The 57,671-nt window shown below is 36.8% G+C and carries 42 protein-coding genes, 1 tRNA gene, 2 pseudogenes and 1 CRISPR repeat array (2 of these 46 cut by a window edge); of the genes and pseudogenes, 21 read left to right on the forward strand and 24 right to left on the reverse strand.

What is annotated here, in order from left to right; genetic code table 11:
* The 5 genes from H6G25_RS06320 to H6G25_RS06340 form a co-directional block, all read left to right on the forward strand.
* On the forward strand, positions 1-757 hold the final stretch of the coding sequence (locus H6G25_RS06320) for a pentapeptide repeat-containing protein (RefSeq protein ID WP_190391745.1). 803 nt of this gene lie to the left of the window's left edge; the window shows 757 of its 1,560 coding nt (coding positions 804-1,560); the start codon falls outside the window, past its left edge; it ends in the stop codon at positions 755-757.
* A gap of 61 nt (positions 758-818) precedes the next feature.
* Positions 819-1,907, forward strand: coding sequence for an ATP/GTP-binding protein (locus H6G25_RS06325; protein WP_190391746.1), 1,089 nt, complete (start codon positions 819-821; stop codon positions 1,905-1,907).
* 2 nt (positions 1,908-1,909) lie between these two features.
* On the forward strand, positions 1,910-2,599 hold the full coding sequence (locus H6G25_RS06330) for a DUF3226 domain-containing protein (protein WP_190391747.1): 690 nt from the start codon (positions 1,910-1,912) through the stop codon (positions 2,597-2,599).
* A gap of 139 nt (positions 2,600-2,738) precedes the next feature.
* The gene (locus H6G25_RS06335) at positions 2,739-3,323 is read left to right on the forward strand and encodes a Uma2 family endonuclease (protein WP_028091413.1); all 585 of its coding nucleotides are present in this window, start codon (positions 2,739-2,741) and stop codon (positions 3,321-3,323) included.
* Between the two features lie 72 nt (positions 3,324-3,395).
* The gene (locus H6G25_RS06340) at positions 3,396-3,656 is read left to right on the forward strand and encodes a hypothetical protein (protein ID WP_028091412.1); all 261 of its coding nucleotides are present in this window, start codon (positions 3,396-3,398) and stop codon (positions 3,654-3,656) included.
* Between the two features lie 70 nt (positions 3,657-3,726).
* Here H6G25_RS06340 and H6G25_RS06345 read toward each other — a convergent pair whose 3' ends face one another.
* The gene (locus tag H6G25_RS06345; RefSeq protein WP_190391748.1) at positions 3,727-4,635 is read right to left on the reverse strand and encodes a pyridoxal-phosphate dependent enzyme; all 909 of its coding nucleotides are present in this window, start codon (positions 4,633-4,635) and stop codon (positions 3,727-3,729) included.
* A 48-nt stretch (positions 4,636-4,683) separates the two neighbouring features.
* On the opposite strand from H6G25_RS06345, the gene H6G25_RS06350 reads away from it, so the two are divergent.
* From H6G25_RS06350 to H6G25_RS06375, 6 genes are all read left to right on the forward strand, one after another.
* Positions 4,684-5,250 (forward strand): pyridoxamine 5'-phosphate oxidase family protein, encoded by a 567-nt coding sequence (locus tag H6G25_RS06350; protein WP_190391749.1) that lies wholly within the window; start codon positions 4,684-4,686, stop codon positions 5,248-5,250.
* A 190-nt stretch (positions 5,251-5,440) separates the two neighbouring features.
* The gene (locus H6G25_RS06355) at positions 5,441-5,665 is read left to right on the forward strand and encodes an RNA-binding protein hfq (RefSeq protein WP_190391750.1); all 225 of its coding nucleotides are present in this window, start codon (positions 5,441-5,443) and stop codon (positions 5,663-5,665) included.
* Positions 5,666-5,820: 155 nt separating this feature from the next.
* A complete protein-coding gene (gene htpG, locus H6G25_RS06360) occupies positions 5,821-7,776 on the forward strand; it encodes a molecular chaperone HtpG (protein ID WP_190391751.1) in 1,956 nt (651 codons plus the stop codon).
* 910 nt (positions 7,777-8,686) lie between these two features.
* The gene (locus H6G25_RS06365) at positions 8,687-9,376 is read left to right on the forward strand and encodes a hypothetical protein (RefSeq protein WP_190391752.1); all 690 of its coding nucleotides are present in this window, start codon (positions 8,687-8,689) and stop codon (positions 9,374-9,376) included.
* Positions 9,373-10,017: a hypothetical protein gene (locus H6G25_RS06370; RefSeq protein ID WP_190391753.1), complete on the forward strand. Its 645-nt coding sequence runs from the start codon at positions 9,373-9,375 to the stop codon at positions 10,015-10,017. The genes H6G25_RS06365 and H6G25_RS06370 overlap by 4 nt, the downstream gene beginning before the upstream one ends.
* Positions 10,010-10,375: a hypothetical protein gene (locus H6G25_RS06375; protein ID WP_190391754.1), complete on the forward strand. Its 366-nt coding sequence runs from the start codon at positions 10,010-10,012 to the stop codon at positions 10,373-10,375. Before H6G25_RS06370 ends, H6G25_RS06375 begins: the two co-directional genes overlap by 8 nt.
* Here the strand turns inward: H6G25_RS06375 and H6G25_RS06380 are convergent.
* The 3 genes from H6G25_RS06380 to H6G25_RS06390 all read right to left on the reverse strand — a co-directional run bounded on the left by H6G25_RS06380 (position 10,372) and on the right by H6G25_RS06390 (position 11,113).
* Complete coding sequence (locus H6G25_RS06380) at positions 10,372-10,803, reverse strand: hypothetical protein (RefSeq protein ID WP_190391755.1); 432 nt, start codon at positions 10,801-10,803, stop codon at positions 10,372-10,374. The genes H6G25_RS06375 and H6G25_RS06380 overlap by 4 nt on opposite strands.
* Positions 10,804-10,840: 37 nt before the next feature.
* A complete protein-coding gene (locus tag H6G25_RS06385; protein WP_190391756.1) occupies positions 10,841-11,020 on the reverse strand; it encodes a hypothetical protein in 180 nt (59 codons plus the stop codon).
* 19 nt (positions 11,021-11,039) lie between these two features.
* Positions 11,040-11,113, reverse strand: a tRNA-Pro gene (locus H6G25_RS06390).
* Between the two features lie 125 nt (positions 11,114-11,238).
* On the opposite strand from H6G25_RS06390, the gene lipA reads away from it, so the two are divergent.
* The 4 genes from lipA (at position 11,239) to H6G25_RS06410 (ending at position 15,665) form a co-directional block, all read left to right on the forward strand.
* Positions 11,239-12,108, forward strand: coding sequence for a lipoyl synthase (gene lipA, locus H6G25_RS06395; RefSeq protein ID WP_190391757.1), 870 nt, complete (start codon positions 11,239-11,241; stop codon positions 12,106-12,108).
* A 54-nt stretch (positions 12,109-12,162) separates the two neighbouring features.
* Positions 12,163-13,116: an NAD(P)H-dependent glycerol-3-phosphate dehydrogenase gene (locus tag H6G25_RS06400; RefSeq protein WP_190391758.1), complete on the forward strand. Its 954-nt coding sequence runs from the start codon at positions 12,163-12,165 to the stop codon at positions 13,114-13,116.
* Between the two features lie 549 nt (positions 13,117-13,665).
* Positions 13,666-14,913, forward strand: coding sequence for an RNA polymerase sigma factor SigC (sigC, locus tag H6G25_RS06405; RefSeq protein WP_190391759.1), 1,248 nt, complete (start codon positions 13,666-13,668; stop codon positions 14,911-14,913).
* Positions 14,914-15,209: 296 nt separating this feature from the next.
* Positions 15,210-15,665 carry a transcriptional repressor gene (locus tag H6G25_RS06410; RefSeq protein WP_028084223.1) on the forward strand — a complete coding sequence of 152 codons (456 nt, stop codon included), beginning with the start codon at positions 15,210-15,212 and terminating at the stop codon, positions 15,663-15,665.
* Positions 15,666-15,880: 215 nt separating this feature from the next.
* Here H6G25_RS06410 and cobN read toward each other — a convergent pair whose 3' ends face one another.
* Positions 15,881-19,603, reverse strand: coding sequence for a cobaltochelatase subunit CobN (gene cobN / locus H6G25_RS06415; RefSeq protein WP_190391760.1), 3,723 nt, complete (start codon positions 19,601-19,603; stop codon positions 15,881-15,883).
* A 214-nt stretch (positions 19,604-19,817) separates the two neighbouring features.
* On the opposite strand from cobN, the pseudogene H6G25_RS21095 reads away from it, so the two are divergent.
* Positions 19,818-19,913 (forward strand): annotated as a pseudogene (locus tag H6G25_RS21095) (transposase); the annotation flags it as partial.
* Positions 19,914-20,087: 174 nt separating this feature from the next.
* Here the strand turns inward: H6G25_RS21095 and H6G25_RS06420 are convergent.
* The gene (locus H6G25_RS06420) at positions 20,088-20,582 is read right to left on the reverse strand and encodes a TM2 domain-containing protein (RefSeq protein WP_190391761.1); all 495 of its coding nucleotides are present in this window, start codon (positions 20,580-20,582) and stop codon (positions 20,088-20,090) included.
* Positions 20,583-20,691: 109 nt separating this feature from the next.
* Here H6G25_RS06420 and dusB point away from each other — a divergent pair, with 109 nt between their 5' ends.
* The gene (dusB, locus tag H6G25_RS06425) at positions 20,692-21,753 is read left to right on the forward strand and encodes a tRNA dihydrouridine synthase DusB (RefSeq protein WP_190391762.1); all 1,062 of its coding nucleotides are present in this window, start codon (positions 20,692-20,694) and stop codon (positions 21,751-21,753) included.
* A 181-nt stretch (positions 21,754-21,934) separates the two neighbouring features.
* Here the strand turns inward: dusB and H6G25_RS06430 are convergent, their stop codons facing one another.
* From H6G25_RS06430 to H6G25_RS06455, 6 genes are all read right to left on the reverse strand, one after another.
* Entirely contained in the window at positions 21,935-22,828 is an 894-nt protein-coding gene (locus H6G25_RS06430; RefSeq protein ID WP_190391763.1) for a sensor histidine kinase, read from the reverse strand.
* Positions 22,829-22,897: 69 nt separating this feature from the next.
* Entirely contained in the window at positions 22,898-23,575 is a 678-nt protein-coding gene (locus tag H6G25_RS06435; protein ID WP_190391764.1) for a response regulator transcription factor, read from the reverse strand.
* A gap of 272 nt (positions 23,576-23,847) precedes the next feature.
* The gene (locus H6G25_RS06440) at positions 23,848-24,495 is read right to left on the reverse strand and encodes a hypothetical protein (protein WP_190391765.1); all 648 of its coding nucleotides are present in this window, start codon (positions 24,493-24,495) and stop codon (positions 23,848-23,850) included.
* A 207-nt stretch (positions 24,496-24,702) separates the two neighbouring features.
* A complete protein-coding gene (locus H6G25_RS06445) occupies positions 24,703-26,103 on the reverse strand; it encodes an HlyD family efflux transporter periplasmic adaptor subunit (RefSeq protein WP_190391766.1) in 1,401 nt (466 codons plus the stop codon).
* Positions 26,104-26,371: 268 nt separating this feature from the next.
* Positions 26,372-28,522 carry a peptidase domain-containing ABC transporter gene (locus H6G25_RS06450; protein WP_190391767.1) on the reverse strand — a complete coding sequence of 717 codons (2,151 nt, stop codon included), beginning with the start codon at positions 28,520-28,522 and terminating at the stop codon, positions 26,372-26,374.
* A gap of 680 nt (positions 28,523-29,202) precedes the next feature.
* Positions 29,203-29,427, reverse strand: a complete 225-nt coding sequence (locus tag H6G25_RS06455; RefSeq protein ID WP_190391768.1) for a hypothetical protein — start codon at positions 29,425-29,427, stop codon at positions 29,203-29,205.
* A gap of 580 nt (positions 29,428-30,007) precedes the next feature.
* Between H6G25_RS06455 and H6G25_RS06460 the strand changes: the two are divergent.
* The 3 genes and pseudogenes from H6G25_RS06460 to dprA form a co-directional block, all read left to right on the forward strand.
* A pseudogene (locus H6G25_RS06460) lies at positions 30,008-30,115 on the forward strand (ABC transporter ATP-binding protein); the annotation flags it as partial.
* 126 nt (positions 30,116-30,241) lie between these two features.
* Positions 30,242-30,901, forward strand: a complete 660-nt coding sequence (locus H6G25_RS06465; protein ID WP_190391769.1) for a DUF2301 domain-containing membrane protein — start codon at positions 30,242-30,244, stop codon at positions 30,899-30,901.
* Between the two features lie 241 nt (positions 30,902-31,142).
* A complete protein-coding gene (dprA, locus tag H6G25_RS06470; protein WP_190391770.1) occupies positions 31,143-32,267 on the forward strand; it encodes a DNA-processing protein DprA in 1,125 nt (374 codons plus the stop codon).
* Between the two features lie 205 nt (positions 32,268-32,472).
* Here dprA and H6G25_RS06475 read toward each other — a convergent pair whose 3' ends face one another.
* The 3 genes from H6G25_RS06475 to H6G25_RS06485 all read right to left on the reverse strand — a co-directional run bounded on the left by H6G25_RS06475 (position 32,473) and on the right by H6G25_RS06485 (position 35,841).
* Positions 32,473-33,996, reverse strand: a complete 1,524-nt coding sequence (locus tag H6G25_RS06475; RefSeq protein ID WP_190391771.1) for a serine hydrolase — start codon at positions 33,994-33,996, stop codon at positions 32,473-32,475.
* A gap of 181 nt (positions 33,997-34,177) precedes the next feature.
* Entirely contained in the window at positions 34,178-34,930 is a 753-nt protein-coding gene (locus tag H6G25_RS06480) for an RNA methyltransferase (protein ID WP_190391772.1), read from the reverse strand.
* Positions 34,930-35,841: an MnmC family methyltransferase gene (locus H6G25_RS06485; RefSeq protein WP_190391773.1), complete on the reverse strand. Its 912-nt coding sequence runs from the start codon at positions 35,839-35,841 to the stop codon at positions 34,930-34,932. The genes H6G25_RS06480 and H6G25_RS06485 overlap by 1 nt, the downstream gene beginning before the upstream one ends.
* 53 nt (positions 35,842-35,894) lie before the next feature.
* Here H6G25_RS06485 and H6G25_RS06490 point away from each other — a divergent pair, with 53 nt between their 5' ends.
* Positions 35,895-36,710: a sulfurtransferase gene (locus tag H6G25_RS06490; RefSeq protein WP_190391774.1), complete on the forward strand. Its 816-nt coding sequence runs from the start codon at positions 35,895-35,897 to the stop codon at positions 36,708-36,710.
* 190 nt (positions 36,711-36,900) lie between these two features.
* Positions 36,901-46,615: a CRISPR direct-repeat array (repeat unit 37 nt; unit sequence GTTTCAGTCCCCTTACGGGGATTACTTAGTTAGAAAC).
* Between the two features lie 210 nt (positions 46,616-46,825).
* Here H6G25_RS06490 and cas2 read toward each other — a convergent pair.
* The 9 genes from cas2 to H6G25_RS06535 all read right to left on the reverse strand — a co-directional run.
* Entirely contained in the window at positions 46,826-47,119 is a 294-nt protein-coding gene (gene cas2 / locus H6G25_RS06495) for a CRISPR-associated endonuclease Cas2 (RefSeq protein WP_190391775.1), read from the reverse strand.
* The gene (gene cas1d / locus H6G25_RS06500) at positions 47,116-48,093 is read right to left on the reverse strand and encodes a type I-D CRISPR-associated endonuclease Cas1d (protein WP_190391776.1); all 978 of its coding nucleotides are present in this window, start codon (positions 48,091-48,093) and stop codon (positions 47,116-47,118) included. Before cas1d ends, cas2 begins: the two co-directional genes overlap by 4 nt.
* Before the next feature lie 2 nt (positions 48,094-48,095).
* Positions 48,096-48,692, reverse strand: a complete 597-nt coding sequence (gene cas4, locus H6G25_RS06505) for a CRISPR-associated protein Cas4 (protein WP_190391777.1) — start codon at positions 48,690-48,692, stop codon at positions 48,096-48,098.
* Between the two features lie 35 nt (positions 48,693-48,727).
* On the reverse strand, positions 48,728-49,495 hold the full coding sequence (cas6, locus tag H6G25_RS06510) for a CRISPR-associated endoribonuclease Cas6 (protein ID WP_190391778.1): 768 nt from the start codon (positions 49,493-49,495) through the stop codon (positions 48,728-48,730).
* A gap of 4 nt (positions 49,496-49,499) precedes the next feature.
* Positions 49,500-50,222, reverse strand: a complete 723-nt coding sequence (cas5d, locus tag H6G25_RS06515; protein ID WP_190391779.1) for a type I-D CRISPR-associated protein Cas5/Csc1 — start codon at positions 50,220-50,222, stop codon at positions 49,500-49,502.
* Positions 50,223-50,570: 348 nt separating this feature from the next.
* A complete protein-coding gene (gene cas7d / locus H6G25_RS06520) occupies positions 50,571-51,590 on the reverse strand; it encodes a type I-D CRISPR-associated protein Cas7/Csc2 (RefSeq protein WP_190391780.1) in 1,020 nt (339 codons plus the stop codon).
* A gap of 12 nt (positions 51,591-51,602) precedes the next feature.
* On the reverse strand, positions 51,603-54,560 hold the full coding sequence (gene cas10d / locus H6G25_RS06525) for a type I-D CRISPR-associated protein Cas10d/Csc3 (RefSeq protein WP_190391781.1): 2,958 nt from the start codon (positions 54,558-54,560) through the stop codon (positions 51,603-51,605).
* Between the two features lie 28 nt (positions 54,561-54,588).
* Positions 54,589-56,718: a type I-D CRISPR-associated helicase Cas3' gene (gene cas3, locus H6G25_RS06530; RefSeq protein WP_190391782.1), complete on the reverse strand. Its 2,130-nt coding sequence runs from the start codon at positions 56,716-56,718 to the stop codon at positions 54,589-54,591.
* A 435-nt stretch (positions 56,719-57,153) separates the two neighbouring features.
* Positions 57,154-57,671, reverse strand: partial view of a Uma2 family endonuclease gene (locus tag H6G25_RS06535; protein WP_242034897.1) — the 3' portion only. Its footprint extends 100 nt past the window's final position; the window shows 518 of its 618 coding nt (coding positions 101-618); its start codon lies beyond the right edge, outside the window; the stop codon is at positions 57,154-57,156.

Consider the following 57,671-nt stretch of genomic DNA (forward strand, 5'->3'; position numbering starts at 1 on the left):
AGCAGATTTAACAGATGCAAATTTGACAGGAGCAGATTTGACAGGAGCAGATTTAAGAAGAGCAAAATTACAATGTGCAAATCTGAGAGGCGCAAACTTGAAAATGTCAAAAATTGCCAACGCTAATTTTGCAGAAGCAAATTTTTGCGATACTGATTTAAGTCAAACTCACAATAAACTTACTACTGTTAGCACTTTAAAAGATGCTTATTATAATGATGAAACTAAATTTCCTGAAAGACTTCATCCCACAAATGTACACAAAATTGCACAAAAAGCTGCACAAAAAATTTCACAAATGATTTGGTCAAATTATCAAGATCCTCAATGGATAAAGGAGTTGCTAAATAATAAAGGAGAACCACAGAAATATCCACCATCACGAGAAAAACAACAAGAATTTAAAGAAGAACTAATAAAAAAATATGGTTATAAATGTTTAATTAGTGGTTGTGAAATTAAAGAAATTATTGAAGCAGCACATATTATTCCTTATAGCAAGATTGAATCTCATGATGTAGCTAATGGCTTACTTTTGAGAGTAGATTTGCATAGACTTTTTGATGCACACTTGATAGCTATTCATCCAATAACCAGAAAAGTATTAATATCTGAACAAATAGCGAAAGACTATCAAGATATTAGAGGAATAAAAATAGCAAGTTGTTTAACTGGTGAAGATGCTACTAAACAACAGGACGCGCTAAGATATCATTATGAACAATGTAATTGGATAAATAAGCGACTTCTTGAATAATTCAGCGATCTGATATAATAAATTTAGTTATTATTTCTCTGTTATCTTCATTTAACAAACCATGCTAAAAAGTGTAAAAATAGAGAATTTTCGAGGTTTCAAATCTTTTGAACTTCAGCAATTAGGTAGAATTAACTTACTGGTTGGTGAAAATAATAGCGGTAAAACATCAATACTCGAAGCTATTCAGCTTTTATGTTCACGTTGTAATTTAGAAATACTGCGTGAAAGAATGAATAACCGCAGTGAATATTTTTATGATGATGAACTGAGGAGAGAAGGTGAAATTGGAAGAGATGGAGAACTTGATATTCGTCACTTGTTTTATGGTCACGAAATTGAACCAGGAAGTCAATTATCTATTATAGATCATAATCAAAATAAACTGACTTTATCCATAGAATTATCTCCTAGTGATGAAAAAATACCAGATGAACTACAAGAACTTCAATTTAGAGTTTCTTGGACTCCTGAATTAGCAGATGAAACTTTCATATTACCTTTATCATCAAATGGTGGACTTCCTGTATTTCATATACGTAAATTTCGTACAAATTCTAAAAACCCACGACCAAAAACACTATTTATTACATCATCATCTTTAAAAACAGATCAAATGATAGAGTTATTTAATCAAGTGGTACTAACACCTGATGAAAAAATTATTGAACAAGCACTGAATAAAATAGATTCAAAAATTCAACGTATTGCTGCGGTTAATCCTCAAAGATTAAGATATTCTCCATATTCACGCAATGGTTTTGTTCTACTTCTTGGAGATAGTAATCAGCGTGTACCAATTGGCAGTATGGGAGATGGTATTTGGCGAATTTTAGGACTCGCATTAGCTATAGTATCAGCTAAAGATGGTTATTTATTTGTAGATGAAATAGATACTGGACTTCATTTTACTACAATGTCCGGTATGTGGAAAATGATTTGGGATACAGCGAAAAGACTAAATGTCCAAGTTTTTGCAACTACACATAGTAGTGATTGTTGGCAGAGTTTAGCTGATATTGCAGAACAAGAAAATATAACTGATCATGGTATTATGATTCATAGAATTGAAAAAGATAAAGAAACAAGTATTGTCTTTGATGAATCTGAAATTGTCATTGCTGTTGAAGAAAATATTGAGGTGCGGTAGTCATGACGAATAATGATAAATCTAGAGTTCTTATTTTTAATAAAAAACTCATTGTTGAAGGTGAACAGGATAAGAGATTAATTCCAGAACTCATGGAAGCTAATGGAGTTCCTTGGACAAAAGGTAAAGAACCTGTCTATATCGAAGCTTATGGAAGTGATGAATTTATTAATAATAAAAAAATATCTACAAGATTGAAAGCAAGCGAATTAACTCATTTAGGTTTAATAATAGATGCAGATGAGAATCCTAAAGATCGTTGGCAAAGTATTAGAAATGCTTGTTTAAAGGTAGAAGCAATACAAAAAAGTATAGATAATCTTCCTGAACAAATGCCAGAAACAGGATTAATTATTAACATATCAAATGGCACAAAGTTCATAAAATTTGGTGTTTGGATGATGCCTGATAATCAAAATAGAGGGATGTTAGAAACATTTTTAGCTTACATGATTAAAGATGAAAGTGATCCTCTTTGGCAATATGCACAGGAAGTAGTGACAGAAGCAAAGACTAAAGGTGCAAAATTTATAGATGAACATATTGATAAAGCCTATATTTATTCTTGGTTAGCTTGGCAAAAACCCCCAGGAAGACAATTACATAATGCCATTCAGGAGGAAATTCTAAATCCACAACATCCTAAAGCACAAATATTTGTTAAATGGTTTAAGGATTTGTACGATTTGTAATTTCAAAATTTAAAGACAAAAATATCACCATAAATTTTTTGTCAAATCAAACAAACTGCTAGACTATAATTATAACTTAGTTGAGCAAGTAGAAGCGATCGCCTACATTGACAACCCATAAAACCTATAAATTAAAATTATGACCCTCGCACAAGAAACACGCTACTATTCACCCCAAGAATACCTAGAATTAGAGGTAAACTCAGAAATACGTCACGAATATATCAACGGATTAATTATACCCATGACAGGCGGAACACCCAATCACAACCAACTTGCAGGAAATTTTTACGCCATGTTAAATTTCGCGCTTAAACGTCAACCTTATCAAGTCTTTGTCACAGATCAACGTCTTTGGATTCCCAGCAGAAAAATTCATACCTATCCTGATATTATGGTCGTGAAAACTCCCTTAGAATATCAAGAAGGAAGAACCGACACCTTAGTAAATCCTGTAATGATTGCGGAAGTCTTATCAAAATCTACTAAAGGCTATGATAGAGATGAAAAATTTGCAGCTTATCGGACAATTCCCACCTTACAAGAATATATTTTAATTGATCAATACACAATCCACATTGAACAATATTTTAAAACCGATAATAATCAATGGATATTTTCCGAATTTACAGATGGAAATATCAACTTAAATCTAGCCTCTATTTCCTGTCAAATGACATTATCAGATATTTATGATAAAGTAGATTTCAACATACAAGAATAAACAACTCAATCTTTCTCTCTGCGCCTCTGCGTGAGATAATCATAATTCTAAATACCAAAGGAGTCAATAAAAATGAGTCGCATTAATCCCTATAGATTACAAATGCAAATTACCCAAATGTTCGCCCAAGGACAATCATTTTTTGCACTTACTAAAGTCCAAGATTGGTTAAAAGAACATAATCACAATCCTTTAGATTATGAGGTGATATTCCACAAAAAACCCGCACCTCCCGGTTCAAAAGAAGTCATGGTCATAGAAATAGAACTCAAACGTAAGGACGGACAACCTGTAGATTCTTGGTTACAACAACAAGCAAATTTACAAGCTTAATTCGTGAAAATTATCAATCTTCAATCCCTGCATTTTGAGAAAATCAGGGATGAAAAATTATCTATAAAAATTATCTAAATCCTCTATTACCTTGTAAACCTCCTGTATGTATTAATAGTAAAGATTCGGATTTGAAAAAACCTTGTTTGATTAAATCCATAACTCCATAAAACATTTTTCCGGTATATATATAGTCTAAAGGTATGTGATGTTGTTGTTGAAAATTATCACAAAATAGTTTTAATTCATCTTTTACTTGAGCGTAACCACCAAAATGATAATTACAAATTAGTTCCCAAGGTGCGGGAGAATTGACAGGTGTAGGTAAGTCAGAATTTAGATAATTTTTTAGTAAATTATTAATATCTTGATTGAGAAAATCACCACCTTTTAAAACAGGAAAACCAATCACTTTTTTTGGTTGATTTAATGATAGTGTTATCCCTGCTAATGTTGTTCCTGTACCACAAGCTAAACAAACAGTATTAAATTCTTTAATTGTTTCTAATATCTCTATACAACCACGCATACCGTTTAAATTACAACCACCTTCAGGAATAATAAATACTTTCCCAAATCGCTGTTTTAATTGGTTTTGTAATTCCTCTGTATGGCGTTGTTTATATGTCTGACGATCAATATACACTAATTCCATACCTTGTGTAACTGCAAATTGTAAAGTAGGATTTAAAGGGATATTTTCTTCTCCACGAATTACTCCAATAGTGCGGAAACCAAATATATTTCCTGCGGCTGCGGTAGCATAAATATGATTAGAATAAGCACCACCAAAGGTCAGAATTGTGGATAAATTTCTCTGTTTAGCTTCGACAAGGTTATATTTTAGCTTAAACCATTTATTACCGTTAATTTGGGTGTGCATGAGATCAAGCCGCAAGATGTATAATTTCACATTTGCTTTATCTGCAATTTGACTATTAATTTTTTGAATGAGTGGTGGAAAAAAAATTGACGACATTTCCAAAAAAGGTTATTATTTACTATAATAGTACCAAATAGCAAGTTTATGGCTAAAGTTTTTGATTTTATCAACGAAGAATTACAAAAGTTTATTATTACTCAAAAAATATTTTTTGTGGGAACTGCACCTCTGAGTTCTACAGGTCATGTTAACCTTTCTCCCAAGGGTTTAGACAGTTTTCGCATTCTTTCCCCCCACCGAGTTGGTTATTTAGATGTAACAGGTAGTGGTAACGAAACATCTGCTCATTTACAGGAAAATGGACGGATAACCTTGATGTTTTGCGCTTTTCAAGAGCCGGCTTGTATTCTCCGTCTTTATGGTCAGGGACAAACTATTTTACCAGATTCTCCTGACTGGAATTTTCTCTATCCTTTATTTCCTCCTCTTCCGGGAACTCGACAAATTATTATTGCAGATATTGAACGAGTACAAACTTCCTGTGGGTTTGGTGTTCCCCTCTATGAATATCTTGGACAAAGAGATACTTTAGTTAATTGGGCTAGTAAAAAAGGGGAAGAAGGAGTTAAGGAATATCAACAAAAGAAAAATCTTATGAGTATTGATGGCTTATCAACTCCTTTGAGTAAATCCCATAATTTAGGTGATTAATAAAATTAAAATTATGAATTACCAGGTAGTTAACCAATTGAATGAAATCCAAATTCCCCAACTTGTAGAATTATATGAAATTGGAACTATCTGTCATGTTCATCGGGATACCTCAAGCTTTGGTGTCGTTACCTTGATCTTGCGTTTTCCCCTTCTTTTTTGCTACCCCAACTCACATAAGGCGTAATGTATGACAATTAATCAATTTGATACATCTTTACCTAGCATTCGCCAAGTCCAGAAGTGGATTAGAGAAAAAGTGAAAGTTGAATTTAAGTTAATAACTGATGATTTAATCACGGGTCGGGTATTTTGGCAAGATCACAATTGTATATGTATTTTGAATGACAATAATGAGAATATTACACTTTGGAGACAGGCGATCGCCTACATGAAACCACTTATTGATGAGTAGTAAAATACCACAATTAATATAATTATTTAAAATCATCCTGATGGTAGTGTAATCCGAATCATAATTAACAGGTATTCCTAACCCCAAAAAAGATAAAATCACGGAAAATTGATTTTCATGAATTATCAGCAAGCAACCAAAACCGACGGATAACTATGCTAGAACAAGGTAACATCAGTATTCATACTGATAATATTTTCCCAATTATCAAGAAATCTCTTTACTCAGATCATCAAATCTTCTTGCGGGAACTGGTATCTAACGGGGTAGACGCTATTCAAAAGTTAAATATGGTGTCCCGTGCTGGTGAATATAATGGTGAAATTGGTGAACCAGAAATTTCCATTAGCATTGATAAAGACAACAAAACTCTCTCCATTACTGATAATGGTATCGGAATGACAGCGGAGGAAGTAAAAAAATATATTAACCAAGTTGCTTTCTCTAGCGCTGAGGAGTTTATTCAAAAGTATGAGGGAAAAGCAGACCAACCGATTATCGGTCATTTCGGTTTGGGTTTCTACTCTTCTTTTATGGTCGCCAAGCAAGTACAAATTGATACCCTTTCATACAAAGAAGGCGCACAAGCAGTACGTTGGACTTGTGATGGTTCTCCCAAGTTTGTTTTAGAGGAGTCTTCACGCACTACACGGGGAACTACAATTATTCTCAGCTTGGAAGGGGAAGAGGAGGAATTTTTAGAACCAGCACGAATCAAGAATCTTGTCAAGACCTATTGTGATTTTATGCCGGTTCCCATTAAAATGGATGGGGAAACTTTAAATAAACAAAAGGCTGCATGGCGTGATTCTCCCAGTAGTCTTACGAAAGAAGACTATTTAGAATTTTACCGCTATTTGTATCCTTTTCAGGAAGAACCCTTGCTATGGGTACATTTGAATACAGATTATCCCTTTGTAATTAACGGTATTCTCTATTTTCCGAAAATGCGTCCTGATGTAGATGTTACCAAGGGACAAATTAAATTATTCTGTAATCAGGTGTTTGTTAGTGACAATTGTGAGGAAATTATTCCTCAGTTTTTAATGCCGATGCGGGGTGTAATTGATAGCACTGATATTCCTTTAAATGTTTCTAGAAGTGCTTTACAAGGCGATCGCACCATTAAGAGAATAGGAGATTATATTGCCAAGAAAGTCGGCGATAGACTCAAAGAATTATACCGCGATGATCGCAAACAATACGTAACAGCCTGGAAAGATTTGGGAACATTCGTCAAATTCGGTGTTCTGAATGATGATAAATTCAAAAAACAAGTAGAAGATATCATCGTTTTCCGCACCACAGCTAAATTAGAAGCCGCAGCAACGGTTGAAGTTCAAACCGCTGAAGATGATGCTTGGCAAGATGTCACCTCAGCTAATCGTGTTAATTTACCATACGTTACTCTGAAAGAATACTTGGAACGTAATAAGGAGCGCCACGAAAATAAAGTATTTTATAGCACCGATGAAGTCAGTCAGTCCACTTATATTGAACTGCACAAAAATCAAGGTTTAGAAGTCCTATTTATGGACTCCTTTATTGATACCCACTTTATTAACTTCCTAGAACAAGAATATCGGGATGTTAAATTTACACGGGTGGACTCAGATTTAGATAATACCCTTCTAGAGGACAAAACTGGTGAAATTGTTGATCCTACGACCAACAAAACCAAAGGAGAAGTTATCAAAGAACTATTTGAGAAGGCGCTGAACAAGCCAAAATTGAACATCCGTACTGAGTCACTGAAATCTGATGACCCCCAAGGAACACCACCAGCAATGGTATTATTACCGGAATTTCTGCGTCGGATGCGGGAAATGACCGCTATGATGCAGCAGGAAACCGCTGAATTTCCTGAAGAACATATTCTGCTAGTAAATACTGCCCACCCATTAATTCAAAACTTGGTTAATCTCAATCAAGGTAGTATTATTCACAGTGATGGTGTATCGCCAACGAGTCAATTAGTGACAATGATTTGTCAGCACGTTTACGATTTGGCGCTGATGTCTCAAAAAGGCTTTAATGCTGATGGAATGAAATCCTTTGTAGAACGTTCTAATGATGTGCTAACTAAGCTAACGGAACAAGCAAGTAAATAACTCAAGTTGCTAGTTATCTGGTTGAGGCTGGTAATGGGTAATGGGTCATTGGTGAGTAATTTTCCCTTTTAATCCTGTAAATCCTTTGATCCTGGACATCCTGAACCAGACATTTTCCCTAACTAGCAACTTATGTGATTTAATGTAGGGGTCTTAGGGGTTATATTGGGTTGCTGGATATGATTCTCACCGAGTCGGCTATTCGGGCTTTAAAAAAGGGATTATTATTTTAACATCAGCTAAATATTTGAAACTTCCAATTATAAAGGTTGTAGAAAATAAAGATTTAATATTAGGACTTACGCACAAGTCACGGAATAATGAACCACGTTCGCGGAGCGTCCCGTCAGGGATAGGAACGAAGAGAACGAAGAAAAGAGGGTTTGAGAGATATTTTGCGTAAGTCCTGAATATAAAGTATTCATTTTGCTGAGTGTCCTAATTGTGGGGCTAGGTTTAAAGTTCCGGCTTTGTGGGTTGATGGTTGGTGTCAAAGGTGTTTTATGCCGTTTGGGGAAATGGTAGAACATCAGAAGAGAATTTAAGATATATTAAGAGCGTTAGCGTAGCTCATCATAGATATCCCTTGCCCTCTCCTGTAGATATGGGAATTTTGATATGCTAGATTAAGATTAAAAACTAGCGATATTAGGCTTGTAAGTCTATTATTACAGCCATTTCAGACTTATGGAGAATTGCCAGAGCATCAAGCCCTTGTTTAATATATATTTAAAATTCGTTGCAATTTTTCCGTAAAATGGTGCATTCTTAGGATGATATAGATATAGCATTGAGGCAGTAGCCGAGATTTTTTCCTTTGCTTGAGTAGTATTGGTACAACTGCTTGATAGGAAGGGATAGTATAGCTCTGCTTTAGCGTTCTTGGCTTATAGTGAGGTTGGGTTATCTAATGCTCAGTAAAAATGTGGAGGTTCGAGACTTTTCAATGGTGTTGGTGGCAGAAAACGCTAACCCATCTATTTTAAATCCTGACTTTTTGAAGTACAACCATATTGTACCTGATGACTGGGAGTTAGCAATGCCGCCAATCTGTACTCCTCCGGTGTCTCAAGTTGTTTATAAAAATGGAGTGAATATTGTAGCTCAACCAGATAAAATTTCATTTGGGGAGTTTATTGATACTGAAAAAATTTATAAAATACCAGAAATTAGTAGTAAATTTGTGGATGTAGTTCCTAATCTTAATTATCAAGCAATAGGAATTAATGTTAATGCTCATATTTTGGTTGAACAAAAAAATAAAGAACAAGATATTGTTTTAACTAAATTGATAGCCGCTGGTAAATGGAAAAATTTTCTAGGAAAATCTCCTCATACAGTTGTTCAGTTTGTTTATCAATTTGAAGACAGTAATTTCACTATTGCTATTCAAGAAGCTTTGATGCAAAATATACCTAATAATGAGCAAACACCAATTATGACTTTTGCGGCTAATTTTCACCGACAATTAATAGGTATTAATCTTCAAGAAAAAACCGCTCATCTCAAAAAAGTTATACAATCATATCAGTCTGATTTAAATAATTTTATTTCTTTCATTGAAGAAGATTTTTTAGTTGACTTCGAGGAACAATCATGAACAGAAACTCTTGGGGCAACATCTATATACAACACACACAGCAGCCTGATACTGCTTCCATCCGCAGCATTGGCAGACAGATTCCTATTATCTATTCTGTTACCTTTAAAAAGGCTGGCATTCCTCAGATTTCACCTGCTGCAAAAGCTGCATTAGTAAAATATTTATCTTTTAGTGGCGGTTATGCAATAAATAATGCCTCATTATTTATTGATTCGCGGAAACAAGAAGAATTCGATTGGCAAAAAAATAGAAATGCTTATCAAAGAATTATTCATTTATCAGATTTAGAAGATAAATGGGATGGTTATAATGCTCCTCAGTTTTCTAAACAGCAAATTGATTTATCCCTGACTCTTTACTCCCACCTTCGCAGCTATTCTATTGATAGAAATATTGATTTTGACAAGATAGAGCCATTTGTTGCTCCTTGCTCGGATGGTATGATTTTATTTGAATGGTCAGGTAAACGCTTTCCAAATAAGCAATTAGAACTTTATGTTCCTATTTCAGCGGAGCATCCTTTTGAATTTTTGAAGACTGAAGGTAATTCAGAAGTTGAAGGAGAGTTCAATTTAGATGAGTTGTATCCTATACTAGATTGGCTATTTAATTTTGATTACTTACTGATAAATGGCTAAACTTCATCAAGTTAACTCTTCTGATAAGCTGTTGAGATGGCTTCATCCTGGTCAATTTGATTGGGATGAAAAAAGGCCAACTTCAGCAGCTTTTAAAGATGATGAAATGTCTGTTGATATATTGTGTTTGACAACTATACAAGAAAGTTATGATAGAGCCAAAAAAATAGGTAAAAATGCTGTGGTTTCTATACCTGCGGAATTAGTTATAGAAAAAGGTCTAGAAGTAAAACATGATCCTGTTGATGGTAATGATGCTCATGCTGTAATTTTAGGAAAGAAAACTAAATCAATTGCTAAATTTTTAGCTACTAACTGTGAGGTAGAAATTTATCCGTCTGAAGATGAGCCTAGTTAATTGCTACTTTCCGGTTCTTTTCCTTCTTGTTCACGAGTAAGACTCAAAGAGTCAAAAGGATATGGAATATTATTTACACAAAAAGGATATGGAATATTAGTTAAATAAATTTGTACTAAAACTATATCATGAGCTTTAGGAGTATTTTTTGATGCTAATTTAGCAGAGGCTAACTTCACTTTGCGTTCTTGAGTATTTCCTTTGATGATGTGATTGTGAATTGTCTCATGAGTAAAACCTGATGTCTTATCTAACAATAAATCTGAAGAGTCTATCATACTTTCTAGGGAACAATCTGAAGTGAAATCATAGATAATTTCACCAGGAAATACAGTCGCTACAATAGAACAATCATCTTGTTTTTGCTCAAGATAAGTTTCTGAAAGAATTATCTTGTTGTTAATTTCAAAGTTGCAGTCAAGTTTCATCTGTTTTCTCCTTAACAATTAAAATACCGATGGTTAATTAGTTCACCGATTGTTTTTCTAGCTTAACCGCCAAATCTTGATAAATAACATCTAACCATACAGGAATCACAGCTTTACCTTCATCCAAAGATGCGTTAGCGAAGCGCGACCTAGGAATCGCTCTTTTCCTCTCAGATTCTACCAAAGAAAGCGAATCATCCTGTGATAACAACAACATATACTTCTTCCCCAGTAAATCGGGATGACTGGATTCGAACCAGCGGCCCCTTCGTCCCGAACGAAGTGCGCTACCAAGCTGCGCCACATCCCGCCATAGAAATGGTAATTTAAACCTATCATACCACAATTAGCAAAAAATAACAAATTTTTCTGCCGCCGGAGATGTCTTTGCTTGCTAGGATAAGACTTGTATAACTAAAATGGTAGAAGTAGACTGTGACTGTAAAACCGGACTGGTTGCGGGTAAAAGCACCTCAATGGGAGCGTGTTGGTAACGTTAAGGAGATTTTGCGGGATTTAGCCCTGAATACCGTTTGCGAAGAAGCTTCTTGTCCTAACATTGGTGAATGCTTCAATGCTGGTACTGCTACATTTTTGATTATGGGTCCGGCTTGCACCAGAGCTTGTCCTTACTGTGATATTGACTTTGAAAAAAAACCCCAAGCATTAGATCCCACCGAACCTATAAGACTAGCGGAAGCAGTCAGACGAATGCAGCTTAATCACGTCGTGATTACTTCCGTTAATCGAGATGATTTACCTGATGGTGGTGCATCTCAATTTGTTAAATGTATTCACGCTATTCATGATATTTCGCCTCATACTACCATAGAAGTATTAATTCCTGATTTATGCGGTAATTGGCAAGCTTTAGAGATAATTCTCCAAGCTAAACCAGAGGTACTGAACCACAATACAGAAACTATTTCCCGTTTATATCGTCGTGTGCGTCCCCAAGGTAATTATGAGCGGACTATGGAATTATTACAACGCTCCCGGCAAATTTCTCCTAAAACTTACACAAAATCTGGTATTATGGTCGGCTTAGGTGAAACGGATGCAGAAGTGCGTCAAGTTATGGAAGACCTCAGAAGGGTAGATTGTGATATTTTGACAATTGGGCAATATCTCCAACCTACTCAAAAACACTTGCAGGTATCTGATTTTATTACACCAACACAGTTTGCAGCCTGGCAAACTTTTGGAGAAGAATTAGGATTTTTACAAGTTGTTTCTTCACCATTGACAAGAAGCTCCTATCATGCAGAGCAAGTCAGAGAATTAATGAAACGTTATCCAAGGTAACCCCTGGTGGTCGATTCTTAACACCTATTTCCTATTCTCCATGAGTGAATCGAAGTGAGTCAAAGTGTAAAATCTGTCGTGATTCTTGGTGCTGGTGCTTGGGGTACAGCCCTGGCCAAATTAGCAGCAATTAATGGTAATCAGGTGCATTTATGGTCACGTCAGGGATCACAATCCTTAGTCAGTGTACTGGAAAATGCCCACATAGTCTTATCAGCTATTTCTATGCAAGGGGTAAGAGATGTAGCTTCTATGGTACAATCTTCTACTGTGTCTCCAGAGACAATTTTTGTCACCGCAACTAAAGGATTAGAACCCAAAACAACATACACACCTTCGCAAATTTGGCAAGAAATTTTTCCTAATCATCCCGTTGTTGTCTTATCAGGTCCGAATTTATCCCAGGAAATTGTCCGGGAATTACCAGCAGCAACCGTAGTAGCTAGTAAAAATATCAATGCCGCCCAAAGTGTACAATTGGTATTTTCTTCCAGTCGTTTTCGTGTTTATACTAATCCTGACCCTGTGGGAGTAGAATTAGGAGGAACGCTAAAAAATGTGATAGCGATCGCTGCTGGTGTATGTGATGGGCTAAACTTAGGAACAAATGCTAAAGCGGCTTTAGTCACCCGTGGCTTAACCGAAATAGTGCGAATTGGTAAGAATTTAGGCGCGAAAACGGAAACATTTTATGGTTTATCCGGTCTAGGAGACTTACTAGCTACCTGTAACAGCCCTTTAAGTCGGAATTATCAACTTGGTTATCAGTTAGCGCATGGAAAAACGCTCAAAGAAATTTTAGCGGGTCTTCCTGGAATAGCAGAAGGTGTAAACACTTGTCGGGTATTAATGGAAATTGCACAACAACGAAGTATTGCTATTCCTATTAGCGAACAAGTTTATCAACTACTGGAAGGAGAAGTTACACCTCAACAAGCATTAGATCAACTTATGTTACGAGATATTAAGCCAGAATTTGATGATTTTCCCACAGAACAAATGTGGTAAGTAAGGGTAAAATGCTTACAGAGTAAGGCCTGCAATGAAAATTAAATGATTACCGCTTTCAGTCCCTGAAAGAATTTGCCAAATTGTCAGGAAATTACTTTTTAAATGATGTAAATATGACCATGTAGTTTATAGACATCATGATCAGAAGTATGTTTTTGACACTATGATCAGTTAGAAAAACAACTGTAAATATCTCTAAAAATGGTGATTTTGACTAGTAGATAACTTCTAATTGAAAGTTCGACTCAAGATTAGAATAGCTATTAGTTCCTGATGCTATTAGAATCGAAAAAATCGTTAAAATATATTCTTTTCAGGCAGTGGAGTGCGGCAAAAATAACTATCAAGTTAAAAAAAGGTGCAAAAGCTGATAAATTAAGTTTTCTTCCTTTATGCCTACTTACACTAGTAAAAAGTTTTGCCACTAATTGTACATCGAAGACTAAACTGTTTTATTTGATGAGAAATTACGGAATAGCAACCGTTGATTTGATCGTAATTTTAACTGCCCTTAATTTATTGTTACCTGGAGCAACTTGAGACATTATGCCAGCAACATCCGTTTATAAAAATACCGCCTACGGTAGCGAAAATCTAAGCGTGCCTCTGGATCTTGAAATCAGTAGTGATGAAAGTGAGTTATCCCTAGATGATTTACCGGATTTAGATATCCCTGTAGTTGAATCTGATTTACCCGTTCAAGTTAACCGCAGCAGTACAGACTTAGTTCGTCTCTATCTGCAAGAAATTGGTCGAGTCCGGTTATTAGGAAAAGATGAAGAAGTTTCCGAAGCTCAAAAAGTACAGCGAAACTTACGGTTGCGAGTAGTGCTTAGTTTAGCAGCCCAGGAGGGAGATGCGATCATTATCCCTTATTTGCGATTAATTGAGGTCCAGGAGCGTTTGGCTTCGGAGTTAGGACACCGCCCTTCTTTAGAACGGTGGGCGGCCACTGCGGGGATAAAATTATCCGATCTTAAACCAACTTTAGCAAATGGTAAGAGACGCTGGGCAGAAATCGCTCAGTTAACCGTAGAAGAACTAGAGCAAATTCAAAGTCAAGGACTACAAGCTAAAGCCCAGATGATTAAAGCGAATTTGCGTTTGGTGGTATCTGTGGCGAAAAAATATCAAAATCGTGGTTTGGAATTGTTAGACTTAGTTCAAGAAGGGACTTTAGGTTTAGAACGAGCCGTTGAGAAATTTGACCCCACTAAAGGTTATCGTTTTAGTACCTATGCTTATTGGTGGATTCGTCAAGGAATTACCAGAGCGATCGCTACTTCTAGTCGTACCATTCGCCTTCCTGTCCATATTACCGAAAAACTGAACAAAATTAAAAAGGCGCAACGGAAAATTGCCCAAGAAAAAGGTCGCACACCTACTTTAGAAGACCTGGCAATTGAGTTAGATATGACACCTGCCCAAGTCCGGGAAGTATTGTTAAGAGTTCCTCGTTCTGTATCTTTAGAAACCAAGGTAGGAAAAGACAAAGATACTGAATTGGGGGAATTGCTAGAAACTGATAACATTACGCCTGAAGAAACCTTAATGCGGGAATCTTTACATAAAGATTTGTATAGTCTTTTGGACGATTTAACCGACCGGGAGCGTGATGTTGTTTCTATGCGCTTCGGTTTGTCCGATGGTCATTCTTACTCTTTATCAGAAATTGGCCGGGCCCTTGACCTATCACGGGAAAGAGTGAGACAAATTGAATCAAAGGCCTTGCAAAAACTTCGCCACCCCAAGCGCCGTAACCTTGTCCGCGACTATCTAGAGTCTTTAAGTTAGAAGGTAATTGGTAATTGGTAATTGGTAATTGGTAATGGGTAATGGGTAATGGGTAATGGGTAATGGGTAATTGGTAATTGGTAATTGGTAATTGGTAGTTAATTTCTGTTCCCAGTTAAGAGTCCCCTGTTCCCAGTTAAGAGTCCCCTGTTCCCTGTCCCCTGTCCCCTGTTCCCTGTTCCCAGTTAAGAGTCCCCTATCAACTAGTAAATATTCTCAATAAGCAATGATTGTTGCAAATTGGGACAAAGATTTGTTATATTCTCAATTAATGAGCTTTGTTGAGAAAATTTAGTATGACTGTCTACACAACTGGTTCACTTAAGGCAGAATTAAATGACCGTGGCTGGCGTTTAACTCCACAGCGGGAAACAATTCTACATATTTTCCAAGAACTCCCCCAAGGTGAACATTTAAGTGCAGAGGATCTCTATCATCGCTTAGAGACTGACGGTGAAGGTATTAGTTTATCAACTATCTACCGGACTTTAAAGTTAATGGCGAGAATGGGGATTTTGCGGGAGTTAGAATTGGGAGAAGGACATAAACATTATGAAATCAATCAACCTTATCCCCATCACCATCATCACCTAATTTGTGTGCGCTGTAACTCGACTATCGAGTTTAAAAATGACTCTATTTTAAAAATTGGGGGAAAAACAGCGCAAAAAGAAGGTTACCATTTATTAGATTGTCAAATGACTATTCATGCTGTATGTCCTAAGTGCCAAAGGGCGTTAATGCCTATTTAGAAACTAAGAGAATGGACAGTTAATAATTACCAGCCTCAATTTAGATAACTAGGAAATTGGTATGACAGGGATAGACATCTGCAATTTGGGAGAATGAATCAAGTAGTGCGGGAATCTAAGTGTATTGAGAAAGCGGAAATTAAAAACTTCCGCTTTTAACATCATCAGGACTAACGGCATAAAATAAAATTTATAAATTACTTAGAAGGAGTAAATTATTTTTCTTCGATGGTGGCTTCTGCTTGATGGACTAAATTGCGGAGGTTTTCTAGGGTTTGTATACTTACATCCTGCCATAAACCGCGCTGGTTTGCCTCTAGTAGTCTTTCCGCAATATCACGTAACGCCCAAGGGTTTTTGTTGTGGATAAATTCACAAACTGTAGTATTTTCTAAATATGCTTCAACTACACCTTGATACATATAATCTTCCACACATTGGGCTGTAGCATCGTAAGCGAAAAGAAAATCTACCGTTGCGGCCATTTCAAATGCACCCTTATAACCATGACGCATAACTCCAGCTATCCATTTAGGATTAACCACGCGGGAACGATATACCCTGGCAATTTCTGAACTGAGTTGGCGAATTTTGGGCTGGAGTGTATTGGAATTATCGCCAAAATAGGTTTGGGGATTTTTACCCTGAAGAGAACGCACAGCGGCGGTTAAACCCCCTTGAAATTGATAATAATCATCAGAATCAAGTAAATCATGTTCGCGGTTATCTTGATTGTGGAGGACGATTTGCATTTGCTTTAAACGTTGTTCAAAAGCTTCCACATTCTTATTCCCTGTTTCCTGACCAGAAGAATAGGCGTAAGCGCTCCAATTTGTGTAAGCTTGGGCTAAATCCTCGTCATTTTGCCAATTTTGGGAAGCCATTAAACCTTGGAGTCCCGCCCCATAAGCGCCTGGTTGAGAACCAAAAACGCGATATTGCGATCGCTCTTGTGCTACATCTAAAGATAAACCCTGTTGAGTCCATTGTTCAGTTTCTTGACGAACCATATCTGCGAGCGGATTTTGATCAGGGGGTTCATTTAAAGCTGAAACCGCTTTTACAGCTTGATCAAATAAAGTGATTAAATTAGGAAAAGCATCCCGGAAAAAACCCGAAATTCTTAGGGTAACATCCACACGGGGACGACCCACAACCGCCAAAGGTAATATTTCAAAATCTATCACCCGCCGCGCTACACCATCCCACACAGGTTTAACACCGAGTAAAGCTAAAGCCTCGGCTAAATCATCACCACCAGTCCGCATGGTAGCCGTACCCCACACCGATAAAGCGAGAGTTTTAGGATATTCTCCATTTGCTTGGGTGTAGGTTTCAATCAGGGTTTCAGCGGCTTTTCTCCCAATATCCCAGGCCGTTTCCGTGGGAATGGCACGAATATCAACAGCGTAAAAGTTTTTACCTGTGGGCAGAACTTCGGGACGGCCGCGCGTCGGTGCGCCGGAAGCACCACTTTTGACATATTTTCCATCCAGTCCCCGTAATAGGTTGGTGATTTCTTCGCTGGTTTTTTGCAGGGAGGGGAGGAGTTTGTCGCTAATCCAGTTTTCTGTGGTTTTTCCGGCTATGATTTTTTCTACTAAATGGGCGGCTTCTATTTCTAGGAGTTCAACGACATCCCCAATGATATGACAGGATTTAAGTCTCTCACAGAGGCGCAGAGGCGCAGATAGGGGGGTTGAGAGGTCGTCGGTGAGGGGGTCTATGTCTAAACCCCATTGTTTGGCTATGGTGCGGGTAATACCTATAGAATAGCGGTTGGGGATGCGGGCGATCGCTACTATTAAATCTCTTAGTTGGGTGCCTTGGGGACATTGGCCGAATATGTGTAGGCCGTCGCGGATTTGGGCTTCTTTGAGTTCGCACAAGTAACCGTCTAAGGAGTTTAAGATTAAGGTTTCAAAATTGGTGATGTCTTTGGGGTTGGTAATTCCTAAGTCTTTATATAGGTTTTCTTTGATGACTAATTCCTTGATGCGATCGCTGATTATTGGTAATCTGGAAGGATCTAAACTTTCGGCTTCGTAATATTCATCAATGAGGTTTTCTACTTGTTGCAATCCTCCATATAATTGCGCCCTTGTCATGGGCGGTGTTAAGTGATCAATTATTACTGCTTGGGCGCGTCTTTTGGCCTGTGAACCTTCACCAGGATCATTGACAATAAATGGATATAAATGAGGCATTGGTCCCAAGGCAATTTCTGGATAACAATTATTAGATAAGGCGACACTTTTACCCGGTAGCCATTCTAAGTTACCATGTTTTCCTAGATGAATTATGGCATCCGCAGCCAAAGATTCTCGCAGCCAATGATAAAAGGCTAAGTAATTATGTGTTGGTTCTAAATCTGGTGCATGATAATTTAAAGTCGGATCAATATCATAACCTCTTGATGGTTGAATACCCACAAAAATTTTCCCGAATTTAATTCCCGAAATTGCCAAATTTTGAATTGTTTCTAATGTTCCCCACCGTTCAATAATTTCCTGTTGTATATTTGCAGGTAAAGTAGCAAAATATTTTTGATATTCGGCTGCTGATAAACTTTGATTTATTGGTTTCCAGTCTCTTCCTTCGGGATCATTGGTGATGCTAGATGTGAGAATTTGAATTAATTCGTCTCCAGTTTCAGGAATATTTCCTACTTCATAACCAGCTAATTTTAAAGCTTTGAGAATTTCCACACAACTGGCAGGACTGTCCAATCCTACGCCATTTGCGAGCCTTCCGTTGGTGTTGGGGTAATTTGCTAAAATTAAGGCTACTTGCCGTTCTGAGGGCATTTTTACCCGCAATCGTACCCAATTTGCAGCCAGTTGGGTGACAAATTCAATGCGATCGCTCAAGGGTTCATAAACTACAATATCGGTCTCTAATTTGTGATTTCGAGTTTGTAAAGTTTTGAAGGATACAGCCCTACTAATAATCCGTCCGTCTACTTCTGGTAATGCTACATTTATAGCAATATCACGGGGTGTTAAACCTTGTGATTCTGATTCCCATTGTTCAATGGAACTAGCACAAAGAATTACTTGCAAAACCGGGACATCTAATTTTTCCCAAAGTTCAATTTGCGGTATTTCTGTTTCTAATTGCGCTAGGGAAAAACTGGTGGTATTCATTAATAAACTAATATTTACCCCATTTTTATCTGTAAACCATTCACATAATTTATCACTTACACCCGGTTCACGCAATGAAGAGACAAAAACTGGTACAGGTTGTAAATTTTTCTCTAACAAAGCATTACACAAAGCATCAATAACTTTAGTATTTCCTGATAAATAATGAGCGCGATAAAACAAAATCCCAACTTTTGGGAATGGGTAATTGGTAATTGGTAATTGGGTATTATTCTCAGTTCCTAACCTACCATACAAACCCACACGGGGAACAGGTTGTGGAGGTGGAGGATTAAATTCTGTTAATAAAGCCGTATCAGCGATAAATTTTAAAGCATTGAGGAAATTTTCTGTACCACCTTCTTGAAAATATTGCCAGATTTTCTGGACAATTTCTGGAGCAATTGTAGATTTGGAGATTAAATCAAGATCAAGTCCGTCATCTCCTGGCATTATAATTAGGGTTGTTCCATTACGTTCTCCAATTTCCTGTATAACTTCTAGACCATAATTCCAATAAGAACTTCCACCAATAAGACGCAGAACAATTACTTGCGCTGATTCTAATACTTGTTCGCTATAAGTATCTATACTGATTTGTTGTTGTAGTTGTAATAAATTAGCGACTCGAATTTCTGGAAATTCATCAGGTAATTTAGAAACTACAGTTCCTAGAGTTTGAATATCAGTATCTGCTGCTGTAATCAATACAAAGGGTGCTATAGTTTGTTCTAGGAAAAATAAACCCTCCGACTGATTCCAGCCTCCAGCAGTAGCATTTATACGGTGCATAATTGGTAATTAATAATGGAAATTTTGAGTTAGGAAATTTGGGAGCTTTTTGACGTTATCTTTAAATAAGGCAATAAATAAATTCATCAGTAAATATGTCTCTATCGTTCCCTTTATGCAAAACATAACATTTATTGTAGGTTGGGTTGTTCGCGTTAGCGTTGCGGAGCAATCGGAACGAAACCCAACACCCCTACTATTGTACTAGATAGCGCTTCAACAAATTATGAGGTGGGATATGGTAATATTACAAGAGTCTCCTTGGTATCAACAGATTTTCAGAGAAAGTGAAAAACGGGGTGAAAGACGAGCTATACTGTCAATCTTGAGAAAAGTTAGACAATATACTCTAACTTGTTCAATCCTAAAACCGAATATAGGATAAACCCAAAACAGGTTTTTATCGAGTGTCAAAATTCCTTTTTTCTAATCATTCTCCATTAGACATCTGGTGGTAATTGATGAAAGATGCTATTTTTGATTATTACAATTCATCAAAGTAATAAGTCACAACTCCAGAAATAGGGTTGTTGCCTATTCTCACATGATTTGATTGTAGCATTTCTTTGAGTATGGTTTCTACTTCCACAAAACTAGCTCCTGTGGCCTTAACACCTTGAGTTACTGTTAAACTACCACCATTAGCCTCTGCTGCTTCTATGAGTTTGACAGTGAGGGGTTTACCATTTGGTTGGTGAACTTGTGATATAAATATCCGCTCATTCATGGGTATACCCGCAGGAGATACACCTGCTTTTAATCGCAATTTTTGCTCATATTCGTCAACCATATTCGGTATGATCACTAAATCAACAACTTGTCCAATATAAAATAAACCACCAGTACATAGCCATAATAAACCAGTACCGATTTTGCCATTATATAAGCGATGTAAGCCTCCTATACCAAAAAAACCCGCTCCACACAGAAGATAAGAAACAAGAAGACGATCTTGATTTTGATTGTTTTTTATAGTCATTTTATTTTCCGTCCATTAGGATTTACTGGTTTAATCATCTATGCTTTGATTAACTACCCCTCTTTAGTTGTCAATTCCCCAATTAACGATTCTATTTTTAATTTTAACCATGATTTCTCTTTCTCCTGAACTTCAAGCTAGACTTTCGACACCTCTCAAAATTGGCTCATTTGCGGTTAAAAGCCGTGTTTTACAGTCTCCATTGTCGGGGGTGACTGATTTGGTCTTTCGTCGTTTAGTACGTCGTTATGCACCAGAATCTATGATGTATACGGAAATGGTCAATGCAACGGGTTTACACTATGTTAACCAATTACCAAAAATTATGGAGGTAGATCCTCAAGAAAGACCTATCAGTATTCAATTATTTGATTGTCGTCCCGATTTTCTAGCGGAAGCAGCAGTAAAAGCGGTTGCGGAAGGTGCAGATACTGTTGATATTAACATGGGATGTCCAGTTAATAAAATTACTAAAAATGGTGGTGGTTCTTCTTTATTACGTCAACCGGAAATTGCGGAAGCAATTGTGCGGGAAGTTGTGAAAGCGGTAGATGTTCCTGTAACTGTGAAAACTCGTATTGGTTGGAATGATCATGAAATTACTATTTTAGATTTTGCTAAACGCATGGAAGACGCGGGAGCAAAAATGATTACTGTTCATGGACGCACTCGCGCTCAAGGTTATAATGGTAACGCGCGGTGGGAATGGATAGCTAAAGTTAAAGAAATCCTGTCAATTCCTGTTATTGGTAATGGGGATATTTTTTCTGTGGAGGCTGCGGTAAAATGTTTAGAACAAACTGGCGCAGATGGGGTAATGTGTTCTCGTGGAACTTTAGGTTATCCCTTTTTAGTTGGTGAGGTTGATCATTTCTTAAAAACAGGAGAATTATTACCACCACCTAACCCCATTCAACGTTTAGAATGTGCGCGAGAACATCTTTTTGCTTTATGGGAATACAAGGGAGACAGGGGAGTTCGTCAAGCGCGTAAACACATGACTTGGTATGCTAAAGGTTTTGCTGGTGCTGCTGATTTACGGGGTAAATTAAGTTTAATGGAAACTGTACAACAAGGTTTAGATTTGATTGATAGAGCCAAAGAAAGATTAACTTATGGCTATGAAATTGAGGAAGAAATAGGGACTAATATAGAAGTAAACTTGAGCTAATTAAATCTTCTGGGTATGGATTTAGAAATTTTGAACCTTTCCGAGTTAGAGGTTGTTTGAAAAGTATTAAATGAAGCTAATAATATCTCCTAAGAGGAGGGGGTTTCAAAGCCTCTCCCAACCTCTCCCCGCGTTGGGAGAGGGGTTTATTTATAGATTAAAAAATTTTAAAACATCCTCTTTATTGCCACCAAAAAGAATTTGGTAAAGGCCAAGATAACTCACAAAGAGTACCTTGAGGATAAAGAGAAACTCTTCTAAATTTACCTTTAATTTGTTGTGCTAATTTTTTAAATTGTTTTGTTCCCCAACCTTCTCTTAATGAATAAGTTCCTAAACCATTATCCATAATGCTGAGGGTGTAACGTCCTTGAGATACAGAATAACTAACTTGTAAGCAGGTGATTTCTGTGGCGTGTTTACCAACATTACACAAGGCTTCTTCTAAAAATCGGCAAAGTCCTCGCTTATTTTCAATACTTAAATTGCTGTCATGGATAGGTTCAAAATTGTGAATTTTTACTTTTAGGCTTTTAAAACAGGGAAAATCTCGATCTAAGGTGTAGCTATAAACTTGATAGAGAATTTCATGTAAAGGGTTTCGCAAATCTATAACTAGATTATTTCCTAGATAAAGGCTGGTATCTTGGGTAAGAGTTTCTTGTTGCCAAAATTCATACATTCCTCGTAATTCTTGATTTAATTCTTCAAGTTCTTTTTCTATTAAAGGTAGTAATTTATTAACTGGTATATCTTGTCCTTTGACTATTTTTAAAACTTTAGCTAAACTTTGTAATGGTCCATTATGAATAGTTTGTATTTTCATTTCAATTAGATTTTGACGAACTTGAATTATGGATTTTACAGCTTTGTTGTAATGATATAAAGCTATGAGCATGATGCAATTTATAACTAGAATAAAAATTGCTGAAACTAGAGAGACTGAGGAATCCCAAATTAAAAAAAAATAGCTAATCAGTTCTAAACTAAAAATAGTAATGATAATTCCTGCTAACTTTCCCCCATAAACAAAATAAAGTCCTTTTGGGAATTTTTTAAACATTTGGGTTTGCATAAGCTTATGTTCCAGCATTAATAACTTAATTATGGAAAACACCTGATTAATTTTACTAACTTTTGTTAGTTAATCAATTAATCCTTCCGCTCTGGCTTTAATTTCTGTTTGAATACGGATGTTTTTACCCTCTTCCGGGTAAATATTTAGAGCGTCTTGCAACTTACTCCAATAATGACGTACCATACGTTCAGATATACACATATTTTTAGCAATTACTTTATCTTGTAATCCTTCTTCAAAGGCTAGATTTAGCACTTTCAACCATTCTGGTTTTATCTCTAACCCTGAGTGTATTCCTTTAATATCTTTTGTGTGAGTTAATCCCTGTAATGCCCAATCAACTCTAGTTAACATTTCTGGAGTAGAAAGACTTTTATCAGCGACAGTAAAGCCTCCTTTATGATTATCAATACAAGGACGAATACGAACTAATGTTTTCACGTGGACGCTTTGAACAACAATATTCAGATGTGAATAATTTTCCATCAAAACTTTAAGAAGTTCAATACCTATATCAACCCGTGCTGTCATTTCTAGTTTTTTTGGTATGGAAAGATCCATAACTACCAGGTCAGGTTGACAGATAATAATTTCCTCCAAGGCATGACTAGCATTTGTAGCAATATTAAGTTCAGCACTAGGATAATTTTTTCTTAGTATTTCAACCGTTCCATTTAAAACTGATTCATGATCATCAATGACCATGAATTTTAAAATTGATTTTCCCGATAAAACTTGTTGCATATCTAATAATTGTCCCAATGGTTATACACCGGATAAATTTTGATTGCTATATAGGACTATTAATTAGTTTTTACCAGATTATATTAGTTATAACCTATGCCCTATGAGGGTTGACAACCCTCACCCAATTGAATTTATTATAAAGTACTGAGATTATGAAGTTAATGTATAACGATAATAAATATTTTGATTGAACAATAATTTAGGATTAATCAAAATAATTTTAGATATAATACCTGATAGTGTAGGAGATATTAAGTAATAGAAAATGCTTACCAATAAAAGTGCCATCTTGACATAAGATGCTTATGAAAAAATGAGCATTTACCTGATATTAATAACTTAAAGATATCGTAAAGATATTCTAATTCTGGTAAATGGGAATAAAAAATCAAAGTGGACATATCAGGATAGGAAATTTTTACAGCCAATAGTGCTATACTTCCTATTTCCTTGAGAGTTACATGAATATAAATGGGGAGTAAAATTCCTGTTTCTGGTAAGGTTATTCTGAGTAATTCTTCTAAAACCCTTAAAATTATCCAACTACGTTCAGGTTCTTCAATTCTCCAGTAAACTGGCATATTAATCTGAAAATTTAGATGAGGATGGGAATCAATCCAACGTTCTAATAAACACTCAATAGATAAAGGTAAGCTATCTTGAATAGATATCGGACATAAGCGATCGCTCAATTGTACTAAAGAATGATGAAAGTTATCAATTTTTTGGATATATGCCTGAATTGCTGTTTCTGGTAAACTCAGATTATCTCTAGATAATAAATCTAGATTGCGCCGAATTGTAAAAGATTCTTGCAATAAATCATCACGAATTTCTTCGGATTCTAGAAATAATTTCCAGAATTCTCTATAAAACCACCACTGTAATGCTTGCTGAATTCTTTGCTCAGATGTCATAAACGGTATCATGGTTATGACTTAGTTAAATTAGTACCCCCCTTCTTAGTCCCCCGGATGCTTGGGGAGGAAATTGTTCCCTCCCCTTGTCAAGGGAGGGTTAGGGTGGGGTATTTGTAGTACCTCATAAACTTGAAATTTGCTTTATGTTTTTTATAAAACTTGTAGAGAGTTTTGATCGAATCTCTCTACTTTTATGTCAGCTAATTATAAGTCAGCAATTAATCTAGCTTTTCTCAGCATAAATTTTAATGCTGTTTCTTCTCTAGAAATAATTTCCGCTGTAGCCTTCATTCCTGCTTGAAGTAAACACTGATGATCATTATTTCCAAATGAAAGCTTTTCGGGTTGAATTGTAGCTTCAAAGTAGCTAATCTCAGAAGAAGTTGTAGTAGTTGTATCTTTATTTTGAGGTGTAATTACATCTGGAGCAATAGTTTTCACAATCCCCTTTGCAGTTCCATAATCAGGATAGGGACAAGCATCAACACGAATTTGAACTTTTTGACCCACCGCAATTTTATTAATTTCCGCCGTGGAAATCATGGCTTTAATTATTAAAGAAGGACTATCAGGGACAACTTCAGCAATAGATTCACCAGTTCGGACAACTTGACCAGAATTTCTTAAATTAAGTTTAAAAATAACGCCGTTACTTGTAGCAACAATAATGCTATTTTTTCGCTGATTTTCAAGTTGTTGAAGTTCTTTTTGTGATTGTTTAATTTGGGTTTGTATTTCCACTAATCGCTGAATTAAGCCAACCCTTTCTTTATTTAAAGCAGCTATATTAGCTTCACCTTTAGCAGTTTCTTGAGCAATCCGTTCTTGTGCCATATTCACCATTGCTGTAGTTGGATTAATTGCAGCTTTATTTGATTTCACTTTTATTTTAGCAATATCAACAGCTTTTTTTGCAGCTTGTAGTGTTAAGTTTGTCTGTTGAACAACTAGCTGTTTTTGTTCAAATTCTCTGTTACCAATTGCGCCAATTTGTGCTAATTGTTCATAGCGGTCACGATCTACTTTGGCAAATTCTAAATCAGCTTCAGCTTTTTGTAAATCTACTAATTCTTTTTGGATATTTACCTGGGCTGTCATTAATTCACTTTCAGTATTAATTTTTCGCTCCTCATATTCCCTTTGACTTCTTAATAAATCTTCTTTAGCAGAAGTAACAACCCTTTGTATCACTCTTTTTTCAGCCATGATTTGATTATTTAAATTCCGGTTTTGAGCATAAATTTGTAATATCTGTAATTTACCTTGTTTGATATTTTCTTCTAATTGACTTTTTTTAATTAGCAATTGTTCAGTATCTAAAATGGCTATTACTTCTCCTTGTTTAACAATTTGATTTTCTTTAACTTCGATACTTTTAATAGTCCCTTCTACCTTTGATTGGACGACACGAGTTTCACCTACGGGACGAATAATAGCAGCCGCTTTTACAGTGACATTATATTTCACCCATGAAGACAAAGAAATACTAGTAATAACAGTCCCAATTAGAAATACACCTGTTAATGATGTCCAAATACTTATGGGAGGAAGTGAATTATCATTTTCAATTACAGAATTAAATCCTTGATTATTAGTGTAAAGCATAGTTATCTAAATAATGATATATAGGATTTCTGTCGGAAATACCAGATGGTTTTACCCCTCCCTAACCCTCGAGGGGACTGGATTCCTGTTTCCCCCTTTGCAAGAGGGGGGGTAATCAACCTGTACACACAGGTCAGAAGTACCACAAAATCCGGCTTTTACCCCTCCCTAACCCTCCCCTTACCAAGGGGAGGGGACTGGATTCCTGTTTCCCCCCTTTGCAAGAGGGGGGTAATCTCCTTTGCAAGGGGGATAAATACAAGGGGAATTAAGGAATTAGAAAATCTAAATGATCTCCGGGTTTAGTGCGTAAATCCTCTAAAGAACCTTCTAATTTCAACCTACCTTGATCTATCAAAACAATCCAGTCAGCCCGATTAATTACTTTAGGTCTGTGAGTAATTAAAATTGTTGTTTTCCCTCGACGATGTTTAAATAATTGGTCTAAAACTTGGGCTTCACTAACTGGATCAAGTCCCCCAGTAGATTCATCTAAAATCAAAATTGGTGGGTCTGTAACAATGGCTCTAGCTATGGCTAATCTTTGTCTTTGTCCACCGGAAATATTAGCACCAAATTCTCCTAAAATAGTTTGATATGTTTCAGGTAACTTACTTATAAACTCATCAGCACCAGAAATTTGACAAGCTCTAACAATCTGCTCAAATGTCACATAGGGCGCTCCTAATCGGAAATTTTCAATAATAGAACGATTCCAAAAATGGGCATCTTGGGGAACAAGTACAACCTGTTGACGGAGAGATTCTAAAGAAAGGTCTTGGAGATTATAAAGCCCAATTCGGATATTACCAGATTGAAGTTTATATAAACCAGAAATTAATTTAGATAATGTACTTTTACCACATCCTGATTTACCAATTAAAGCAGTATTTTTACCTCCAGGAATTGTTAAAGAAAAATCATCTAATAAGTCAATACGACCAGGATAATGAAAGGTTAAATTCGTACAAATAATATCAGCATCTCCAGAAATTGTAGCAAAAGGCTTTTTACCATCATCTTCCTCTTCTGGAGTAGCATCAATAACTTCTGTTAACCTTCGGGTTGCAGTTTTAGCACGGGTAAATTCATCAACAAAATTAATAACTGTACTAATTAAAGAGATAAAGTTACCAGTCATTGAATTGAAAGCTAGTAATTGACCAATACTAAGATTTTCAGCCGGATTAATTACTAAATAGCCACCAAACCACAGTAAGGTTACACTACCAATACCAGAGACAAAGCCAGAAAAGGTATTATTAATAATACCGATTTGCATGGTCTGAAATGTGAGCCTAGCTAGACGATTAAAGCGATTTTGTAATTCATCCCAAAATTGTCTTCCTGATGTGGTTGTTTTGAGAGTTAATGCACCTTTAAAGGTTTCCACTAAAACCCCTTGGGTTTCGGCTTCTGTGACAAAAAGCTCATTAGTTTTTTGTTGTAATGTAGGCTGGAAAATAAAAGTAGATATGGTCATAACTACAGCAATGACTAAAGCCGCTGAGGTAAGTTTCCAGCTATAGAAAAACATGAAACCCAAGGAAATTATCGCAATAAAAAATTGACTGGGTAAACCAACAATAACTTGAGCAATTAATTGGTTAATTTGGTCAATATCTTGTAAACGACTAACAACTTCACCACTGCGACGGGTTTCATAATAAGTTAATGGTAAACGCAAAATCTGCCGCCCAAATTCCAGAACTAATCCTAATTGCATTCTTTGAGCAAAATGGGCAATTAAGTTAGATTGGACAAATGAGAGGCTATGAGAAATAATATTCATAACTACTACAGAAATTACTACTGTAGTTAATAATTTTGTGTCACCTCTAACTAATACATCATCAGTAAGAATTTGCAATAAGAAAGGGGAAGCTAAGGACAATAAACCCAATACTAAATTGAGAGGTAAAGCTTGAAATAAAATGCCGCGATAAATCCAAACTCGTGTGAAGAAACGCCAAAAACCACCTTCTTTATCTTGCTTTTGAGTAAAAAATCGGATGGGATCTGGTTCTACTAATAATAATAACCAATCTGTCCAAGCTTCTTTGATATCTTCTTTAGAAAGATAACGCATTCCCACTGCAGGATCTGCAATTAGAAATTTTTTACCTTTTTTACCATATAAAACAACCCAATGATTACCTTGCCAATGAATAATTGCTGGTAAGGGTGCTTCTTTAATTTTATCTAATATTTCTGGGGAACTTTTGACTGGACTGGCTTTAAAACCGAGGATTTCTGCTCCTCGTTTTAAACCTAATAAAGTAGTACCAAATTGTCCTGTTCCTACGGCTTCCCGCACACGGTTAAGGGTAAAAGTTTGACCGTAATATTTAGCAATTGCAGCCAAGCAAGCCGCACCACAGTCTTCTTCACTGTGCTGTTTAACAAATTCGAGTTTCATAAGCAAGTAAAACACCCTAGATAGTTACAAATAAAAGTTGGATTGTTGTTAGTTTTTTGTTTATTTTCAGCGGAAATTATTACTGTTCACTCAAAAATACTGTAACCATGAGTTCTTGAGTAATCATCTATATAATCTAATTTATTTGACTACAATAGTCTAGATAACAATTTTAATATGCTATCTATATCTAAATTTCTGTTTCGTCTTCTACGTCCTTTTCTGGAGATGATAAGTTCTCTAAATGTATATGTATTCTCTATATTGATACTGATATCTGAAAAAGATATTTGAGTTTTAGCTGACGATGATATCTCTGTCAGTTTTAAGAAAAAATCTGAACGTCCACCGGATATATTTTCTTGTTCTTGTTCCGATAATTGTGTAAACAATTTACTTTCGTTGCTTTTAATGTGGTTTTGCATATTATCATCCTGGTTTTTTATCACTAATTTATGAATTTATTAATCCTGTTGTTCAAGATATGTCTACTATAAAATCAATAGTTAAAAACCTAAATACTTGGTGAAATTTTATTTCACTGTTTATCCGTTATAACCATAGATTTATAACTCAGTTATGAATTGATTGTGCTGATAGGACGAGTAGATTACTCGTCCTATCAAGTTTGAAGCAAAAACTGATAAAATTTAAGCTTCAAAGAAAATCACTCATCTAGACTAAGAAAGAACGTTAGCAGGTGCTAAAATGCTAGTATTAGCATAATCTTTAACTAAATTGAGATAGTCTATCTCTGTACTTGAATGACCACCACCAGTCTTTTGCTTGAACCCAAAAGTTACCTTTCTAAAACTACGGTTAACTACGTCCAATTTTATGTTGCGACGACCACCAGCTACGATTTCTTGTTGTTCAGCGGATACTACAGTAAATAAGTTAGACATGACTTAATTCTCCTTGATTTGAATTATCGCTTGGGGTTGTTTACTGCTCGGTTGCCGTTTTCCCCCTCGCTTGTTAATAGAATATCGAGAAGTCACTAGATAATTCATTCTCATTTTCTGCAAACTTCATTACCAAATTTAGAACTAAATATTGCCGAAAAATACACGCCAAATCGGCTAAATTCATTTGACAAAATTTCCAATCTTAGCTATATATATTTCTATATAATGTCAGATAGGCGTGCAGCATATAATAAGTATCTATTTAATGTAAAACCTATATCTCGCCTGGGAATGAATTCCCAGTCTAATAGCTCAAGTCATCTCAAGATGACTAAATATACTCAACACGGTTAGGAGATAGACTTTTGTAAAATCACGAAAAATCTAGATTGGTAGGGGTAAAGCAAAAGCTCATTGGTGTCAAATTAACTTAAAGATCATAGCCCCCTCCCCGCTTGCGGGGAGGGGGTTGGGGGTGGGGTTTATTAAATATGTACACCTAGTCAAATGGGTAGGTTAGTAGTCGGAAAAACACCCGGTGCTGAAGCTGCGGCTTTTGCCTATACTGACAAATCCTGCTATAGTTTTAGTAGAACAAAATGCCCGGAAAGCCTTGGAAATGGCAGACCGAGATTATGTGTTAGGATCAAAAAGGGGCAATATTACTGGAAATGGTAAAGAATGATTAAATGATCCAAAAGTAGGAGAATTATATTTAGGTGCTGGAAAGAGACATTAAGAATTGTGTCTCACGCAGAGGCGCAGAGGCGCAAAGAAGAGAAATTACGAAATAACAAGTATTATTGGGAATATGACTACACAAACAATATCATCACCGGAAATATATCAAGGTCAATTTGGGGAGTTTACCATTACTCAGAGCGATCGCCAAAGTGTGATAATTTATCGTACAGGATTAATGATAGCAGCATTGTGTTTTGCCCTGGGTAGTAGTTTAGTTTTAATTTCTCCCCAACCCGCTGTAATTCAAGCCATTACACCTATTTACACCTGTTTTAGTCTTGCACTTGGTATTAGTTTATTAACCATTCATATTTATATGAAATTTTTGCACCAAATTTTGCAAATTTTCTGGATAATTGGTAGCATTTCTGCCTTAATTTTCGCCCATAGTGATAGTCAAGCCTTTGCAATTACCGTTTATAATCAACCATTAACCATATTAGGTATTGGTTTCACCTTTGCAGCTTTAACAGGAATTTATTTTAAAGAAGGTTTTTGCTTTAATCGTTTAGAAACTAAGATATTAACTCCCATAGTTCCCATATTATTATTAGGACATTTAACAAGAATTTTATCCACCCAAACCGAACAGATTTTATTAGCAACTTGGACAATTTGCTTTTTAATTTTTGCAGTGCGGAAAATCATTCAACCTATTCCTCCCGACATTGGAGACAAATCAGTATTTGATTATTTAAAAAAGCAACATTTAGAGACTTCCAAATAAAAAAACATAAAAAACCCTTAAATTCTGATTTCTCCCTGTCCTCTGTGCCTGGAGTGGTTTGTTTTCCTGCTTTAGATAATTTCTAGGACTTAAGTAAGTGAACGGAAAAAAACCGACATAAGTAACGAAAAGTAAAGTTGGCCAAAACCTGTTCCCTGTTCCCTGTTCCCTGTTCCCTGTTCCCTTGTCATAACGACAATTTTTAACGCCAACCTAATTAGTAAAGGTTAAATATGCAAAAATGTCAAATATAGAAGAACGTAAATACTGGTTAGCTTGGTCACAAATTTCTGGTATTGGTCCAATACTAATACAAAGATTACAACAGCACTTTAGTAATTTAGAAACAGCTTGGAAAGCCAGTCCTGGAGAATTGCGAAAAGTCGAAGGTTTTGGAATTCAGACCTTAGAAAAAGTTGTTCAACAAAAATCCCGTTTAAACCCTGAACAACTACTTACCCAACACCAACAAATAAACCCCCATTTTTGGACACCCGCAGACCCAGAATATCCCCAACTATTACGAGAAATTCCCACCCCACCCCCGCTGTTGTATTATCGTGGTGAAATTGATTTACAGGAAAATTCAGGACAAAAACCCCTGGTAGGAATTGTGGGAACTCGTCAACCCACAGAATACGGAATTAAATGGACTCGTCAAATTAGTACCGCATTAGCAAAAAATGGTTTTACCGTTGTTTCTGGTATGGCCGAAGGAATAGACACCGAAAGTCATTCAGCAGCAATGAAAGCAGGAGGAAGAACAATAGCCGTTATGGGAACAGGTGTAGATGTTATTTATCCCCATAAAAATCGAGATTTATATCAACAGATTTTGAAATGTGGGATAGTAATTAGTGAATATCCTGCGAAAACACCACCGAACCGCACCCATTTTCCCCGTCGAAATCGAATTATTGCTGGTTTGAGTCGTGCGGTATTAGTTATGGAAGCTCCTCTAAAATCTGGTGCTTTAATTACGGCTACCTATGCTAATGAATTTAATCGAGATGTTTATGCGTTACCGGGAAAAATTGATGATCAACCATCACAAGGTTGTTTAAAATTAATTAGTCAAGGTGCGGGTTTAATTAATCATGAACTTAATGAATTATTAATCATGTTGGGAGCAATTCCCCAAATAGATATAGAAACAGAAACACCTCTAGTTAAATCTCCTCCTATACCTAACTTAGCACCGGAATTACAACAGATAATAAATACTTTAGCTATTGATGCTTTATCTTTTGATTTTATCATTCAAAAAACAGGTATGAATGCTGCAATAGTATCCAGTTCTTTATTACAGTTAGAACTTATGGGTTTAGTTACCCAACTTCCCGGAATGCGATATCAAAAACTGTAAGGGAACAGGTGACAGGGAATAGGGAACAGGGAACAGGGAACAGGTGACAGAGAACAGGTGACAGGTGACAGAGAACAGGTGACAGGTGACAGAGAACAGGTGACAGGTGACAGAGAACAGGTGATAGGTGATAGGTGACAGGGAATAAATTACTGTGTACTTCATTAGACAGGAATTCGCTATCGCTGTATCTTCTTCCTTTTGCTTATTGTTGTGGATAATATTGGGGAGTGATTATCGGGGCTTGATAAGTACCCATAGGCACATTATTAACCATTGCATTAGGTACAGTTGGAGTGATCATCGGAACTTGAATAAAAGGCTGAACAGGCTGAACAGGCTGAAGTCCTTGATAATTAGAAATAGGTTGATTAGGTTGATTATTAGTAGAATTACTAGGTTGTACTGTAGCTTGGCTAAAGTATTGGTAAGCAGAACTGGAAATAGAACTAATTAATTTTGCAGCACGAGGGTCATTATTGGGACGTTGTACCATGATAGCAGCAATATAACGCTTACCGGTCGGTACATCTATTAAACCCGCATCTGCTAACATTGTACCAATATCACCAGTTTTGTGGTAGGCATTTGCGCCTTTTCCTAAACCAGCAGGTAAAAGATTATCTCTTTCCGTACGACTCATAATGTTAAGCATTAAATCACGCGATCGCATACCCACAGCATTACCTTGACTCACCATAGAGATTAAATTCCCCAATTCTCGCGGACTGGTGGTATTAGTCCCTCGTAAATCCGGGAGAGGAGTACGAATCATTGTTGTTGTTAGTCCCCAACTACGAAAACGGCCATTTAAAGCCTCTTGTCCCCCCAATTTAGCAACTAACATATTTGTCGCGGTGTTATCGCTAATTGTAATCATTTTTGTCGCCAGATCAAGAGCCGTGTACTTGCTGCCTGGAGCTTGATATTGTATATTTCCCGAACCACCGACAATCATCTCCTTTTCCAGGGTCAACATTTCATCTAAACGGATTTTACCCGCATCTACATCCTGGAAAAAAGCGATCAAAATCGGGATTTTAATGGTGCTGGCCGCCGGAAAACCATTACTAGCATTAATATCTACATAAGCGCCATTATCTAAATCTAATAAAAATACCCCTAGTGTTAAATCAGAATTAGCCGCAGCGAGGCTTTGCAGAGTATTTTTTAAAGGTGTAATTTCCTGGGACATATATAAACCCGTTCTAGCAGACTCAGATACTTTTTGAGTCGCTGTAGATTGAGATACTACCGCCACTGAATTCATGCGACTAGCAGGGTCTAGGACTGACAACAAGGTGCCGACAATCGTACCAATACCTACCCCAACAATCAAAAACCGCAAGGCATATAAAATGGCTCTAGACAGGGGCTTTAACCTAGTCTTGCGCGATCTTTTTCTTGCTATTTTTGGCTTTTCCATGGACACAGTCTTTAGCCTCACAGTCCCTCCAGGAGAAAATTGAGTATTTTTATTAACTGGAGGTACGGATTTAACTCCTGGATACATCATCACCTGTGATGCTGGTCTTCGCCCCCCAGACGGGATCAGAGCAGGAGTGATATTATCACCTAGACTTGCTACTTTCCCAGCTTCTCTTGGGCTAGAAACTGGCTGCTGACTGCTTTTTTTCTGTCCTGTCTTTGGGAATGCACGTTTACGCCGGCGACGCTGTACTGGCTGTCCCCTTGATATAGGTATCAGTTTGTTACTTGATTCTGACATGGCTACTCCTTGTCACCTTCGACCCAGATTGTTAATTGATGCACTGTGGTACTTAGTTTACCGTCTAGGACTAAGTAGTGTTTTTCTATATAGTTTAGACTATATTTATCTTTTTGGGTAATTACTGGGCTGATAATCACCCTGGTTACAGATAAAGGTTTTCACTATCTAAAACATGACTCTATTTTGTCCTATTAATTGCCCATTCTACCTGTCGTAAAATCCCCCGCAACATCCCCACTTCCCCAGTTTGTAAGTAAGCGCGGTTATATAAATGGCGGAATTTTTCCATGCGACTAGCTGCGGTATGGGGATAAAGATAACCTATAGCCAGCAGTAATGATTCCAATTCTTGATAATATGCCTCCATAGCATCTAAGGGAGCAATTTCTACAGTGCTTTTATTATCATCTATGAATAGACTACTAGATTGTGACAATTCGTAACAACAAATGGCAACCGCAGCCGCTAAATTCAAAGATGGATATTCTGGACTAGTGGGAATGAACACTAATTTATGGGCATAATTTAATTCTTCATTGGTTAACCCCCTGTCTTCCCTCCCGAAAATCAAAGCTACTGGCTTTTCTAGTGTTTCTAATAACCAAGGTAAAGCCGTGCGCGGGTTTTCTACAGGTATTTCTCCACTGTAGTCCCGACCAATGGTAGCAATGGCACGAACACAGCCCTGCAATGCTTGTGGTAATGTGTCTACTATCACCGCAGATGCTAAAATATCTTGACCATGAACTGCCATTTTTGTAGCATCAAAACATGAGCGATCGCATTGAGGATTGACTAATATTAATTTAGATAAGCCAAAGTTTTTCATCACTCTGGCCACTGAACCTACATTCAACGGACCTGCTGGTTCTACTAATACTATTATCACATTACTGCAACTATTTTTTATACTAATATTTTCTGTCATCATTATTTATGATTTCCCGATTTAAACCATCTTTTGCGCCATTGTGAAGTTGATTCTAGAGAAGAAGCTTGTACTTCTTCTTGTCGTCTTTTTAGTATATCTTCCGCAGAATCCCTTAAAGTAGGATCTCGGTAAGGAATAGCAGCACGAGTTAGTAAATATTCTTTTTCTGCTGGGGAAAGAGCCAAAAAAGATGATTTACTTGATTTTCCCTCATGTTCATGATATCCTGCTATAGTTCCTGGGGTGCGTCTTCCTATCGGTGAGGTTGAACCTACAACCAACCCAGCAGTTAAGAACGCAGTCCGTACAGCCCCCGCACAGGAATAAGTAGCAACTAATCCATTTTTATCTAAACACTCTGATACTTTTTTGATAAATTCCACAGTCCATAATTGCGGACATTGGGGGGGTGAAAAAGGGTCAAGAAAAATTGCGTCCGCTTGAAAACCGGATTCATATACTTGTGAAATCAAGCTTCTAGCATCACCAATGAGTAAAGTAGCTTGAAGATGATCTATTTTGACTTCATGCTCAAAAGCTATTTGACTGAAAACTTTGATATGTTTTATATATTTTTCGTCCCAACCATCAAATAACTGATTGGTAATTGCTGCTATGGGGACTGCGGGATTTATTTCTAAGCCTATCACTTCTACATGACAATGAGGATTTATTTCCCAAATTGTCTGTAAAGCCGCTGCTGTGTTATATCCTAAACCATAACAAATATCTAACAATCGCACAAATCCCGTCTTTGCTAATATTGGTAATTGAGTGGGAATCACAAACTTGAGCAAACTCTCCTGTTTTGCTCCATAGTGGCTGTGAAAGGCTTCGTTAAATTCTTTAGAAAAGAAGGTAAAAGAACCATCTTGTGTTTGTTGTGGTGTAAAATCTTCTAAATTTGACATTTTATCAAGAAAAAAGTCAGTTGTCAATTACTTATTAACCATTATCTATGATCATGATAAATCAATTCACTGTTTCTCCACAATGGCTATTTAATCATCTTTACAATCCTGATGTTGTGATTATTGATTGTCGGTTTTCTCTAAATGATTCACAATTAGGAAAACAGCAATATCATACCAATCATATCCCCAATGCTCACTATTTAGATTTGAATCAAGATTTATCTAGTCCTGTAAAAGAACATGGAGGAAGACATCCTTTACCCAATACCACAGAACTAGCAGAAAAACTAGCAGCAATTGGTATAAGTTCTCAAAAAACTTTAGTAATAGCTTATGATGATTCTCGTTTAGCTTTTGCTTCTCGTTTATGGTGGTTATTAAAGTATTTAGGACATGAACAAGTAGCTGTTTTAGATGGTGGTTTTTCAGGTTGGAAAAATGCAGGTTATGAAGTTACAAATGTCATTCCTATTTCTAAAAAAGGAATATTTATTCCCAAAGTACAAAAAGATCAAGTCGTAGATTTCGCTTATGTTAAAAATTGCCAAAATAGTCCAAATGTAATTTTAGTAGATTCTAGAGAAGGAGAACGTTATCGTGGAGAAAAAGAACCAATTGATAAAATTGCTGGACATATTCCTGGTGCTGTTAATTATCCTTGGCAAGAAGTAACTGACCCTTCCGGTGCTATACTTCCTCAACTACAACAATGTCAACGCTGGGAAAATATAGATACAACTAAAGAAATTTTAGTTTATTGTGGTTCTGGTATTACAGCTTGTGTAAATCTACTTTCTTTAGCAATAGCTGGAATTTCTACCGCTAAACTTTACGCTGGTAGTTGGAGTGATTGGATTAGTTATTAGTCAATAGACATCTCTGAAATAGATACAAAAAAACGGTAGAACGGTAAATTGAAAATATGCTGCGGCTTTACTTAGCATCAAAAATATTATCCATTTTCGATATTCTCAAGTACAAATATTAATGATAAAAATCTTGTGGTGCGGGCATACTTCGACCAATCTCAGTACAAGTCTTGCCCGCTAAAATTATCCTCCATTATTTGATAAAATCCACTTTAATTAGAAACAAATCAGATTACCAATCTAAAAAAAAATCAATTTTAAATGTTTCAGTCCCCTTACGGGGATTACTTAGTTAGAAACATTTGAGCGGCTGATCGACAAAATCCAGAACCCGTTTCAGTCCCCTTACGGGGATTACTTAGTTAGAAACGGACAAGGGAGTTAACGATCTGATCTCCCAAGTCCAGTTTCAGTCCCCTTACGGGGATTACTTAGTTAGAAACGCAGAAAATAATTGTCGGAACTATGTTGATGGTCGCAAGTTTCAGTCCCCTTACGGGGATTACTTAGTTAGAAACAAATTATACAGTGCCGATTTAACAGAATTAAGTGGGTTGTTTCAGTCCCCTTACGGGGATTACTTAGTTAGAAACTTCCTCAATCTTTAATTCTAATTTTTGATCAAAGTCTAAAGTCAAGTTTCAGTCCCCTTACGGGGATTACTTAGTTAGAAACAGTGAAAGACCCCCTATAGTAAAAGGTGAACCTCAAGCGTTTCAGTCCCCTTACGGGGATTACTTAGTTAGAAACATTAAACGGCAGAAAGTTTCCGCAATGGTGTGTACTGTTTCAGTCCCCTTACGGGGATTACTTAGTTAGAAACAAGAGTGATTCAACTCAGGATATGATTAGTAAATCTATGTTTCAGTCCCCTTACGGGGATTACTTAGTTAGAAACTTCTCTGATTTCCTATCAATCAAAACCTGTTTTGCTGTTTCAGTCCCCTTACGGGGATTACTTAGTTAGAAACGTTAACGCGGTTTGTTGGTTCATGAAGTGGTTAATGTTTCAGTCCCCTTACGGGGATTACTTAGTTAGAAACCCTCGATAAGCCCGGATACGTTGGGATCTTCCCCCCACATAGTTTCAGTCCCCTTACGGGGATTACTTAGTTAGAAACCTTAAATAAGCAAATAAGTGTTTTATCGGACAAGTTTCAGTCCCCTTACGGGGATTACTTAGTTAGAAACTTCAAAAAGACTCGACTAGTGCATGAGTTGGGAGGTTTCAGTCCCCTTACGGGGATTACTTAGTTAGAAACCTTCACCCTCTAAATTACCGCTACTCTTAGATAATTCAATGTTTCAGTCCCCTTACGGGGATTACTTAGTTAGAAACATATCAATTTTAAATATTCCCAAAAACATATTTACAAAGTTTCAGTCCCCTTACGGGGATTACTTAGTTAGAAACATGTTTCAGTTGAGTTAATGATTATGGTTGAGGATGGTTTCAGTCCCCTTACGGGGATTACTTAGTTAGAAACCTGATAGTTAATAATTTCCAATTTCGTTTGATGTTTCAAGTTTCAGTCCCCTTACGGGGATTACTTAGTTAGAAACGGGAGTAAAAAGTGCGATAAAGCCGCCAAAACTAAGTTTCAGTCCCCTTACGGGGATTACTTAGTTAGAAACTGTCCATGGCAGCCATGATAGCCGCCATTTGGGTTGGTTTCAGTCCCCTTACGGGGATTACTTAGTTAGAAACATGGGCTGACCATGTCGCCATATAAGGTATTTACGTTTCAGTCCCCTTACGGGGATTACTTAGTTAGAAACTAAACCAATTAACCGACCTTAGAAGTCATCCTAGCGTTTCAGTCCCCTTACGGGGATTACTTAGTTAGAAACATTCGTGGTCGTGAACCATGAAAACGGCAACCACTAGTTTCAGTCCCCTTACGGGGATTACTTAGTTAGAAACGGCAGTAGTTTCCGTTTCATAGCATCGGTCATGGAATGTTTCAGTCCCCTTACGGGGATTACTTAGTTAGAAACTCAGGATGATTGGCGACCCGTAGCCAAAGAACTGGCCAGTTTCAGTCCCCTTACGGGGATTACTTAGTTAGAAACTTTTCCAAATTGCCCTTCATGGTAAATAATTCTAGTTTCAGTCCCCTTACGGGGATTACTTAGTTAGAAACCACCCAGGATGGGACAGTCTGGCAACAATGCGAAGACCGGTTTCAGTCCCCTTACGGGGATTACTTAGTTAGAAACAACGCTTGTGATCATTCGTCCTCCCATAGCTTTTCAGAGTTTCAGTCCCCTTACGGGGATTACTTAGTTAGAAACTAAGGCAAGGAAGGTGAGTTAATGGAAGCATCTATGTTTCAGTCCCCTTACGGGGATTACTTAGTTAGAAACCCAGTTGTTTTTAGTCAGAGTAATCGGGCTTGAAACGTTTCAGTCCCCTTACGGGGATTACTTAGTTAGAAACTAAAGACGGCTATCAGTTACGTCCATTAAATAATTTAAAGTTTCAGTCCCCTTACGGGGATTACTTAGTTAGAAACACTGAAGTACCCCACACCCCACAGATTTTCTTTATTAAGTTTCAGTCCCCTTACGGGGATTACTTAGTTAGAAACATCGGCAACTATACCAATAGAAATCAAATCTATGGTCAGTTTCAGTCCCCTTACGGGGATTACTTAGTTAGAAACACTCCAAAGTTTTAACAACTCGACTTCACCCTCTAAATGTTTCAGTCCCCTTACGGGGATTACTTAGTTAGAAACACCCAGCAATCATCAAAATCAACATTATCATAGTGAGGGTGTTTCAGTCCCCTTACGGGGATTACTTAGTTAGAAACAACCTATACCCCCAATTCCTTCAAAACCGCAGGAAGCGTTTCAGTCCCCTTACGGGGATTACTTAGTTAGAAACCTTTGGATTTGCAGATAGTGTGACGAAGAATGTGGTTTCAGTCCCCTTACGGGGATTACTTAGTTAGAAACAAAGCCATACCCGTCCAGTGAGAGGTTCTAGGAAGTTTCAGTCCCCTTACGGGGATTACTTAGTTAGAAACAAAGGTGAATGGCAGGTTGCATAAAAAGTTTATTGGAAAGTTTCAGTCCCCTTACGGGGATTACTTAGTTAGAAACCATCACGCAAAGCAAAGAGGGTAGGTTAGTAATGCTTGCGTTTCAGTCCCCTTACGGGGATTACTTAGTTAGAAACGGATGTAAGGCTTGTAGAAAACATAGAGGGTGGATTAGTTTCAGTCCCCTTACGGGGATTACTTAGTTAGAAACCTTTACATCAATAGAATCCCCATTAGTGAACTTGCCAGTTTCAGTCCCCTTACGGGGATTACTTAGTTAGAAACTCCTCCGTTGTAAACGGTTCTATTATTTTTTGACAGTTTCAGTCCCCTTACGGGGATTACTTAGTTAGAAACTTTCTTCATTCTCAATAGTGTCATTTTCTTCGATGTAATGTTTCAGTCCCCTTACGGGGATTACTTAGTTAGAAACTCGCGCTAAAATATACTGAGTTTAATTTTATTGTTTCAGTCCCCTTACGGGGATTACTTAGTTAGAAACGTCCCCGTTGTATCCAGATTCTAAGGAATCAGGGGCGTTTCAGTCCCCTTACGGGGATTACTTAGTTAGAAACCTTGAAAATAATTAGTACCTAGTTGTTTAACGAAGTTTCAGTCCCCTTACGGGGATTACTTAGTTAGAAACAAAAGAGAAAACACGGTACATCTAATTATGAATTAGGTTTCAGTCCCCTTACGGGGATTACTTAGTTAGAAACCGACCTATTCTAACATATAAAAGAAAAAATGGTCAAGTTTCAGTCCCCTTACGGGGATTACTTAGTTAGAAACATTGTGCAATTCGTGGATTTTATCAATAGCTTTATGTTTCAGTCCCCTTACGGGGATTACTTAGTTAGAAACTATCTAAAAATCGCAAATATTCAACAATCAAAAGTGTTTCAGTCCCCTTACGGGGATTACTTAGTTAGAAACACAGGAAGGTTTAGCGATCGCCATAAATCGAGTTGGTTTCAGTCCCCTTACGGGGATTACTTAGTTAGAAACTCAATAAAATTAGGTGCAAAAAACCGTTTTTTGTCCTGTTTCAGTCCCCTTACGGGGATTACTTAGTTAGAAACAGCCCGGATCATCGCAATCCCTATTTAAGTTCCTTAGTTGTTTCAGTCCCCTTACGGGGATTACTTAGTTAGAAACACACACCAAACATTGTCAGGGTGTGTATAATGTTTGTGTTTCAGTCCCCTTACGGGGATTACTTAGTTAGAAACATTTAGTGTATAAAAACACACCAATAAATAGTTAAAGTTTCAGTCCCCTTACGGGGATTACTTAGTTAGAAACTAGGGGTAAATTTTACCCCTAAAACTGATGGACATGTTTCAGTCCCCTTACGGGGATTACTTAGTTAGAAACACAATTCTGGAGAAAAATTGACATTTTCTAAAACGACCTGTTTCAGTCCCCTTACGGGGATTACTTAGTTAGAAACCCTGCCAAATATACCTTTCAAAAGTTGGTTAATATAGAGTTTCAGTCCCCTTACGGGGATTACTTAGTTAGAAACGACGCGGTTGATTATGTTAAAGAGTGTTTATCTCATGAGTTTCAGTCCCCTTACGGGGATTACTTAGTTAGAAACTATTAATTCTGAACCAAATAAACGTAATCAGCTAAAGTTTCAGTCCCCTTACGGGGATTACTTAGTTAGAAACACAAATCATTTGTCTAGTCATCTTGGTACTGTAAAGTTTCAGTCCCCTTACGGGGATTACTTAGTTAGAAACATTTTGGTAAAGTCAGAGTAACAATCGGAAATTCAAATTGTTTCAGTCCCCTTACGGGGATTACTTAGTTAGAAACATTATGTTTATTGCCACGTTACCTTTATCATCTGTGTTTCAGTCCCCTTACGGGGATTACTTAGTTAGAAACTAACCAGTTTGTCTAGCAGTTGGTTTTCTGCTTATATTTGTTTCAGTCCCCTTACGGGGATTACTTAGTTAGAAACAACTAGTACCACAGCCCGAAACACCCTTATATAGCGAGTTTCAGTCCCCTTACGGGGATTACTTAGTTAGAAACGTAAATGCAGTGAGAGTATCAGCTTTGTATACGTCATGTTTCAGTCCCCTTACGGGGATTACTTAGTTAGAAACCCAGCCCAGCCCAGCCCAGCCCAGCCCAGCCCGCCAGTTTCAGTCCCCTTACGGGGATTACTTAGTTAGAAACAATATCCTAGCTTAAAACAATGGTTAAAAAAGAGAAAAGTTTCAGTCCCCTTACGGGGATTACTTAGTTAGAAACGTGGATTACGAATTTTGGCAACCAACCTATAGCGATGTTTCAGTCCCCTTACGGGGATTACTTAGTTAGAAACTGAACAGGTCACTCATGCTAGGTTGATAGAAATCTCTAGTTTCAGTCCCCTTACGGGGATTACTTAGTTAGAAACAGATGATTTTCGCGGTAATTTCTCAATTGCTTGTGTTTCAGTCCCCTTACGGGGATTACTTAGTTAGAAACTATAAACCCAAAGGTAAGGCCCGCGGATCTTATTTTTGTTTCAGTCCCCTTACGGGGATTACTTAGTTAGAAACCGACATTACAAGCCCGGCCGCCAACGGCACCGCCAAATTGTTTCAGTCCCCTTACGGGGATTACTTAGTTAGAAACCAATAAAATTAGGTGCAAAAAACCGCTTTTTGTCCTGTTTCAGTCCCCTTACGGGGATTACTTAGTTAGAAACAAATGTCAATTTTTCTCCAGAAATGTCAATTTTGTCGTTTCAGTCCCCTTACGGGGATTACTTAGTTAGAAACACTTAATAACCAAGGAACTGGACATAAAACCAAAGTTTCAGTCCCCTTACGGGGATTACTTAGTTAGAAACCAGAACTATTTTCACCCTCTAATTCGAGAATATGATCATGTTTCAGTCCCCTTACGGGGATTACTTAGTTAGAAACTTTAAAATAAAATTCTACCATCTGAACCACTTGACGATTAGTTTCAGTCCCCTTACGGGGATTACTTAGTTAGAAACAAAATCCAATTAAAAAGCCTACTGACAAAATAGAAAGTTTCAGTCCCCTTACGGGGATTACTTAGTTAGAAACTTGGAATATAACTAACAAATACATTTGAATCATCATTGTTTCAGTCCCCTTACGGGGATTACTTAGTTAGAAACTGCTGTTAATTATGTTAAGGAATGTTTATCCCACGAGTTTCAGTCCCCTTACGGGGATTACTTAGTTAGAAACAATTAACGATTATAAACCTATATTATCAGGTGTAGAGTTTCAGTCCCCTTACGGGGATTACTTAGTTAGAAACTGTTTTCCAATTTTCAACAGGGTGAACAAAGATTCGTTTCAGTCCCCTTACGGGGATTACTTAGTTAGAAACATGAGTTTAAATATCAGAAAATAGATGTAGAAACGTTTCAGTCCCCTTACGGGGATTACTTAGTTAGAAACCCTCAAGGAAATAGAAGTAAAATGCCGGCGCGCGGTTGTTTCAGTCCCCTTACGGGGATTACTTAGTTAGAAACCTCTAAAAATCAGGATTCCCAGATGGTTCCCGAATTGCGTTTCAGTCCCCTTACGGGGATTACTTAGTTAGAAACTTTTGTGGTTTTTCATTCTCGCAAATTTTAGGAATGTTTCAGTCCCCTTACGGGGATTACTTAGTTAGAAACACTATTCTCACCGTGTTTGGCACTCCAGACGGAATGTTTCAGTCCCCTTACGGGGATTACTTAGTTAGAAACTGGGAAATTTCAATCTCTTAGAAGATAGAGTAATCGTTTCAGTCCCCTTACGGGGATTACTTAGTTAGAAACAGACCGATTACTCAAAAAATTAATAGAAGCCTCAGGTTTCAGTCCCCTTACGGGGATTACTTAGTTAGAAACTTCAAGTCGCTCACCTTAACAATTTATTATCCAATACAGGTTTCAGTCCCCTTACGGGGATTACTTAGTTAGAAACTTAAAAAGATTGAAAATCTACCCGAAAATTTAAAGTTTCAGTCCCCTTACGGGGATTACTTAGTTAGAAACAAGGGTATTTCAACCCATTCAACCAGGCGATCGTTTATGTTTCTAGTTTCAGTCCCCTTACGGGGATTACTTAGTTAGAAACAAGGGTATTTCAACCCATTCAACCAGGCGATCGTTTATGTTTCAGTCCCCTTACGGGGATTACTTAGTTAGAAACTTCTACAGCCGCTATTCTGGGAATTACTGATTGCATGTTTCAGTCCCCTTACGGGGATTACTTAGTTAGAAACCAGATGGAAAAATCATAAAAGATGTGATTTGCAATGGTTTCAGTCCCCTTACGGGGATTACTTAGTTAGAAACAAAACCTTGCTAATCCATTACTATCTTGAGTGTGAAGTTTCAGTCCCCTTACGGGGATTACTTAGTTAGAAACAAAGGGTTATTTTACAACCATATCTTGATAGAAAATGTTTCAGTCCCCTTACGGGGATTACTTAGTTAGAAACTGTCCTACTTCTATTGTCTCTACATCGGTGGTAATGTTTCAGTCCCCTTACGGGGATTACTTAGTTAGAAACAATCAAGTAAAAAGCAAATTTAAACATCCAATTTGTAAAGTTTCAGTCCCCTTACGGGGATTACTTAGTTAGAAACCTTATCTCATCATTAGTACAAGTCCGATTCTGTTTTTTGTTTCAGTCCCCTTACGGGGATTACTTAGTTAGAAACATTGGTACGTGATACCTTCTGGCAATTTGAAGAGTTTCAGTCCCCTTACGGGGATTACTTAGTTAGAAACCACCTATATCAATTAGTCCGGGTAATAGACTCACTACCAGTTTCAGTCCCCTTACGGGGATTACTTAGTTAGAAACGTTGAAGCTTGACAGATTAGGCAGACGTGCTAGTGATGGTTTCAGTCCCCTTACGGGGATTACTTAGTTAGAAACTTGAGAATTGGGGATATTGAGGGCGCGATCGCGTGTTTCAGTCCCCTTACGGGGATTACTTAGTTAGAAACTTTGGCTATTGAAACCATAGCTTTTGACCAATTCATTTGTTTCAGTCCCCTTACGGGGATTACTTAGTTAGAAACTCTGATTGCATTAATTCTAATTCTTTAGACTGGCTTGTTTCAGTCCCCTTACGGGGATTACTTAGTTAGAAACATGCTATTTGGTATTCAGCGTCAATGATTTTTGATTCAGGTTTCAGTCCCCTTACGGGGATTACTTAGTTAGAAACTTGTTGATGACTGGGTTTAGCCTTCTCCTCAATCTCGTTTCAGTCCCCTTACGGGGATTACTTAGTTAGAAACGACTGCTTTTAATAATAAAACCCGGAATAAAACCGGGTTGAGTTTCAGTCCCCTTACGGGGATTACTTAGTTAGAAACTCATTCGCACTCAAAACACACATCACACACACACATCATGACGTTTCAGTCCCCTTACGGGGATTACTTAGTTAGAAACTACTTAAGCGGGGCATGGCAAGCCCCGTTACTTATTCATGTTTCAGTCCCCTTACGGGGATTACTTAGTTAGAAACTCTTTATAATAGTTGACTAAATCTATTTTGTTAACGTTTCAGTCCCCTTACGGGGATTACTTAGTTAGAAACAAAACATATTCTGTAGTAGGTGCATTATGAATGCCGAGTTTCAGTCCCCTTACGGGGATTACTTAGTTAGAAACTGCGTATATAGAAGAAAATCAAACTAATAAAGAAAGTTTCAGTCCCCTTACGGGGATTACTTAGTTAGAAACATGAGAATACATCTACTAATCAAAACGAAATGGATAGTTTCAGTCCCCTTACGGGGATTACTTAGTTAGAAACATAGAAGCATGAATAAACAATTAATTAGAATGATCGAAGTTTCAGTCCCCTTACGGGGATTACTTAGTTAGAAACAGCTCGGCAACGTGATTCATGACGCTCTGTCGTCTGGTCCTGTTTCAGTCCCCTTACGGGGATTACTTAGTTAGAAACCTACTTTTGGGTGCAGTTATACTGTAACTATTCCCGTGTTTCAGTCCCCTTACGGGGATTACTTAGTTAGAAACCGCATCCGCCATCTGAGATCCGGTTTCCGCTAAAGTTTCAGTCCCCTTACGGGGATTACTTAGTTAGAAACAAGAGAATGTCCCCAAGGCTGACCGTTTTGCCCTAATTTGTTTCAGTCCCCTTACGGGGATTACTTAGTTAGAAACCTACTGAAATTTTCTATCCATGAATTAGTGGTTTTGTCTAGTTTCAGTCCCCTTACGGGGATTACTTAGTTAGAAACCACCTGACTCTAAAGCTAATGCTGAAGTGTTTAAATCAGGTTTCAGTCCCCTTACGGGGATTACTTAGTTAGAAACAGTTTTGAGTATCCCAGCCCTTCAAAAAAATATTGAATGTTTCAGTCCCCTTACGGGGATTACTTAGTTAGAAACAACCAACATTTGTCCGGTGTTCTCTACCAACTTGGGAAGTTTCAGTCCCCTTACGGGGATTACTTAGTTAGAAACTGTTAATACTATCAGCTAAATCATCGGTCTTGAAACTTTGTTTCAGTCCCCTTACGGGGATTACTTAGTTAGAAACCTTTAGCTCAAGTGCCGAATCAACTGCAAGCAATGTTTCAGTCCCCTTACGGGGATTACTTAGTTAGAAACGCCTTACCTTTAGGTTTATATGTAGAAAGTCCTGTGTTTCAGTCCCCTTACGGGGATTACTTAGTTAGAAACTTTATGAAAAATGCAATTTTTGCACTTTAATGGTAGTTTCAGTCCCCTTACGGGGATTACTTAGTTAGAAACGTAATCAAGCAGATTGCTAACTTTTTCAATATTGGAGTTTCAGTCCCCTTACGGGGATTACTTAGTTAGAAACCGCGCCATCTGAAACATAAGCTGGGGGCGGAATCCAGAGACGATTTTGGCAGACCTCTGAAAAAACCTGATTTCAGGCTTCGGAACAACTGCCAACTGAAACTAACAAAACGCTGAAATTATTTAATTATCAAGGTTCTGACGATTTGGCGGACCCCTGGGGTTTTTGACCCCGCTCTAGGTTTGCCAAAAATTTAAGCTGATGTACTAATTATATAATGATAGACTGTTCTTGTCTAGGGATTTCCGAACCATAGGTGATAGTTCTTTTCACACTCCCGGCATCCAGTACATACATTCTAATAGAATCCTCATCAGACTTGATCAATTTTTCTATCTTGGTTTGCAACTGAGCAAATTGTACCGCAGTTAAGAAACACTCAAACACACTGTATTGAGTCCATTTACCATAACCACTCAGCATTTTATGTAAACGAGTCCGGCGTTTATTTGCAGCTTTATTGTCAGGTAAGTCATAAATAATGAGATAAAACAGAGTTGTCATCTTAGTGATAAAGGTTTGTAGGGAATACCTTCCTGTAAATGACGACTTAGTAACCGTGCTTGTAATTCTATCGCTCGTCGGTAGGTACAACGATAATCAAAAACAGGGTGTTTAAATTCATCATTCATTTTTTTGTCAAAAGCTTGCAAAAAGGTTTTTCTCGCATTATCTTTCAACCGATAAGCCCCCAAACTTTCGTTAAAATCTTCGGGTTTAATTTCGTGTTTATGCAATAATGACAAAACCAAATTATCAGCAATTAAAGCCCGAAATTCCTCCATCAAATCTAACACCATTGCCGGTTGACCATGATGAACTTCGTGCAAATAACCAATATAAGGATCTAATCCTGCCACGTGAACACCAGCCATAACTTGACCTTGTAATAAAGCATAGGCAAAACTGAGTAAAGAATTAACAGGGTCAGTAGGTGGACGGCGATTTCTGCCATTAAAAGTCCATTGTTTACCTACCATCCTTTGCCAACAAGCAAAATATTCCCTAGCTGCTAAACCTTCCACACCACGAACTTGATCTATATTTTGTTGAGTTTTAACTAAAATTTTCCGTTCTTTGAGAGGATTATCCTTTTCATGATGTCGGTACAAAACATGATATTGATTATGAATTTTCGCGCTAACAATTGTCTTAACTAATTCCAAACGCCGCACAGGATCATGATAAACTGCATACTGTGCTAATCTCAGTTGACCATTACGAGAAGACTTAGGTAAAGCTGAACCCAAGTATTTACCAAAACTAGAAAGATAATGCACTGGCATTCCTAATTCTAGGGCATAAACAAAAGCATCACCGCTGACTTGAGGATTACCCATCAAAATAACTTCGGTCACAGTTTGAGCAGCAATCTTTTGTTTTTTCCAAGAACCATCTTCTTGTTTTAAAGCTACCTGAAAAGCTTCATAGTCTTTGCTTAAAACAGCATCGGGTTGAATGATATAAAGAGTAGTCATAATTAATATTCTTGACCTTGTAGTTGACCTTGTAATTTTTTGACTTCAAACGGTAAACAAATTCGCTGTAAACTGCATGATTGACATTTTTTAGGATGATCAATAGGTGCTGGTATTTTGTTTTGACTAGCAACATGAGCTAGTGCGATTGCTTGTTGTGTCATTTGTCGTAATTGAGGAGTAAAAGCCACAGTTTGTCTATGACGATTGGCATGATAAAATATTTCACCATAGGTAATCGTGCGTCCTGTGCGTTCTTCCAAACATAAAGCCGCAGCACAAAGTTGAAAATGGTCATTTAAGTGTTGTGCCATTTTGCCTTTTTTGTATTCCACAGGTATAAGTTGACCGTTAGATTCTTCGACAGCATCAATAATCCCGGAAACTTTCAAGCGTTCTGACCACACCCATTGTTGTTGATGAATTAAGGTTTCTCCTTCTTGAAAAGTGCCTTCCTCATTAATATTGCGGTGGATATGACGACCTAAAATAATATGCTCGTTGTCTTCCATTTCACCTAATACATATTCGAGGTAGAATCTACGCGGACAATATTCCCAAGCGTTTAAATAAGCTAATGGTAAATAATCTTCATTCATTGGTAATTGGTAATTGGTAATTGGTAATTGGTGCGTCAGTTTATTAAAGCAGTTTGACCCATACCCATAGCTGTTTTACGTCCTACTCCAGAAAAGACAGCAAACTTAGCTAAAACAGAGGCAATTCTGGCTTGTTCAGGGTCTGGAAACCGATATTTTATCCAGCCTTTTGCACCAATTTCCGCACCAGCTTCCATTTTTAAAGCATGGGTTTTCAGTTCAAAAGCAGAAATTAAAGCTTGCCATTGAACTTGAGGAAATTGCAATTCTGCTGGTGCAAATCTGTTCCAACGCCGAAGTAAATTATTAAATACTAAATCGGGTAATGGGAAAGGTTGGATATTTTGATTCTGCTTAAAACTGGTGGGGGAGAGAAATTGTAAAGTGATATCACTAGAAACTGATGTATTGGCCAATGTGGTGTAATTGGAGCAATCTACTAGAGGATGAGTTCCTGGTACTGAATAAATACTACGAATGACAAAGGGACATTTTCCTAAATAAATAGATTTATTGTGGGAAAATTCTATACCCCTTAACAAAGGTTGAATTAAATTACTCTCTAAAAGAGAAATCCGCACAATAAAATCATCACCTAGTTGTATACCTTCTTTGCGACGATAACCAATTAATTCTGATAAGCTCAAAGGTGATTCTTGACTATCATGAACCGCTGTTGCTATTTGTGGATCTCCTAAACTTAACCATTGCATAACTTGAGCATGAATCGCTCTACCTAATGTACTGGGAATAGTGCTTTCACTAGCAGCACCTAATTGAATTACTAAACTTTGTAGAATCATAATTTTAGGAAGATACAACTGTACTCGCACCATAAGCTACCCCTACAGGTAAACAAGTTTGATCGGGTAACTGATAATAATCTCCAGTTAGTTGAGCTTGGCTAACTAAACTTGCTGGAGGCATAACAATTCGGTTGTAAAGCAATAATTTGGTTGATAGGGATAAATCCAAAGGATTTAAAGGATGTTTGCTAATATATTGTCCTGATTTTTCTTTAATATCTGTGATCTCGCTATTTTCAACTCGTATTTTAGATGACCATTTTCCTAATCTAATCCACTTGGGAATTTTGATAGTTGAACGAGCCATAATATAAGTCTGATAGTGACTACCTACAGCCAATTCTTTAGCCCTACCATAGTTAACAGGGTAATTGCGTTTTGCTCCTTCACCACCAAATTGTGCAGATTTTCCATAATAGGAAACTTGGGCTGCTTTAAAAGTGTTCACTTGATAGGACCAACTAATCGGTAAAGCCGGAAAAACATAAATCCCAGCTTCATTTAGATGTAAAAGATTTTGTTCTTGACCAGAATCTAAATAACTGGGTTTTTGGGCATTTATACCTTTTAAGCGATAAGGTCTAGGAATATAAGCAGTTTCAAAAAAGGCAAAACTTAGCGCCCAATTGTGTAGATATTTCTCGGTTTCGTAGAGAATACCCATTTCCCGACTGGCAAAAAAAACATTATCGTGTAAAGTTAAATCACATTTGTAAACAATCATATTGTTTAAAGTTTGGTAATTAGAAATGTTTTGACCTCTACCTAACCCTCTCCTAGAAGGAGAGGGAACAGGAAGAAAAATTGCTAAATGTTAGGTTTCCTTAATGTTTTGACCTCTACCTAACCCTCTCCTACAAGGAGAGGGAACAAGAAGAAAAATTGCTAAATGTTGGGTTTCCTTAATGTTTTGACCTCTACCTAACTCTCTCCTCCAAGGAGAGGGAACAAGAAGAAAAATTGCTAAATGTTGGGTTTCCTTAATGTTTTGACCTCTACCTAACCCTCTCCTCCAAGGAGAGGGAACAAGAAGAAAAATTGCTAAATGTTGGGTTTCCTTTGTCAACCCAACCTACTTGTTACTTTTAGCCTTTTTAGCTACTGCACCAAAGGTTTCCGCGTAGGCTTTTGTCTGTTGGTATAAGGTAGAAATGGTACTTTTTAACTGAGATTCGTCTTGATAAATAGCCGAAACTTTAGTCAATAAATCCGTTAATTGAGAACCCATAATTACCTGATTTTTCCGCACTGGTTCATTATTCAATAAATTGTTAGTCACCTCTATCGCTTTTTTGATAATATCAGCAATTGGGGCATGAAAATCTGGTTTTAAGCCATCATATAATGCTTGGGTAAAATGCAAATTACTAAAGATTTCACCATCACATAAAACAATACCAATAATATGATTTGACATTGTTCCTGTCCGTGATTCCTGTGCGCCATAACGTCGGGTTCTGAGGAGATTTCCTAACACATATAAAAAACCTTCAAATGTTGGATCTCGCAAAGTTTCCACAGTGGGAAATGAGATTTCTGGGAGAATATGGTCTAATTCATTAATTGATGATCTTACTTTGTTATTGTCGGTTCTTTTAGGATCATCATAATCTAACATCATTGTTCCTGTTTCACTTAAAGCATTAAAGGTCAAACTCTTATGGGAATCTTCATAAGGAGTTAAAGAAAAAGCTGAATCAGAATAAAGTTTAGAACGTTCTGAACCACTATCACCAACAGCAAATCCATAAATGATACAATCTGGACATTTACCACAAAATTGTTCCGAACCGTATCTACAAAAATTTTCAGCTTTCTTATCTTCTGAGTTGATAAAATTTAATGAACGTAAAAGTTCTCTCCCAACTAATCGCTCAGGACTAACTTGTTTGCGTTTAAACATCACTAACCGACTGATAGGATCGGGAGTTTCTAAACCAGCTTGAGTGCGTGCAGTATTGAGAACTCCATCAGTTTGAAATACTGGAAAAGATTGACTATGACGCAACATCAAAAAGTGGACATATTTACCAGATGCTAATCGAGGAAAAGTGGTGTGAAATTCAGATTTGATCGTGTTTAAAATGCTCATGTTTTTAATTCCTTATGATTCAGGTTTTTCAGTATTTTTTGCTTGTAAAGCTAACCAACGATAGGCAAATTCCGCACCAGATTTAATACGGTTACGGTTTTCTTGGAGTAGTGCGCGATCGCCCTTATAAAGCCCCAAGAATAAATCATTAACACAGGTAGTCATAAACTGATGAATTGCCATTAATTCCTGATTTTTTCGCTCAGAATATTCCACAGTTTTATTCATTAACAATGGACGTTTATAAGGTTCTTGTCTTTCCAAAGCGTCATATAATTGACCAGCACCTTGTAAGATCATATCCTCAGTTTCCAAGTGGTCAGGAACAGTTAAAATTACCTCCAATGCTTTAGAAATAGGTAACAGAATTGAGTGACTAGATTCACCAACATTTACTTGATAAAATTGGCGATATTCTGTCACAATTCGCTCGATTAATTTGAGTTTTTCCTGCATTTGCTTGTCTCCTTTTACCCAGGTTTGGGCATAATTCCAAATTCGTTTAACATCTTCTGGTCCTGGTTCTTTTTTAGTATTACGAAAGCCTTCATCAGCAATAGCAAAGATATTTAAAACGTCTGTCACTAAATCTCTCACTGTTCCGTTTAATGCTTGCCATCTTGCATCGGGTTTTTTACTCCTATTATCTAAATGTAAACTGTAGGTAATTAATAACCTATTTAAACCAGGTGATAGCTCCTGTATTCTGACATTTGATGATGTATTTAATAACTGCCAAAATCCTGCCGCACCATCTAAAACAGCCGATTCTAAAAACTCCTGATCACTTGCATAAACAGGATCAGGACTGCTAGTAGCAACGACTTTTACACCTAATAAAAGTGGTAAAGATAATGCTAAAAAAATCGGTTCTACCCACGCGTCGGTAATAGTTTTACCTCTGGTTGTGGTGTAAGTCATGGCCATAAATGGCAAGTCTGTAACTGAATAATTTTTAGTCTTTTTAAATCTTCCCGGTTGCAAATCATCATCTTCTCTCCAAGGTAAATTTTGTAATCCTTGATATCGCATTCCTGCATCTAACCAATGTTTACGCACATCCCACAAATTAATTCTTTTAAATTCCTTCACTAATACCCTCACAGCTTTAGCTACTTGAGGAGAATAAACATAAGCTGGAAAGATGTAAAGAAATACTGGTTGTTGTTCCTCTAATTTTCCTGGAGGTGCGCCTAAAAATGCCTGACGTAATAACATTTCTAAAGACCAAATTTTAGATATTCCTCGTTTAATTCTGCCTCCTCCCAAGGCATTTTTATTACTATATTGTTGAGGTTTAAACAAAACCACAGTATCTAATTGTTCTTCTGCTAATGCTTCTCCACTACTTAAGGAACACATCACTTGATTAGTAATTTTAGCTTGGGTATAAGCTGTTAATTCTTGAGTGAAATTGCCGTTTTTATCCCCAGTGGTGAATATTTCCAAATATTGGGCTAAATAATCAATAAATGCCTGATATGTAGGACTACTATTTTCAGCCAGTAATTTATTTTCTTCAGCCCAATTTGCTAATTTATTCGCTAATTTTTGCAAATATTCCTTAACTTGTATTTCGTCTAAAGTAGGATGTTTAGCAACATAATAAGCTGCCACTTGATACCAACCATAATTAACTCCTCCCGCTTGTTTTTGTGTCACTTCTGGGGATATTTCTGAAGTTAATTCTAAGGTATTGAGTATCCAATTGATATAATCTGAAGAGTTAGCAAAAAACTCTTTTTGAGCTAAAATGATAAACTCTGCTAATCTATCAGCACGAATATCTGCACCAGTGTTTAAAAACTGTTTTTGTGGTTCGGTTAAATCTAACTTTTCTAATCTTTTTGGTGTTGCAGGTGATTTAATATTAGCAACTTTCACCTGTACAACTTCAGGAAGTTGACAAATTAAATCTTTGGGTGTGAATAATTCTAAGGTTTGGGGAGCAATCTTTAAACCTTTTCCATCCCGGACAAAACCCACATCACCACTTTGAAAATATGTAGCTAGTCCTTTTTGATTATTTTCCTCATCTCCATGAATTAAGTTTCCCCAAACTGCTGTTTGTACATCTGTAAATTTTGGTGTAGTTACATCATTGGGTGCTAAATAAACAACACCTTGGGCAAAACAAAGAACTTCTTCCCATCCTAATTGACGGGCAAAATTAACTACTGCATTATGGATTTGGTTAGTAATTAACCCCCGACAATCTCGCAGACGATGATAAACTAATTTCTTGGAAATCTTTAACCAAAATAAATGATCTCGTAATCTATCCCCTTTTGTGGTCGTGATAATTTGTGCCGGATCAGATATATGGACTGCGATATCACCAAAGGCTAATAAATGGCGTAAAATATCAGTCAAACGCTTATCATGAATGGTAAATTGTCTTTGCTCATTTTCCCATAGGGTAATAATGGAACTACTATCTACAGTAAACTGGGTATTTTGCGCTAAAAAGGCTATTTCCAACAGATAATCTTGCCACTCTGACCAAAATTCTGTAAAGTTTAATTTTGTCCCTAACTCACTACATAAATTAATAATTTCCTCAATTTCATGGGCTTGTGGTGGTGGTTGTTCTTCTCCTTGTCCTCTTACATATTTATTATAGTCATGTAATGCAATTCCCAAACACAATAATTTTTTTTCCTCATCTTTTAATTGTTGACGTGGTGATAAATGTAAGCTCAAATTCCAAGCAATTAATAACCCATTTAAAACATGAACTAACAAACTTTGATCAGATTTATTTGCCCAATTTTTAGCATTTTCATGGGCATATTTATTACCTTGTTTTACTAAGTTTTGATAGTGGAGAATTTCCGAACCACCCATAGCAGGAATGAGTCCAAATTCTCTTTCCATGACTGGTAAAATAGTGTTAATAAACGAGGTTAAAATCGGATCTGTATCTGCTGGTAAAGTTTCAATCAGTAAGGCTTGTAATAATGTAGGCATAGTGTTTAAATCACTTTATTTGTGGTTTTCAAAAAATGTAAGGTTTACTTCTTTCGCAAGGTCTAATTTTCCATTTGATAGCTTCTAATAATAAAGCATCTTGATTGAAAGCACAAGCATAAAATTGTCCATCACTGTCTTTGAGTCTATACAGTCCAAAGGTAGGACTTAAATACAAAGTCCGGCTAATTTCCCAATGACTATTATTAGGAGTACGGTTAACTGGGACTAAAAAAGCTAGTAATTTTTGCCCCTTTAAACAACGACCAACTTCTGTTTGTGGATGTCCAGTAATATTGAGTTTATCCACAAAAGTAAGAATACATTGTTTAAGTTCATCACTAGAGCGATCGCTTTCTAATTCAATATTAAATCTTTTATCTGACCATTTTTGAATTTTCAGATAAACTTGAATATATTTCTCTGGAAATTCTGTGTGGGGATGACCAGCATTTACCGCAGCTTGTAAAAACTCATCCCTGTCAATTATTTCTACTTCTGCATAAGCTAATAACCTCAACAAATCATAGGTGTAAAAACGTCCTTCATCCCACACCGCAGCTTGTAAATCAGAACCACCTCTAAACCTTAATAATTCCTGTTGTACCGCTTTACCTACTCCTTTTTCATCCTTACCTAAAGCAAACCAATGTCCACGTTTTTTATCCAGTTGTTCACCGTAAACCAAACGTAAATTTTCAGATATTCTATCTTTTAATTTTTCTACAACTATTTGTTTTTTCTCCTTATTATTAGTCATATTAAATAACATTCCTTGTGCTTGTAAAGCCCCCCAATATTTAGGATATTCCGTACAAAATTGAGGTTTATTAAACACTATCTCAATAATTTCTCTAAACTGATCACGACTATATTCTAAATCAGTTAGTTCTGCTTCTAATCTCGATTTAATCCAAGGGGTACGACCAGATAAAAGTACAAAAGCCTGATATTGATTAAATCCTGGATGACGACCTAAACGCCCCAAACGCTGAATAAATGTGGCAGAATCACTCGCTTCAAAAATTAATAAATGAATGCGAAAATCTACACCAACATCAACCGCAGAAGTACCAACAATTAATACAGATTGCTGAGAATTTTTTAACTCATCATGTATTTTTTCTCTTTCTTGTTTATCAATTCTACCACTAATTTCTCTAACTTCAACATCAGGCATTAATTTCCGTAATTCTCTGACAGTTCTACTCACTAAAGCCACAGAATTAAGAATAATTCCTCCTCTACCTTTACCTTCTTGATTTAAAAGATCACTAATTTTTTCAGCTTCTTGAATTAACCAGCTACAAGAATCAATATCTCTGTCTAATTGTACAAATTCTAAACTAATAGGTTGACAAATTTGCCGATATCCAGGTGTAGGTTGATTTTCATATTTTCCCTCTATTAATGTTACGTTAAAACCAGCGGTTTTCAAGAGTTTAATAAATTCTTTATTGGGAGTTGCGGAAGTAAATAAAACTCGCATCGGTCGTTTTTGCGGACGATTATGGCGAATTAGTAATAAACTATTGAGAATTGCAGCTTCTTGATGTGAACCAAAAATATGAAATTCATCAGCTATATATAAATCTGGATTTCTACCTAAAGTAATTGCTAATTCTGAACGACTATAAGCAGGATTTTGATAACGAGAATGGGTAACTAAATGGAAAATATCAGGATTGGTAAGAATTACATATTTATGTTTAAGAATAAATAGTAATTCTTTAAATTTATTACTCTTTTCCCCTCGTTCTACTAATTCTGCTAACTTCGCACCATAAAGACTTTCTACATCATCAATTTCTGAGAGATTGAATTTTTTATAATAATCAACAATCTGTCTTGTTTGATCTGCAACTAATTCAATGGTAGGATAAAGTGATATTACTTGAAAATCACTATTTAATAAACTTGCTAAATAAGCAGCTAATGATTTACCGTCTCCTGTAGCAGAGGTATTAAATATAATTTCTGCATTACTGTTAATAATGGCGTTATAAGTTTCCGCTTGATGAGAAGATAAAGGACAATGATTACCTTCTCCAAAATTGGGCGCTTGTTGTTTGACTTTGCAGAGTTGCAGACATCCCAAAGCACAAGCCCCCACACCCCCATTCAATTTGGAGTATAATGGCAGTAAAGAAATTTTCACTGTAGTTAGGTATTTGTTGGATGAGACTAATATAATACTTTTGGAAACCGAGTTGTTATCAAAAAATGACTATATCTCAAAATTTTTGGGTAATATTCAAAAAAAATTACCCCCTAAGGAAATAAAGCTAGGGAATTAATTCCTTATCTAAAAGCTAAAGTCATCTAAAAATGACTGAATACAATTAAGATTCAGCAGATATGGTCATTTTAATATTTTATATTCAGTGTGCTTTAGTACACTTTAGCTATTAGCCCGGAAATTCATTTCCGGGTGGATATGGTGGGTAACAATGATTTAAAAATGCTACAAACTACTATAAATGTTATTGGTGCTAAAGATACTCGAATTAGCGTATATAAAGCCTTTAAAGCAATTAAAACTAAATAATAGCATTAAGCGATCGCTTTCAGATTCCTACCTATATTCATATTCTCATTTCCAAAGTTCAGTTAAATCCAAAATAAACCCAGGTAAAATATCTTCCCCAGACAAACTCGTAGGATGTTCTAAAATTTCCACATCTTTACCTGGACGATAAATTTCTACTCGTTGATTTTTTTGATCAATCAACCAACCTAAACTAGCACCATTTTCTATATATTCCCTCATTTTAGATTGTAATTTTTCCAAGGAATCTGTTTTAGAACGTAGTTCTAGAACAAAATCAGGACAAATAGGTGCAAAACTTTCCTTTTGTTCTAAACTGAGAGTATCCCATTTTTCTTGTTTTATCCAAGCTGCATCAGGAGAGCGATCGCTACCATTAGGAAGATGAAAACCAGTGGAAGAATCAAACGCTTCTCCCAATTTAGTTTGACGATTCCAAAACCATAATTGTCCAGCAATATCAAAATTTATTTTTCCAGTATAACTTCCAGTTGGAGGCATAATAATTAACTCTCCCGTAGCATTTCTTTCTAATTGTAAATCTCTGTTAGCAAGCGCTAAAT

Source organism: Dolichospermum sp. FACHB-1091 (genome assembly GCF_014697585.1).
Lineage (GTDB): Bacteria > Cyanobacteriota > Cyanobacteriia > Cyanobacteriales > Nostocaceae > Dolichospermum.

Excerpts from the sequence above, each read along its gene's own strand:
- H6G25_RS06370 (WP_190391753.1), top strand. The coding sequence starts at position 9,373 with ATGAACAGAAACTCTTGGGGCAACATCTATATACAACACACACAGCAG.
- H6G25_RS06480 (WP_190391772.1), bottom strand. The coding sequence starts at position 34,930 with ATGATGACAGAAAATATTAGTATAAAAAATAGTTGCAGTAATGTGATA.
- H6G25_RS06420 (WP_190391761.1), bottom strand. The coding sequence starts at position 20,582 with ATGACTATAAAAAACAATCAAAATCAAGATCGTCTTCTTGTTTCTTAT.
- H6G25_RS06465 (WP_190391769.1), top strand. The coding sequence starts at position 30,242 with ATGACTACACAAACAATATCATCACCGGAAATATATCAAGGTCAATTT.
- htpG (WP_190391751.1), top strand. The coding sequence starts at position 5,821 with ATGCTAGAACAAGGTAACATCAGTATTCATACTGATAATATTTTCCCA.
- H6G25_RS06330 (WP_190391747.1), top strand. The coding sequence starts at position 1,910 with ATGACGAATAATGATAAATCTAGAGTTCTTATTTTTAATAAAAAACTC.
- dprA (WP_190391770.1), top strand. The coding sequence starts at position 31,143 with ATGTCAAATATAGAAGAACGTAAATACTGGTTAGCTTGGTCACAAATT.
- H6G25_RS06440 (WP_190391765.1), bottom strand. The coding sequence starts at position 24,495 with ATGACATCTGAGCAAAGAATTCAGCAAGCATTACAGTGGTGGTTTTAT.
- cas4 (WP_190391777.1), bottom strand. The coding sequence starts at position 48,692 with ATGAATGAAGATTATTTACCATTAGCTTATTTAAACGCTTGGGAATAT.
- cobN (WP_190391760.1), bottom strand. The coding sequence starts at position 19,603 with ATGCACCGTATAAATGCTACTGCTGGAGGCTGGAATCAGTCGGAGGGT.
- sigC (WP_190391759.1), top strand. The coding sequence starts at position 13,666 with ATGCCAGCAACATCCGTTTATAAAAATACCGCCTACGGTAGCGAAAAT.
- cas10d (WP_190391781.1), bottom strand. The coding sequence starts at position 54,560 with ATGCCTACATTATTACAAGCCTTACTGATTGAAACTTTACCAGCAGAT.
- H6G25_RS06380 (WP_190391755.1), bottom strand. The coding sequence starts at position 10,803 with ATGAAACTTGACTGCAACTTTGAAATTAACAACAAGATAATTCTTTCA.
- H6G25_RS06335 (WP_028091413.1), top strand. The coding sequence starts at position 2,739 with ATGACCCTCGCACAAGAAACACGCTACTATTCACCCCAAGAATACCTA.
- H6G25_RS06445 (WP_190391766.1), bottom strand. The coding sequence starts at position 26,103 with ATGCTTTACACTAATAATCAAGGATTTAATTCTGTAATTGAAAATGAT.
- cas6 (WP_190391778.1), bottom strand. The coding sequence starts at position 49,495 with ATGATTCTACAAAGTTTAGTAATTCAATTAGGTGCTGCTAGTGAAAGC.
- H6G25_RS06485 (WP_190391773.1), bottom strand. The coding sequence starts at position 35,841 with ATGTCAAATTTAGAAGATTTTACACCACAACAAACACAAGATGGTTCT.
- H6G25_RS06435 (WP_190391764.1), bottom strand. The coding sequence starts at position 23,575 with ATGCAACAAGTTTTATCGGGAAAATCAATTTTAAAATTCATGGTCATT.
- cas5d (WP_190391779.1), bottom strand. The coding sequence starts at position 50,222 with ATGATTGTTTACAAATGTGATTTAACTTTACACGATAATGTTTTTTTT.
- H6G25_RS06455 (WP_190391768.1), bottom strand. The coding sequence starts at position 29,427 with ATGTCTAACTTATTTACTGTAGTATCCGCTGAACAACAAGAAATCGTA.
- H6G25_RS06345 (WP_190391748.1), bottom strand. The coding sequence starts at position 4,635 with ATGTCGTCAATTTTTTTTCCACCACTCATTCAAAAAATTAATAGTCAA.
- cas1d (WP_190391776.1), bottom strand. The coding sequence starts at position 48,093 with ATGACTACTCTTTATATCATTCAACCCGATGCTGTTTTAAGCAAAGAC.
- H6G25_RS06365 (WP_190391752.1), top strand. The coding sequence starts at position 8,687 with ATGCTCAGTAAAAATGTGGAGGTTCGAGACTTTTCAATGGTGTTGGTG.
- H6G25_RS06340 (WP_028091412.1), top strand. The coding sequence starts at position 3,396 with ATGAGTCGCATTAATCCCTATAGATTACAAATGCAAATTACCCAAATG.
- cas7d (WP_190391780.1), bottom strand. The coding sequence starts at position 51,590 with ATGAGCATTTTAAACACGATCAAATCTGAATTTCACACCACTTTTCCT.
- H6G25_RS06430 (WP_190391763.1), bottom strand. The coding sequence starts at position 22,828 with ATGCAAACCCAAATGTTTAAAAAATTCCCAAAAGGACTTTATTTTGTT.
- dusB (WP_190391762.1), top strand. The coding sequence starts at position 20,692 with ATGATTTCTCTTTCTCCTGAACTTCAAGCTAGACTTTCGACACCTCTC.
- H6G25_RS06355 (WP_190391750.1), top strand. The coding sequence starts at position 5,441 with ATGACAATTAATCAATTTGATACATCTTTACCTAGCATTCGCCAAGTC.
- H6G25_RS06325 (WP_190391746.1), top strand. The coding sequence starts at position 819 with ATGCTAAAAAGTGTAAAAATAGAGAATTTTCGAGGTTTCAAATCTTTT.
- H6G25_RS06410 (WP_028084223.1), top strand. The coding sequence starts at position 15,210 with ATGACTGTCTACACAACTGGTTCACTTAAGGCAGAATTAAATGACCGT.
- H6G25_RS06475 (WP_190391771.1), bottom strand. The coding sequence starts at position 33,996 with ATGTCAGAATCAAGTAACAAACTGATACCTATATCAAGGGGACAGCCA.
- H6G25_RS06450 (WP_190391767.1), bottom strand. The coding sequence starts at position 28,522 with ATGAAACTCGAATTTGTTAAACAGCACAGTGAAGAAGACTGTGGTGCG.
- H6G25_RS06350 (WP_190391749.1), top strand. The coding sequence starts at position 4,684 with ATGGCTAAAGTTTTTGATTTTATCAACGAAGAATTACAAAAGTTTATT.
- H6G25_RS06490 (WP_190391774.1), top strand. The coding sequence starts at position 35,895 with ATGATAAATCAATTCACTGTTTCTCCACAATGGCTATTTAATCATCTT.
- H6G25_RS06385 (WP_190391756.1), bottom strand. The coding sequence starts at position 11,020 with ATGTTGTTGTTATCACAGGATGATTCGCTTTCTTTGGTAGAATCTGAG.
- cas2 (WP_190391775.1), bottom strand. The coding sequence starts at position 47,119 with ATGACAACTCTGTTTTATCTCATTATTTATGACTTACCTGACAATAAA.
- H6G25_RS06375 (WP_190391754.1), top strand. The coding sequence starts at position 10,010 with ATGGCTAAACTTCATCAAGTTAACTCTTCTGATAAGCTGTTGAGATGG.